Raw genomic sequence first — 56,776 nt, forward strand, 5'->3', positions numbered from 1 at the left:
CAAACCCGTGGACAGCTCGAAACCGCCTTCGGTTGGGCAAAGGAGGTCGACTGGCACGAGCAAACGAATTGCGCACGAGCTTGGTATGTTTCGGAAGAAAAGCTGGAGCCGCGTCTGGGCGAGCGTTTTCAAGAACCTATTGCAGACTATGAGCAACCGCTTGCTCCGGCGCGCGACGCCGTTGCTGCACTGAAGGATTTGGAAAACTGGAACCCTGACGCTCCGATTGCAGAGTTTCTCGAGACGCATCCAGAGCACCGCCACACAGTCCGCCGCGCTCAGGTCGTGGAGTTCGCGCCTTACAGCGAGATACAGGACAATACGATTTCGTCCGAGGTGATGCCCATCGATATGCTGCGTGCCAAACTGTCGTTTTTTGGGGCCACGCATTTTGATCCCAGGTCCGACCGATGGGTGCGTATCTGCATGTATGCCGGCGCGCCCTATCCGGAAGACCTGACACCCGAGACGTCAGACTTGTGGGTTTATCCTGAGGCCGCACCATGAGCTTTTCTCTGAATGAAGTCGAGGCTCAGGCCAAAAAGGCGACACGTGGCGCTGGGTATTCCTGGGGCATGGCTGAAGAGGCGGGAAGAGCCACAGCATGGCTCTGTGCACAGGGGCGCGATGGGGTTGCTGTCCTCGCGGCTGTTTTGGACGCAGCTCCGGACGCTGACCATTGTTCGCTAGCGCAAGGCACGCGGCTTTGCGATCGCGCGAAGATCGCGCCATCACAAAATCGCGTGCTGCACCGCGTTTTTCAGCCGTTGCTTTTATTGCCTTTCGTTGGATTTGCGTCGCGGCAAATCGGGCAACCACTTTCCATCACTTGGGAGGGTGGCAGTGCAGTCACCGACGGAGCCTCGCTGTGCATCTTGGGTCGGGATCCAGATGCGCAGGCTGATCTGGCAATCGCGATCCACGCAGGTACCTTCACCGCCGGCACCAAATTCACCCGAGCCACACCCGACAGCAGCGCTTGGGACATGCTCTCGCAGTTCGCGCATCGCACCTATGCCCCCGCTACCGAGGAAAGCCGTCGCCTCGGCGCTGGCGACTCTCAATCAAACGCCCTTTAGTCCGAGGTTCTTATGATCGAAACCAAAACACTCTCACTTTCTGAAATCGAAGACATCTCGTTTCGCGCCCTGACGGCGGTTGGCACATGTGAAAGCAACGCAAGGCCCCTGGCCGTAGCGACCGCGGCCACCGAAGCGGACGGCGTTGCAAGCCACGGGCTCGCCTACATCCCGATCTACTGCGAGCACGTCACATGCGGCAAGGTGGACGGCCAGGCGACACCTGTCGTCTCCACGCCGCGTCCTGGAGTCGTGACCGTGGATGCAGCAACTGGATTTGCTCATGCGGCCATTGATGCAGGCTTTGACGCCTTGATCCCCATGGCGAAATCACAAGGCATTGCGGCACTCGCCATCCACAACAGCTACAATTGCGGCGTGCTGGGTTATCACACGCATCGGCTCGCCAAAGCTGGCCTTTTGGGGCTTGGGTTCACGAATGCCCCTGCATCGATTGCACCTTCTGGTGGAGCAACACCCGTTGTCGGAACCAACCCTTTCTCGATCGCCGCGCCCGGCGCTGATGGGCCTGCGGTTCTGATCGACCAAAGCGCAAGCACAATCGCCAAATCCGAAGTCATGAAACACGCCCGTGAAGGCAAACCAATTCCGGTGGGCTGGGCCTTGGACGCAGATGGCAACCCGACCACTGATCCAAACGTTGGCCTAAAGGGTTCTATGGCGCCATCGGGTGGCTACAAAGGTGTCGGCGTCGCGCTTTTGACTGAGATCATGGCGGCGGCCATGACCGGCGCGACCTTGGGCATCGATGCATCGCCGTTTTCGGGCACAGCGGGTGGACCGCCCAAGACCGGCCAGTTCTTCATGGCGATAGATCCTGGCGCCACGTCGGCAGGCGCATTTGCCCAGCGCATGGAAGCTTTGGTCGGTGCTGTAAAGGCCCAGGACGGCGCGCATTTGCCTGGCGACGGACGTGGTGCCGCACGCAAACGTGCCGCGGCAGAAGGCGTCGCAGTCAATGTTGCGACCCTCGAAAAAATCGAGGCGATCATAGGCTGATCGCCAATCAAACGGTACGGTGTGACTTGCTTTATAGGGTGTGCTTTCGAGCGCGCCCTGGACGTCAATTCGAGGCTGCAATCCCCAAAACTCGATTGACCTCCGGATTGCTGAAACTATTGGGACGTGTCAAACATGCGGGTAATCCATCGGATTTTCTGACTTAACGGGACAACATGGCCACACTCCTTTCTACAGAAAAAGCCTTGAAATATGCGCGGAGTGCCGAGAGCCAACAGGACTGGGAAACTGCTTTTGATCTCTACCAAGGTGTGCTGTCTCAATTCCCAAAGAACCGTCGTGCGCAAGCTGGGTTAAAAGGTCTGAAATCCAAGGCCGTCAAGAGCCTGTTGCAAGACGCGAAAGATGCGCAGGCAAAACAAATCTGGTCTAAGTCACAAGCGCATTTGGCCCTGGCTTTTAGAATGGCACCCGAGGTGCCGGAAATCGGAACCGCTCTTGCGCATCTTCATTTGCAAAATGGTGCACCATCTGAAGCCCTAGAAACGGTTGAAACGTTGCTTTCAAACCGACCCGACCTTGACGAGGCACAACTAATTAGGGGCATCGCGTTGCGCGATCTTGGCCGGTTTCAAGAGGCGAAGCGTGTCTTTGAAGACATGCCCGAGACAGCCGACTCTTTGACGAATCTTGCGATCTTGGCCCGCGCGACTGGGGATCAGGACACGGAGTATGACCTGACCCAAAAAGCCGTGAAACTCGCGCCCCAGTCGCCTACCGTCCATTGGAATTTCGCCAACGCTCAAACATACGAGGCGGGCAACCTTCACGTGTCTCAGATGCTAGAGCTTGTTGACGCCTACGCGCCAAATGACACGAATGCAGCCCCTCTCCGTATGGCCCTCTTTAAGGCGTTTGATGATCTAGGGGACAGTAATGTCGCCTTTTCGCACCTGAAAGAGGCCAAACGTTTGGCGCAGAGCGCAACGCCATACGATTTCAAAAAAGATGCTCTACGCTATGCGCTAGGCAAAAACATTTTTGCGAACAGCCAATTGCCAGCTCCGACAGACGCACTTGGGGGCCCGATCTTTGTGACGGGGCTGCCTCGCAGCGGTACGACTTTGGTTGAGCGGATCGTGTCGCAGGATCCAAGAACCACGGCCTGTGGGGAACTGTCGGTGGTAGAACGCGCGGCAAGTGGACTTTTGCAACGCTTCATAGATCGAGAGATCAGTGCGATAACGCCTCAGATCTTGCAGGACTTACGGTCAGAAATCCTCGAAGGTATGGAGAAACACGCTCCAACGGGTCAGATCATTATCGACAAGATGCCTTTGAATTTCAGATGGATCGGCTACATCTGTGCAGCCCTGCCAGAGGCACGCATCATTCACCTGAACCGCGATCCGATGGCCGTTGCTTGGTCTCTTTACAGGCATCTTTTCGCAGGGCTGGAGAATGGCTTCTCAAACTCGATGGAGGACATTGCTCGGTTCATGGTTCTGCATCGCGAACTGATGACATTTTGGAAAGGCGTCTGCCCTGCGCAGGTGCTCGACATCAACTACGCGGATTTAATTGCGAACCCAAAAGACACCACGCAAAGAATGGCAGAGTTCACGGGCCTGACTTGGTCGGAAGACTGGCTGCACCCAGAGACGGCAAATAGCCATGCTTTGACGGCGAGCGCGGCGCAGGTGCGAAAACCCATTTATCAAGGCAGTGACGAGGGGTGGAGACGCTACGAGGCGCAACTTGCGCCTCTGAAGCAGATGCTGATTTCGACAGGATTGCTTTCGCCTCAGTGACCCAGAAAAGGGGGCCGAAGCCCCCCTGATCTAACGTATTGTGTTTGGCTTAGTTCAGCGCCGCATCTGTGATCGCGTGGGTCCAAGCACCTTCTGGCGCCTTGGTGATCACAGGGTCAGAACCGCCGGCCAGCAAGGACGCGACTGTGCGCTCATAGTCCGCTGGGTCCAGAGCACCATTGCTGCCCGCAGTCAGCTTGGCGATTTCACCCATCATGCGTTTCTGGTGCTTTTCGGTTTGTGCACCGGTCGCATCATTGTCCAGAACGATCTCTGCCGCCTCATCAGGGTTCTCTTCGGCGTATTTCCAGCCCTTCATGGACGCGCGCACAAAGCGGACCAGCTTGTCGACTTCGGCCGGGTCAGACAGTTTGTCTTCCAGCACATAGAGGCCGTCTTCCAGTGTTGCCACGCCATTGTCTTCGTATTTGAACACGACGAGTTCTTCTGGGGTCAGACCTGCGTCAATCACCTGCCAGTATTCATTGTAGGTCATGGTAGACACACAAGCCGCTTGGCCTTGCAGGATTGGATCGACGTTAAAGCCCTGCTTCAGAACCGTCACACCGTCCGCACCGCCATCGGTGGAGATGCCGAGCTGGCTCATCCAGCTCAGGAAGGGGAATTCGTTGCCAAAGAACCAGACGCCAAGGGTCTTGCCTGGGAAGTCAGCGGTTGTGGACACGCCCTGATCCTTGCGGCAGGTCAGCATCATACCCGAGGATTTGAACGGCTGCGCGATATTGACCATCGGCAGGCCTTTTTCGCGCGCGGCTAGCGCGGCTGGCATCCATTCGACAGTGACGTCAGCACCGCCGCCCGCCAGAACCTGTGTTGGCGCGATGTCTGGACCGCCGGCGTTGATCGTGACGTTCAGGTCTTCTTCGTCATAAAAACCCTTGTCCAAGGCCACATAATAGCCCGCGAACTGGGCCTGCGTGACCCATTTCAATTGCAATGTAAAATCGTCAGCCGCCTGCGCTGTGGACGCAAGTGCCGCGAGGGCGAAAGCTGTGAGAGTCTTTTTCATCGTAGTCTCCTGGTTGGATTTACTGGGTGCTATTGTTTTTTTCTTTGGGACGGGTGCCAGAAGGTCACGGCCTTCTCGACAAGGGCAACCCCTCCATAAAATGCCGAGCCCGCAAGAGCGGCGACGACAATCTCTGCCCACACAAGGTCAAGGGCGAGCTGCCCGACGCTGGTGGAAATTCTAAATCCCATGCCTTTGATGGGAGAGCCGAAGAACTCGGCAACGATGGCCCCGATCAGCGCCAAGGTAGTGCCGATTTTGAGGCCATTGAAAATGAACGGCATGGCCATCGGCAGGCGCAGTTTCAGAAGTGTGGTTAGGTGGCCCGCGGCGTACGTCCGCATGAGGTCGCGCTGCATGGCTGAGCTTTCCTGCAGGCCCTGTACAGTGTTCACGAGCATCGGGAAGAAGACCATGACCACAACCACCGCGGATTTGGACTGCCAGTCAAAGCCGAACCACATCACGAGGATTGGCGCGATGCCGATGATCGGCAGGGCTGCCATAAAGTTACCGATGGGCAAGAGGCCACGTTTCAGAAAGTCATAGCGGTCTACCAAGATCGCCAGAAGGAAGGCCGAGCCACAGCCGATAATATACCCGCTCAGCGCGCCTTTCACGACGGTTTGCACAAAGTCGACCCAGAGGATGTCGAGTGAGCTCGCAAAGGTCACGGCAATCACGCTGGGTGCAGGTAGCAGCACGGGTGAAATGTCGAACCCATGCACGAGGCACTCCCACACAAAGAGCAGCGTAGCCCCGAAAACAGCGGGTGGCAGCAGTGCATAGATCCCTTTGTTGGGCAGACGCGAGAGGCGCACGTTCAAAAGCCATCCCGCGACCCAAGCGATCACTCCGAAAAGAAGCCACATCATGCCATGCCCATCCTTTTCAAAGAGACCTTTTGCAGCAGACCGATGATGCCGACCATCGAGGCCGCAAGCGCTGCGGCCATCAGAAGAGCTGACCAGATCTGAATGGTTTGCCCATAGTAAGACCCAGCCAAGAGGCGCGCGCCGAGGCCTGCGACGGCACCCGTGGGCAGCTCTCCGACGATGGCGCCGACAAGGCTCGCGGCCATGCCGATCTTCATCGAGGTAAAGAGGTAGGGCATCGAGGACGGCAGGCGCAGCTTCCAGAATTCCTGCGTGCCGCTGGCGCTCCAGGTTTTCATCTGATCAAGCTGCATGGCATCGGGGCTGCGCAGACCTTTGACCATGCCGACAACGATTGGGAAGAAGGACAGATACATCGAGATGATCGCCTTGGGCAGCAGCCCCGATATCCCGATGGAATTGAGAACCACAATGATCATTGGCGCAATGGCAAGGATCGGGATGGTTTGACTGGCAATGACCCAAGGCATCACCGTGCGATCCATCACGCCGCTATAGACAATGCCAACAGCCAAAGCGAAACCCAGCAGGGTTCCCAGACCAAAGCCCAGCAACGTGGCCTGCATGGTGATCCAGCTGTGGTAAATCAGCGAGCGTTTGCTGGTGATTTTCTTTTCGACGGTCGTCTTCCAGATTTCCGCCCCAACCTGATGCGGCGCTGGCAAGCGCGGCTTTTCTTGGCTCCAAGTGTCTGCAATCAGTTCGGATGTCGAAAGGGTCACATCGGCCCGCTTGGCCTTGTCCAACGCCCAAGCGGAATTCAACGCCACAGCCGAGCCATACCAGATGGCAATCAGCGCCGCGATCATGGTGAGGACGGGAACAATGGATCTCATCGCGTCCACTCCATGCGCAATTCGCGGATGGTCGAGGGGGGATCGGGGTCGAATTCTTTGACCGGCTTAAAGCCTTCGCGCTTGTAGAACCGTTGCGCACCTGAGTTGGGCACATGGGTGTTCAGGCTCAAGAAATCGCGGCCCTCTTTCACTTTGTTCATCAGCCGCTTGCCGTGCCCCTGCCCCGGCGTGGCGCAGTAAAAGCCCCAGATGTGATTGGCCTCTGCCTCGCAAGACAGATAGGCCTCGACGGGATCACCTAAAACCCACATTTCGCGTTGGGGCATACCCTTGCCGATCATGGCCTCGATCTCTTCGGGGGGCACGTCACGATCCATCCACGGCGTCTCATCAATCCACGCGTTTATGATCGCCGCAATCGCTGGCACATCTTCCTGAGTGGGACGGCGGACCTCCATCATCACACCTCATGTCCTGCACGAAGACCGTCGCGGACGCGATGCGCGATCTCGATGAATTCCTTGCTGTCGCGGATATCCAGCGGCCGGTCTTTGGGCAGAGTGCTTTCGATGACATCGGTGATCCGACCCGGACGTGGAGACATCACGACGATCTTGGTCGAGAGGTATACCGCCTCTGGGATCGAGTGGGTCACAAACCCTATGGTTTTCCCGGTGCGCTTCCAAAGCGCCAAAAGCTGTTCATTCAGGTGATCGCGCACGATTTCATCCAAAGCGCCGAAGGGTTCATCCATAAGCAGGATATCCGCATCGAAACTCAGCGACCGCGCAATCGAGGCCCGCTGCTGCATACCACCCGAGAGCTGCCACGGGAATTTCTTGCCGAAGTCTTCCAATTCGACCAGCTCGAGCACCTCTTTCACGCGACGCTCTTGCTCGGCCTTGTCCATGCCCATGATTTCCAAGGGCAGTTTGATATTGCCAGCAATCGTGCGCCAGGGGTAAAGGCCTGCCGCTTGAAAGACATACCCATACGCCCGCGCACGGCGTGCCTCGTCAGGGCTCATCCCGTTCACAGTCAGCGACCCGCCCGTCGGAGTCTCCAGCGCCGCCACGCAGCGCAGGAAGGTGGTTTTGCCACAGCCTGAAGGGCCAATGAACGACACGAAGTCGCCCTTGTTGATTTCAAGATCCACGTTCTTCAGCGCGTGCACTGGGCCGTCGTTGGTCTCAAATGTCAGGTCCAGCGCCTGGGCGCGGATCACGGCATCTGTCATAGTTCCCCCTGTCGCAGATTTCGCGAGCATGTTTTCGCCCTTTGGGCTGTCGTTCTATACCCCGGTGGCCGGAATACCCGTGCGCCGCACAGGACGCGGCGCAGTCAGATCTTTCCAGGTCGAAAGGGCTTTGTTCACGGTGCCATTTGCGTCGCGAGACACGAACTTGCCATGACCCTCTTGCGTCTTAATTTCTCCGTCCGCAACAGCGACTTGTCCGCGTGTCAGAGTATAGCGTGGCAGGCCTTTGACGTGCTTGCCCTCAAAGACGTTGTAGTCGATCGCAGACTGTTGATTGCCCGCCGTGATTGTCTTCTCTTTCTCAGGATCCCAGACCACGAGGTCTGCATCGGCACCCACCAGAACCGCACCCTTCTTCGGATAACAATTCAGGATCTTGGCGATATTGGTCGACGTCACAGCCACAAATTCATTCGGTGTCAGACGACCTGTCGCAACGCCGTGCGTCCATAGCATCGGCATCCGGTCTTCAAGGCCTCCGGTACCATTCGGGATCTTGGAGAAATCACCGACACCATAGCGTTTCTGCTCGGTCGTAAAGGCGCAGTGATCTGTGGCCACCACACTGAGGGACCCCGACTGCAAGCCCGCCCAAAGCGATTCCTGATGACGCGCATCCCGGAACGGAGGCGACATCACACGGCGCGCGGCATGGTCCCAATCATCAACGAAATATTCCCGCTCATCCAAGGTCAGGTGCTGGATCAGAGGTTCACCCCAGACGCGCTTGCCTTGCTGACGCGCACGGCGGATCGCTTCATGGGCCTCTTCGCAGGACGTATGCACCACATAGAGCGGCACACCCGCCATATCGGCGATCATAATGGCGCGGTTTGTGGCCTCGCCTTCGACCTGGCTGGGGCGCGAATAGGCGTGGCCTTCGGGGCCGGTATTGCCTTCGGCGATAAGCATTGCGGTGAGTTCCGCGACCACATCTCCGTTTTCGGCGTGGACCATGGCGATGGCGCCAAGTTCAGAGAGGCGGTTGAACGACGCAAAGAGCTCATCATCGTTGACCATCAACGCGCCTTTATAGGCGAGGAAATGTTTGAACGTATTGATGCCGCGCTGCTGAACCACGGTCTGCATGTCGTTAAAGACCTGCTCGCCCCACCAGGTGACCGCCATGTGGAAGGAATAGTCGCAGTTCGCGCGGGTGGATTTATTGTCCCAACGTTTGATCGCGTCCAGAAGGCTCTCACCCTGATTTGGCAGGCAGAAATCGACCACCATGGTGGTGCCGCCTGCGAGCCCCGCGCGGGTGCCAGATTCAAAATCGTCGCTGGAATAGGTGCCCATAAACGGCATTTCCAAATGCACATGCGGATCAATACCGCCGGGCATGACATAACAGCCTGTCGCATCCAACTCTTCGTTTCCAGACAAGCCCTTACCGATTTCCGTGATCACTCCGTTTTCGATAAGAACATCGGCCTCATAGGTCAGATCTGCGGTGACAATTGTGCCGTTTTTAATGACTGTCGACATGGCTACACTCTCCCTTAAGTGTTGGCGAATTGCGCTGGGTAACGGGCATTTAAGAAATTTCTGACATCGTGACGCTCAACAGAGTTTTGCAGGCGGAATCGATGACACGACGATGGATAATGGCCAGTTTTTTGGGGCTGATTTTGTCTCTGATGGTGCCCCGCATCGCGGCGGCAGAAGACTGGCTCTTGGTGGAAACGCGCAAGGTGCCAGACAGTTGCGCTCATCCCCTGATCTGTTTGCCAAAATCCGAATTGGCCTCGCGCCATTTGCTTAAGCTCACGCGTAAGAACCAAAACAGCTTCTTTGGCTTTTTGAAATCTGTTGCCAGTGTCAGCGGCATTCCCGATGCGGCTGTGGCCGGACTGCATCCGCCGGAACCCCAAGCGCTGCACAAACTGGACCTCGCGCCCAAACTGCGCCCGCTTGTTGATCACCCCGGCGTCTATTTTGACACGGTGAAACTGGATGAGGGTGAGGCTACCGCAGAGTTTTCGGAGTATATCAAACGAAAGCTTGGGGCCCTGGGACTGAAGTTTCTGACCGAAGAAGAATGGGAGGCCACGCCAGGCAAGCCGACCCTCTCGATCCGCTATGCCGCGCGACTTGAGTCCGCTGGGTGCATCGTGCCCTTTTCTGTCTCTATGACCCTCAAAGAAGAGGTCGTTTTGGTGCGTGACCCAAGCCAGAAAATCAGCGCGACGATCTGGAGTTATTCGCGCCGACAGAATCTTGCGAATACGAACTACGGCCCCACCAATTCGCTTTGGGAAATCGTTGCGAAATTCGAAAAGGACTGGCGCGAAGCGAATAGCGCTGGCTGATCTTTGGCCAGAAGCGGACACGATATGATCAGCCACACTGCGCATCAGCTGACGATTTCGGCCGTCTCTAATACGGCATGCATCAAGACATCCGTGCCTGCCGCAGCCCACTCTTTGGAGATTTCTTCGGCCTCATTGTGAGACAGGCCGTCGACACAGGGACACATGATCATTGCCGTGGGCGCGACATCGTTGATCCAACACGCATCATGCCCAGCGCCGCTGACGATATCCATATGCGAATACCCTAGGCGTTCAGCAGCGTCGCGGATGGACCCAACCAGCGTTTCGTCAAAAGCTGGAGGATTGAATTGACCGACGATCTCGCAGGAAAATTCTACTCCGATCTCTTCACAAAGCTTTGGCGCTTTCTCCATAAGCTCATCTGCCATCGCGTTGAGCTTGTCCAAAAGATGCGTCCGCATATCGACGGTAAAGACAACTTTGCCCGGGATGATGTTGCGAGAGTTCGGATAGACGTCGATATGCCCGATCGCTCCAACCGCATTGGGCTGGTTCTTCATCGCGATTTCATGCACAAGCTCGGTGATCAACGCGAGGCCGCGCCCTGCGTTCTTGCGCATGCTCATCGGAGTCGATCCGGTGTGGCTTTCCTTGCCAGTCACGGTGCATTCGATCCAGCGTAGCCCCTGTCCGTGGGTCACGACGCCAATATCCTTGTTTTCGGCCTCTAGGATCGGCCCCTGTTCGATGTGCAATTCAAACATCGCGTGCATCTTGCGCGCACCGACTTCTTCGTCGCCAACCCAGCCAATGCGTGCCAATTCGTCACCAAATCGTTTGCCCTCAGCATCAACGCGGTCATAGGCCCAATCCTGCGTGTGTTTGCCCGCAAAGACGCCGGACGCCAGCATCGCAGGGGCAAAGCGCGTCCCTTCTTCATTGGTCCAGTTGGTCACAACAATCGGATGTTTCGTCTTGATCCCAAGGTCATTCATCGTGCGGATCGCTTCAAGGCCCCCTAGGACGCCAAGTACCCCATCATACTTGCCGCCCGTGGGCTGGGTATCCAAATGCGAGCCGACATAAACCGGCAGCGCCTCTGGATCCTCGCCAGCGCGGGTTGCAAACATATTGCCCATGGTGTCCACCCCCATGGTCATGCCTGCAGCCTCGCACCATTCCTGAAACAGGGCACGCCCTGTCGCATCATCATCGGTCAGAGTTTGACGGTTGTTACCGCCTGCGATGCCGGGACCAATCTTGGCCATCTCCATCAAGCTGTCCCACAGCCGATCCCCGTTGATCTTCAGGTTTTCCCCTGGAACCGCCATCTTAACCCTCCACCGAAAACATCAAACATGGTCTTGTCTGAAAAAGTTCCTGACCATATGGTCAAGAAGAGGTCACCATATGTTGACTAACCGGTCAAGATTTTTTTCAGGATGAAACCACCCATGGCGCAAGCAAAACGCGCAAGCAGCAAAAAAGAGCGTCGCCAGGAAAGCGAAACGCTTATTTTGGCAGCAGCAGAAAAAGTCTTTGCCGAAGCCGGATATGGCGGTGCCACAATGCAACTGATCGCGGATCTCGCGGGCCTGCCAAAGGCCAACCTGCATTATTACTTCCCAACCAAAGAAGCGCTTTATCGTCAGGTGGTTGAAAACATTTTCCAGATCTGGCTTGAAGCTGCGGATGCCTTCGACGAAGCGGATGGTCCTCGAGAGGGATTGGGCGCTTATATCGACGCAAAGATGGAGATCAGCAGACGCCAGCCCGCAGGCTCCAAGGTGTGGGCCTTTGAGGTCATGCACCGCGCTCCAATCATTCAGGATTATTTAGAAACCACTTTGATGGAGTGGACGAAAGGGCGGGCTCAGCTGATCCAGGGCTGGATCGAGGAAGGCCTTATGGACCCGATTGATCCGCAGATTCTCTTGAATATGATTTGGGCCACAACCCAGCACTATGCGGATTTCAGCCACCAAATCGAGGTTCTGAATGGCAGCGAACCTCTGTCGGATGCGCAGTGGGCTGCCGCAAAAGCGGATGTGAAAAACATCATTCTAAAGGGTTTGGGCGTCAAATAACGCGTCTGGACCCCGCGCCAAAGCTCACTTAGGCTAAAGACTGAGACAAGAGACTTTCTATGGCGCCGAACGAGCAGACAGCTAAGAAACCAAGCCGCATTCAGCTTCGCAACCGGAGTAAAATTCTGGAAGCGGCCTTGGATGTGTTTTCGACGCATGGGTATCGTGGTTCAACGCTAGATCAGATCGCCGAAGCCGCGGGCCTGTCTAAGCCCAACATCCTCTATTACTTCGATGGCAAAGAAGAGATCTTTGTCACGTTGCTTGGCAGCCTTGTGGATCAATGGATCGAGCCCTTGCGCCAGATTGATCCCGACGGCGAGCCCCTTGAGGAAATTCGCCGCTATGTTGCCCGCAAAGTGCAGATGTCCAAAGACATGGAACGTGAAAGCCGTTTGTTTGCGAATGAGATCCTGCAAGGTGCGCCTCGGATTGGCGAACATCTGTCTGGCGACCTGCAAGAGTTGTTTACGCGCACGACAGGCATTTTAGCGGCATGGATGGATCAAGGGAAAATTGCCCGAGTTGATCCTGAACATCTGCTGTATTCCATTTGGGCCACGACCCAGCATTACGCGGATTTCCGATCTCAGATTGATATGCTGTCTGGCCACGGAAAGATCGATAGCGCGGACGCCTTTCTTGACCAACTCTACGTCAAACTTCTGACCCCTTAAAATAGGAAAGCCGACCCAAGAGGGCCGACTTTCTCAGGGTTGGGAAAGTGGGGTTAACCCTATTCTGCGGCTTGAACAGACGGGTTATTAGGGTGTCCCAACCAGTTGCCATACTCTGCTTCAACGGGCTGCCCTGTGCGCTCATCCATGGCGCCGGGAGCGAGCGTTTCCATGGTGATGCAATTGTCGACGGGGCAGACATTGACGCAGAGGTTGCAGGCCACGCATTCATCGTCTTTGACGTCAAACACGCGATCTTCTGACATCGAAATCGCTTGATGGCTGGTATCTTCACAGGCTGCATAGCAGCGCCCACACGAGATACAGAGGTCCTGATTAATCCGTGCCTTCGTGACGTGGTTCAGGTTCAGATATTGCCAGTCAGTGACATTTGGCACTGCGCGCCCGACCAGATCGGCGGTCGAGGTCATGCGCTTCTCGTCCATGTACTGACTTAGGCCTGAAATCATCTCTTGAACGATTTTAAAGCCATAGGTCATCGCCGCCGTGCAGACCTGAACATTGCCCGCGCCCAGCGCCATGAACTCGGCTGCGTCTCGCCATGTGGTGACACCGCCAATGCCCGAAATCGGCAACCCATGCGTTTCCGGGTTCCGCGCAATCTCTGCCACCATATTCAAGGCAATAGGCTTCACCGCCGGGCCGCAATAGCCACCATGTGTGCCTTTGCCGTCAATCGTTGGCTCTGGCGCGAAGCTATCCAGGTTCACCGAGGTGATCGAGTTGATCGTATTGATCAGGCTGACCGCATCGGCCCCTCCTCGTTTGGCCGCTTCGGCGGGATAGAGGATATTCGTGATATTGGGCGTCAACTTGACGATCACCGGCAGGTCGGTGGCCTCTTTGCACCAGCGCGCGACCATTTCGATATAGTCAGGCACCTGCCCAACTGCAGAGCCCATGCCACGTTCAGCCATCCCATGCGGGCAGCCGAAGTTCAGCTCGAACCCGTCGCATCCGGTTTCTGCGATCATCGGCAGAATGCGTTTCCACTCATCCTCTTCGCAGGGCACCATCACCGAGGCCACAAGCGCGTGGTCCGGATAGTCGCGTTTCACCCGCAGCATTTCCTCAAGGTTCACCTCAAGTGGGCGGTCGGTGATCAACTCGATGTTGTTCAGCCCCAACAGCCGCCGATCTGCCCCATGGATCGCGCCATAGCGGGGGCCATTCACATTCACCACCGGAGGCCCCTCAGCCCCCAGCGTTTTCCAGACCACCCCGCCCCATCCGGCCTCAAAGGCGCGGCGGACGTTGTATTCTTTATCCGTGGGCGGCGCGGACGCCAGCCAGAAAGGGTTCGGGGATTTGATACCTACAAATTCGCTTTCGAGATTGGCCATCTTGCTGATCTCCTCTGCTTAGGCCGACAGTGCGGCATGAATATCTTCGGCCGCATCACGGCCCTCGGCGACGGCGGTCACGGTGAGGTCTTCGCCACCAGAGGCACAGTCGCCTCCGGCCCAGACGCCTGACATGCTGGTGCGCCCAGCTCCGGTTACAGTGATCTTGCCTCGGTCGACTTCGGGCAGATCGTCTCCGTCGAGCGTCTGACCAATGGCCTTGAACACCTGATCTGCTGCGAGACGGAAGGTCTCCCCCGTCGGAGCCAAATCGTCATCGGTATACTCGAACTCAATCTCGCGCACCGAGCCGTTGCCGATCACAGCACGAGGCGAAGCATTGGTGATGATCCGCACGCCCTTGGACGCCGCCAGATCCTGTTCGAACTCAGAGGCGTTCATCCGGTCTTTGCCACGACGATACACCAAGGACACATTGAGCGCGCCCAGAAGCTTTGCCTGAACCGCCGCATCAACAGCGGTCATGCCGCCGCCAATCACAACGACATCACGCCCGATCGCAACGGAACCGAACTCCGAGGCTTGCCGCAGGTCCGCGATGAAATCCACCGCATCCAAAACGCCATCCTTGTCTTCACCCTCACACCGCAGCGCATTCACACCGCCAAGTCCAATGCCCAGGAAGACAGCATCGAACTCGGAGGTGAGGTCACTCAGGGTCATCCCCTCCCCAAGCGACTTGCCGTTTTCGACTGTGATGCCTCCGATTTGAAGCAGCCAGTCGACTTCTCTTGCGGCAAAATTATCGACGGATTTGTAGGTGGCGATGCCATATTCATTCAGGCCGCCTGCTTTCGGACGCGGGTCAAAAATCACCACGTCATGGCCCTTGCTGGCCAAACGGTGCGCACAGGACAATCCCGCAGGCCCCGCTCCGACGACCGCCACTTTTTTGCCCGTAGAGGCCGCGCGCTCAAATGGATGCACATTCGCATCCATCAGCGTATCAGTCGCAAAGCGCTGGAGTTCGCCGATCTTCACGGGCTTGCCTTCAGCCGCTTCGCGCACACAGGCTTGTTCACAGAGTGTTTCCGTCGGGCAAACCCGCGCGCACATGCCGCCCAGAATATTCTGGGACAAGATCGTCTTGGCCGCCGCCTCTGGCGTGCCGGAGGCTATCTGGCGGATGAACAACGGGATATCGATGTCCGTCGGGCAGGCCGTGATACAGGGCGCATCATGGCAGAAATAGCAGCGATCTGCGGCGACCATCGCCTCGTGGCCGTCAAGCGGCGCGTGGAGATCGGCGAAGTTGTCGTCGATCACGTCCTTGGCCAATCGACCGGCCACAACACCCGGCGTCATTTGACTCGTCATAACTCTCTCCTGTCTGGGTTTTCCCTGGATCGGAATTATTTTTATCATTCGGTCAAATTTTTATTTAGTCAACGACTATTTTCGAAAGGGGACGCGGACAGGCAAAAACAAAAAGGCGCGCTCAAGATTTGAGCACGCCAAAATTTCCACGACATCGATGATTTTAATCCGAAATCTGTCTCAGATAGCGCGCGCAGCCTTTAAGGGCCGCAAAGTCATCGTCAATCAGCGTGACCGTGAACCCACTTAGCAGGTCGTTGAACTCTCCTTTGTCCGCCATCTGCGTGGCAAACCCGAGACTGTCAAAGTAAGGCGTCACGGCGCGGGACACGCCTCCGGTGAAATAGATGCCACCGTAGGGCAAATGCGTGATCGCAAGATCTCCGGTGACTGCGGCCAAGACGGTCATGTAATCGCGCATTGCGAGGTTCGCCGTCTCATCACCTTCTGAAACGAGCCGCATAACCTCTCCTGCTGGCAAACGGGTGCCTGCATGAGCTTCGTATATATTTTGCAAACCCTGCCCCGCCAGCAGCCACTCGATGCGGACGCCGCCGCATTTCGCTTCGATTTTGGCATAGAGGTCGGACAGATCTGATCGGTAGGGCGCGGTCATGTGGCCAGCTTCGCAGGACGGCACGATCAGACGGTCTTTGTCTTTGTGGACCGGCACTATATTGAACCCTGTTCCCAGACCGATCACCAACCGAGACCCGACACGCCCAGTCGTACCTTTGCTCAGCGTTTTCAACGATCCAGCCGGCAACTCATCCAGAGCAAACCCCTGAGCTTGCAAGTCGTTGATAACATCCACTGCCGGGGCTCCTGTTACGCGCGCGATGACGTCCCGGTCGATCTTCCAGTCCAAGTTGGTCATATGCGCGACGCCGTCGACGACCAGACCTGCGGCCCCTGCGCATGCGCCGGCCAACGGCCCTGGCTGTGCTTTGGCCAAATAGGCTTCGATCACGGATTGGAAACTCCCACTGTCAGCATTTTTATAGCGCTCTGTGGACCCTTCGATCAGGCCGTTTTCATCCGCCAATCCGACGCGGGTGTTGGTGCCTCCGATATCGGCAACAAGGAAGAAACGGCTTGAAGACATAGGTGCGACTTTCGGGCTCTGCGACAATGTTAGCGCTCAACAACGCCCTTTCTCTATGAACAGTGTTTGCCCATCCGTTCAAGTGGTTCTTGTCGCGTTGACTCAAAAAAACAATTTCCGATTAAAATAATAGGAATTGACTTTGCCGATTAAATTAGTCAGAATTAGAGCATAACCTTCAGACAGGAAGCTCGACATGACTTTGCAAACCCAAATCTCGACCGCAGCCGATACGACTCCGATCCATAGTGCAGATCTATTGACTGGGGAAAATGGATTGGCGCGCATCGTTCTGAACGATCAGATTTATACTCTTCGCATCACGCGCGCTGGGAAGCTCATCCTGACTAAATAGGCGCAAACATTCCCGAACCATGCTATTAAGGCGCTGATTTTTTCAGCGCCTGCTTTCTTCTCGTGCTCGATTTGACCGAAAATTTAGCATCTCTAAATAGTATTTAAAACATTTATGAAATTGCTCGCGCAAAAGTTGACTCGCGCTATGGTGGTATTTATGTAATTTCATAACCGATTAAAGAAAAGAAACGCATGTCAGTACAAGATCCTGTCCCGCCGAAACCTACGAGCATCCCCTATTATAGCGCAAAAGCCCTTCTCGGGCGGGGCAGCGAAGCGCGGATCATGTTGGACGACAAACTCTACACGCTTCGCATAACACGTGCAGGCAAACTCATTCTGACTAAATGAGCACTCTGAACCAGCACGCAAAAAAGGCGCCCTCCTTCCCCTGGCGCCTTTCTTCGTTTTTTTAGGGCTTTGACTTAGACTTTGCCCTTCCACGGGATCAGCCAGTTTTCCAAAGCGCGCATCCCGACCTCGATCATGAAGCCAATGATCCCGATCACGATGATCCCAACGATAATGATGTCGGTCTGCTGGAACTTGGACGCGGTCACGATCATCTTGCCAAGGCCAACGTTCGCCGCAACCAGTTCGGCCGCAACAACCGTGCCCCAACAGACCCCCATCGCAACCCGCGCGCCGGTGAAGATGTCCGGTAGCGAATTGGGCACGATCACGCGGCTGAGGATCTGCCATTTGGACGCCCCCAGCGAATAGGCCGCATGGACCTTGGAAATCGCCACGCCGGACACGCCGGATCGGGCCGCGATGATCATAATCCAGAGCGCGGCAAGGAAGAGGAGAACCACCTTGCCGAGCTCTCCGATCCCGAACCAAATAATGATCAGCGGGATCAAAGCGAGTGGAGGAATAGGACGCATGAATTCGACGATCGGATCAAACCATCCACGTGACCAGCTGGTCAGGCCCATGGCGTAGCCGATTGGGATGCCGACCAAGGCCCCAAAGAGGAAGCCAAGCAGAACACGTTGTAGCGAAAAGCGTGTATGTTCAAGCAGCGTATAGCCCTGATAGCCCTCTTGGTTCAGCCAGATAAAGCGGCTGAGCACGATCTCGGGCGCTGGCAGATAGAGCCGCGCCATGCGCAGACCAGTGGCCGGCGCAAAGGTCGGCGTGCCTTTGTCGGTCAAGGAAATCGTGCCCTCAGGGATCTCGACGGCCTCGCCCGGACCAACCGGAATACCGTTCAACGCAACGACAGTTGAGCCCTCTTTCTTGGACACCTCATCGTTTTTCCAAACGTTGATCACCTTGAAGCCATAGCGCGCCACGGTCAGGGAATCGTTTTTCGCAAACCCGTCGCCTGGTTCAACCGCAGCAGGCTCAGGCTCTTGGCCCGGATTGCCGTCGGCATCCACCGTTTGCTGGATGTCTTCGCGATAGACACGCATGGTGACTTCGGCATCGTCTGTGGTGCCGTCCTCAAGCTGCGCAGTGTAGGTAAAGGTCACATCGCCGCTAAACGGACCCGGCAGTTTCGGCAAAGGAATCACCGAGTTGGTGAAGGCCACCCAGAGCCAGAAAACCGTAATCACAGAGATCACGGAAGCCACACGGTTGGCTTTGACCGCGCTTTCGTCGCCAAAGGTCACCGTCTTAAGCGAGTTGAACCCTTCACGCTCAAAGAAGCTTTTCAACAGGCGCGAGGAGACAAGATACGTCCCGAAGAACGCGGCCACATAAAGGCCGAGAACAAGCAAACCGGTCATGCGTTTTCCTCCGCCCGGCCCATGATTTCTTCTTCCATGTTCCAGATCATTTCCAGGATTTCCTCGCGGGTGCCCGCGTAATCCTTGTGTTTCTTAACTTCGCGCAGGTCATTGCCGACGCCGAGGTCAGCAAATGGCAGGCGGTATTCTTTGTGAACACGCCCCGGACGTGGCGCCATCACCAAGAGGCGCTCGCCCAACAGCAGCGCTTCTTCAACAGAGTGGGTGATCAGAATGATCGTCTTGCCGGTGTCTTTCCACAGATCCAAAACGAGGCTCTGCATCTTTTCACGCGTCAGCGCATCCAGCGCGCCCAGCGGTTCATCCATCAGGATCACGTCGGGGTCATTCGCCAAACAGCGGGCCAAGGCCACACGCTGCTGCATCCCGCCGGAAAGCTCATAGATCGCTTTCTCTTTAAAATCCTGCAGCCCGACAACTTCGAGCAGGTGTTCCACCTTCTCTTTGCTTTCTGCTCGGCTGACGCCCTTCATGTCAGGCCCGAACGAGACGTTGTCACGCACATTCATCCATTCAAACAACGCGCCCTGCTGGAATACCATGCCACGTTCAGGGCTTGGTCCCGTCACCAGCTTGTCGTTGAGTTTAATTTGACCCTCTGTCGGAGCCAAAAACCCGGCTACGATGTTCAAGAGAGTTGTTTTACCACAGCCCGACGGCCCGAGCACACTCATGAGTTCGCCGGATTTAATATCCAACGAGACATTCTGCAGCGCCTGAACATGACCGCCGCTGGGCAAATCAAAGCGCATTGAAATGTTGTCTATGAAAAGTCCAGACACCTGGATCCCCTTCTTACAAAGATGGGTCGCACACGTTTAACGTGCGCGATAACGTTGAAAAAAGGGCGCTAAACTCGGTTAGCGCCCTCTCTCAATACTCTTACTGAGACGCCGCGAGCGGATCTGCGTTCACGTTGTCCGCATAAGACGCTTTGGACGCATCGATGGAGCCCGCGTTCACGAAGACGTCTGCAACACCCTTCATGAAGGTCTGTGCATTGCCACCGAGCCATGCGCCGGACAGCTGCTCGTCAACTGTTGGGAAGACAAAGGTCGACAGAGTCGCCGCGGTGTCCGCTTCGCTCATACCCGCGTCTTTCGCGATGACTGGCAGCATTTTCGCGCGGTTGGCTTCATCCGCCCACATCGCGTTTGCCGCTGCAGTCACACCCAGGAAGGCCGCCGCTTGGTCGCTGTTTTCCGCAACATAGGAGGTTGGCGCGGTTGTCGCGTCAAACACTAGAATGCCCAGCTCGGTTTTCTCGGCACCGGTCAGCAGCACGTTGCCAGAGTTTAGCATACGACGCAGCGCGCCGCCCCAGCCACAGGACATGTCCACGGCGCCTTGGCTCAGGGCCGCTTCGCCCTCGGCTGGCGCCATGTCAACGATTTCCAGGCTCGCCAGATCAACACCGAAGTGCTCCATCTGCTTCAGGAAGCCGTAGTGCGCCGCGGTGCCCAGAGGAACAGCGACTTTCTTGCCGGCCAGTTCGCCTGCGGAATCTTTGTCGATTTCCAGATCCGCACGCACAACGCAGTTGTCATTGTCCGCATAGGAGACGGCCACATCCAGAACCTGAAGGTCCTGACCCGCAGAGGTCGCAACCACAAACGGTGGAATACCTTGGCTGACAGAGATCTGTACGTCGCCAGATGCCATCGCTGCGCTCATCGCGGTACCGGTGTCAAAGCTGACCCAGTTGATGTTGACGCCCAGGGCCTCTTCATACATGCCAGTTTCTTTCGCGTACTGGAATGGCATTGGCCACTCGAGGAAGTATGCGACGGTGATATCATCAGCCTGCGCCGCTTGAGCCCCTGCCAGGATCGAAGTCGTGGCGGCCAATGCGGCGAAAGTTGTCTTGAATTTCATAGTTTAGCTCCCGTTGATACGATGCCGCAAAAACACGCGGCTTGGTTTGGGTCGCAGCTTTTCGCTGTCTATTAAGTGCGCAGGTTCCCCTGCTGCCCCTTGATCCGACGGCATTTTTTCCATTCTGGCAAATAAAAAATGAAACCGTTTACAGGGTAATTCTTTTTTTGACCAATTGGTAAATTAGCGATATGATACGCAAAATCACACGATTTCATGATGTTAGAAAGTGCATCCCATTGACGCGACTGACGAAGACCTTAATTTTGGACTTAATCAGAGATGGATCTGGACCTATTCGAATGCCCAAGATCGGAGCGAGGATGCGCCAGAACGGGGCGAGTCTGTTCTCGCTCAGAATCTCGTGAAAACGCTTTAGAAACAATAAGGAGAGCCTGCGATGGATGGCAATCACCTCGACAACGACCTGTCCCGAGTCATCGCGGCAGATAAGGCCAATGTCTGGCACCACCTGTTCCAACACAAGGTGCTCGAAGAGAACGACCCGCGCATTATTGTCGAAGGCAAAGGCATGCGCGTCTGGGATCAGAACGGCAAGGAATGGCTGGATGCTGTGTCCGGCGGCGTCTGGACTGTAAACGTTGGCTATGGCCGTGAATCCATCGCAAAGGCCGTGCATGATCAGATCTTGAAGATGTGCTATTTCGCGCAGGCGGCTGGGTCCGTTCCAGGTGCTCTATTCGCCGAAAAACTCATCGAGAAAATGCCAGGTATGAGCCGCGTTTACTATGTGAACTCGGGCTCTGAGGCCAATGAGAAGGCCTTTAAAATGGTGCGCCAGATCGCGCACAAGAAATACGGTGGCAAGAAAACCAAGATCCTCTATCGCGACCGCGACTACCACGGTTCGACCTTGGCAACGATGTCCGCGGGCGGTCAGCAAGAGCGCAACATGCAATACGGCCCCTTCGCGCCGGACTTCATCAAAGTTCCGCACTGCATGGAATACCGCAAGCACGAACATGGGATGGAGCATCTCGAGGGTGAAGAACTCGGCATCGCGATGGCAAACCTCATTGAAGAGGTGATCCTGCAAGAGGGCCCTGACACCGTCGGCGCGCTTTGCCTAGAGCCCGTCACCGCAGGTGGTGGCGTGATCGAGGCGCCAGAAGGCTATTGGCCGCGCGTTCAAGAGATCTGCAAACAGTATGACGTGTTGCTTCACATCGACGAAGTGGTCTGCGGCATTGGACGGACTGGCACCGAATGGTTTGGCTATCAGCACTATGGCATCAAGCCGGATTTCGTGACGATGGCGAAAGGTGTGGCCTCTGGTTATGCGGCGATTGCGGTGATGGTCACCACCGAAGAGGTCTTCAACATGTTCAAGGACGACGCCAGCGATCCGATGAACTATTTCCGCGATATCTCGACCTTTGGTGGCTGTACTGCCGGTCCTGCGGCGGCGCTCGAGAACATGCGTATTATCGAAGACGAAGGCCTGCTGGAAAACTGCACCAACATGGGCGCACGCTTGCGCGGTAACCTTGAAGCGCTGATGGAGAAACACGCTGTGATTGGCGACGTGCGTGGCAAGGGTCTCTTTATGGGGGCCGAACTGGTCAGCGACCGAGACACCAAAGAGCCCGCGCCTGAGGCCAAAGTTCAGGCGGTCATCGCCGAATGCGGTGCGCAGGGTGTGATCATCGGCGCGACCAACCGCTCGGTTCCGGGCCGCAACAACACGCTGTGCTTCAGCCCAGCGCTGATCGCGACAGCGGACGACATCGACAAGATCACAGAGGCCGTAGATGTGGCCCTGACTCGCGTCTTTGGCTGAAAAATCGGGCTGCGCCACTACGGCGCGGCCCATTCGCCCGATTTGAATTGAGAATCGCGGCAGACCAGATTGATCCCCCTCTAGGTCCAGTTTAACGTGGCACCATGGCAATCTCAGTCGACACGTTCTTTCTGAACCCCCATTTCCAAGGCACTCTGCAATCGCAGATCCAGCAGATCATCGCCGAAGCGATTCTGTCGGGGCGCTTTCGGCAGGGCGAGAAATTACCTTCTACACGCAAACTGGCAACGCATCTGGGCATCAGCCGCATCACGGTGACGCTGGCCTATACGGAACTCTTGGCGAATGACTATCTCACGTCGCGTGGTCGGTCGGGGTATTTTGTGTCCGAGAACGCGCCTGAACCGCCGTCTTTCAACACGCTGCGCCAGACCGAAGACGTGGTGGATTGGTCACGCGCCATCGGCAGCCGCTATACCGGTGGCAATGCCCTGAGCAAGCCGCAGAACTGGGCGAAGTATAAGTATAATTTCATCTACGGCCAGTCAGACCCCTCGATTTTTGACCACGCAAACTGGCGATTGTGCGCCCTTCAAGCACTTGGTCAGAAAGACTTTTTTGCACTGACGTCTGACTACTATGAACACGACGACGAGCGTCTGGTCGAGTTCATTCTGCGCCATTCTTTGACGCGCCGTGGCATCCTTGCGCGGCCTGAAAACGTACTCATCACGCTCGGCGCGCAGAACGCTCTTTGGCTGACGGCCCAGGTTCTTCTGACCCAGCGCCGCACGGCCGTGATCGAAGATCCCTGCTATCCAGCGCTACGCGATATTCTCAGTCAATCACGCTGTCATGTGGTACCACTGCCCGTTGATCAGGACGGCCTGCCGCCCGATACGATCCCGCCGCATTCCGACGTGATCTTTACCACGCCCAGCCACCAATGCCCGACCACAGCGACCATGCCAATGGCCCGCCGCGAGGCATTGCTGGAACGTGCCCGTGACATCGACGCACTGATCGTTGAGGACGACTACGAGTTCGAAATGTCCTTCCTCAAGTCGCCGTCGCCTTCGCTTAAGTCGCTCGATGAAGATGGGCGCGTGATCTATGTTGGCAGCTTTTCCAAATCTGTCTTCCCCGGCCTACGCCTCGGCTATCTCGTTGGTTCTGAAAGCTTTATTCGCGAGGCCCGCGCCTTGCGCTCGCTTGTTTTGCGCCACCCGCCGGGCCATACGATGCGCACGGCGGCCTATTTCCTAGGTCTTGGTCACTATGACGCTTTGATCCGCCGCACGCGAAATGAATTCGCCAAACGTCGCGATGTGATGCAAACGGCCATCGCGAATTTCGGCCTGCAGATCGCCAGCCATGAAACCCACGGAGGCTCGTCCTTTTGGATGCAAGCCCCGCGCGGCACCGACACCGAAGCCCTCGCGGCCAAGCTAATCGAGAAAAGCGTTCTGATCGAACCAGGTCGCCCCTTCTTTCACGGGCGCACCCGCCCGCGCGAATATTTCCGACTGGCCTATTCCTCGATCAATACCACCCGAATCCCGGAAGGGATCGAGCTGATTGCTCAGGCTCTGAAAGAGGGTTAGAGCCCTCTGGACTTATCGGCGCATCATTCTGGCCCTACGCGCCAGCGCGCCGAGCCGCATATTCTGTTGCAGATGAATTCACGCCTGCCACGGAGCGCACCTCATGAAAATGACCACCGAAGAAGCCTTTGTTAAGGTTCTGCAACGCCACGGTATCGAACATGCATTCGGCATTATCGGTTCCGCCATGATGCCAATTTCAGACATCTTCCCTGCCGCGGGCATTACCTTCTGGGACTGCGCACACGAAGGCTCTGCGGGCATGATGTCTGACGGCTACACCCGCGCGACCGGCAAAATGTCGATGATGATCGCTCAGAACGGTCCGGGCATCACAAACTTTGTGACCGCTGTTAAGACGGCCTACTGGAACCACACGCCCCTTCTGCTGGTCACCCCTCAGGCGGCGAACAAGACCATCGGTCAGGGTGGTTTCCAGGAAGTCGAACAGATGAAACTGTTTGAAGACATGGTCGCCTATCAGGAAGAGGTTCGCGACCCGACACGCGTCGCCGAAGTCCTGACCCGCGTCATCGCGCAGGCGAAACGTTTCTCAGCGCCGGCGCAATTGAACATCCCACGCGACATGTGGACCCAAGTGATCGACATCGACATCCCTGATCCGATTGAGTTCGAGATGTCCTCTGGCGGCGAAAACTCCGTCGCGGCGGCGGCGGCGCTGCTGTCGGACGCGAAGAACCCAGTGATCCTGAACGGTGCGGGCGTTGTTCTGTCCAAAGGCGGCATCGCGGCCTCTATGGCATTGGCCGAACGCCTCGATGCGCCGGTTTGCGTGGGCTATCAGCACAATGACGCCTTCCCGGGCAACCACCCGCTGTTCGCCGGTCCTCTGGGCTACAACGGCTCCAAAGCGGGCATGGAATTGATCAAAGAGGCCGACGTTGTTTTGGCGCTAGGTACTCGTCTGAACCCGTTCTCGACCCTGCCAGGCTATGGCATGGAGTACTGGCCTGCGGATGCGAAGATCATTCAGGTCGACATCAACCCTGACCGCATTGGCCTGACCAAGAAAGTCAGCGTTGGCATCGTCGGCGATGCGGCCAAAGTGGCAACCGGCATCCTTGGCCAACTGTCCGGCACCGCAGGCGACGAAGGCCGCGCAGATCGCAAAGCCAAGATCGCGGAAAAGAAATCCCGCTGGGCTCAGCAGCTGTCCTCCATGGACCACGAAGACGACGATCCGGGCACCACTTGGAACCAACGCGCACGTGCGGACAAGCCTGACTGGATGAGCCCACGTATGGCGTGGCGCGCGATCCAGTCTGCACTGCCGAAAGAGGCGATCATTTCGTCTGACATCGGCAACAACTGCGCCATCGGCAACGCCTATCCGTCCTTTGAAGAAGGCCGCAAGTACCTCGCACCGGGCCTCTTTGGTCCTTGTGGCTACGGCCTGCCTGCCATCGTTGGTGCAAAAATCGGACAGCCTGATGTGCCGGTTGTGGGCTTTGCGGGCGACGGCGCATTTGGCATTGCGGTGAACGAACTGACAGCCATCGGCCGAGGCGAGTGGCCTGCGATCACGCAGATCGTCTTCCGCAACTACCAGTGGGGTGCGGAAAAGCGGAACTCCACCCTGTGGTTTGACGACAACTTCGTCGGCACCGAGCTGGACACCCAAGTGTCCTATGCCGGCATCGCGCAGGCATGTGGCCTGAAAGGCGTCGTCGCGCGCACGATGGAAGAGCTCACCGACGCGCTGAACACCGCGATCGAAGACCAGAAGAACGGCGTAACCACTCTGATCGAAGCCATGATCAACCAAGAGCTGGGCGAGCCTTTCCGCCGCGACGCGATGAAAAACCCTGTGCGCGTGGCCGGCATCGACAAGGCCGACATGCAGCCGCAAGAGGTCTGATTTGCTCGCCTTGCCATTTGGCTTTTCAAGTGGCGAGGCGCTTTTCCTCGCAGCCGCCCTCTTTGGGGCGGCTGTCATTCGCGGACTGTCTGGGTTCGGCTTTTCCGCGATTTTTGTACTGTTCGCAGCCCTCGTGACCAATCCACTGAGGCTTATCCCTGTTGTGTTTTCCTGCGAGATCCTGATGACCATTTTCCAAGCCAGAGGCATCGGCCCCCATATCGCCTGGCGACCCGCGATCACGATGTTGATCGGCGCAGGCTTAGCGACGGTGCCTGCGATCTACATCATGGCGCGACTGGATGATGCGATGGCGCGGCTGGTGATCTCGGGCCTGATCCTTTGTCTTTGTGCGCTGTTGTTCAGCGGGTGGCAGATCAAACGGCCTGTCGGCGATGGTGGTCATGTCCTTGCGGGGATGGTCTCGGGCACAGCAAACAGCGCGGGCGTCGGGGGCTTGCCGATTGCAGGTTTCTTGGCCGCACAACCCATCCCGCCCGCTGTGTTTCGCGCGACGATGATCGTATTTCTGACCGGCATCGACATGATGGCCCTGCCGGTGATGGCGATGAATGGGCTTGTTGGGCCTGATCTTGGTGTCGGTATTCTCTTCGCGCTGCCGATTATCGGCGCAGGTGTCTGGGTCGGCAGTCTCTACTTCGAACGCATCCCGCAAAGTAGATTCCGGCAGGGCATCATTGTTCTGATGACGCTCCTTGCCCTCGCCAATATTGCGAGGTTGGTTCTATGACACTCACGCCTGTTCAACAGCTTCAATCTCTTGCGCCGAAAACGCGTGCAAAGATTGCCCTGAGCGAGGGGGCAGAGCCCCGGACGGTCGCCGCTACACTACAGGCGGTCGATCTGGGGCTCGCTGACATCATCCTGGTCGGCGACACCGGCGAAATTCTCGCGGAACTAGGCAAATTGGGTGCCGCGCCCTCTGAGCGGATAGAGATTGAGGACCCGAAAACCTCGTCCCTCACAGAGGCCGTCGCCAACGCCGTCTTTGAGAAACGCAAACACAAGGGCATGAGCCAAGAAGGCGCGGCTGCCAAGGCTCAGGACCCTCTGATCTTTGCGGCTGCTCTCGTGCACATGGGACTGGCGGACGGTACAGTCGGCGGCGCGATTACTGCGACAGCCGACGTTATCCGCCCAGCGCTGCAAGTGATCGGCAAGGCCGAAGACGCCGAGCTTGTGTCTTCTTTCTTCTTGATGCTTCCGCCGAAGGACGCGCAAGACGGCCAACGCGCCATGCTTTATGCGGATTGCGGCTTCGTCGTGGACCCAACCGCGCCGGAACTCGCGGCCATCGCAGCCAGCGCGGCCCAATCGGCAGACGCCTTGCTTGGGGAAACACCAATTGTCGCGATGCTTTCATTCTCGACGACCGGCAGTGCACATCATGCCAAGGTCGACAAGGTCACCGAAGCCACAGAGATGCTGCGCGCGTCCCACCCTGATCTTGTGGTCGACGGAGAGCTTCAATTCGACGCCGCCTTTGTGGCCGAAACCGGCGCGCGCAAAGCACCAGACTCACCGGCGGCAGGCCGCGCGAATGTGATGATTTTCCCGTCTCTGAATGCGGGCAATATTGCTTATAAAATCACGGAACGCGTTGGGGGCTACACGGCCATTGGCCCCATCCTTCAAGGCCTTGCGAAACCCGCCAATGACCTATCACGTGGGTGTTCCGCCGAGGACATCGTGCAGATTATCGCGGTCACGGTTCTGCAGTCCTTAAGATCGCAAACTTCATGAGTGTCGCGAGCCAGAGTTTTGGGTTTGATTCGGCAGGGTTGATGGAAACCTCGCGCCATTTTCTCAAGCACGGCCCAAGGACATCTGACGACCTCAAAAAAATTCTCAAACTCACTGCGACCCACAAGTCGAACAAAAGCGGATCAATTGTGCATCAATTTCGCAAGTTTGCTGAGAACCGAGGGCCTCATTTGGTCTCGGCGGCTGCATCAATGTCGGGAAAGTTGCGTTCGACTTTGATCAAAGCGCGAACTGAGAATCTCCTAGAGTCCAATCCCGCGAAAAAAATTATGGCGCTTCATGCGGTTTTGGGATTTTGTCCTACAGAAATGAACGCTACAAGAACGCACACCCACATCATAAATCGACGATTTTGCGCCCATTCAATGGGCTTTCGCCGAACAGACAAATCCTCCTCCAGCACCTGTCAGGCGCTGTTGGACCTGATGATGGGGACTGCACCTAAATGATCAATCGACCACTCAGATTTCGCCCAAGCGTACTGCGCCCAGCGATCTTCGCGCAGGTGTAGAAGAGAGGAAGCCAGATGCCATTCAAGCAACCTGACATCGACACGTCCCCCAAGGTCTCGGACGAGATCCGCAAGACCACATGCTACATGTGCGCCTGCCGTTGCGGGATCAACGTGCACATGAAGGACGGCAAAGTCGCCTATATCGAGGGCAACCGTGATCACCCGGTGAACCAAGGGGTTCTTTGCGCCAAAGGCTCTGCTGGGATCATGCAGGTCAACGCGCCCTCGCGTCTGCGCAAGCCGCTGAAACGTGTCGGTCCCCGTGGATCGGGCGAATACCAAGAGATCAGCTGGGAAGAGGCCATGAGCACAGCCGTCGGCTGGCTCACAGAATTGCACGAAACTGCACCACATAAGCTCGCGTTCTTCACTGGGCGCGATCAGTCGCAAAGCTTCACCTCCTTCTGGGCACAGCATTTCGGCACGCCAAACTACGCAGCCCATGGCGGGTTCTGTTCCGTCAATATGGCGGCGGGCGGCATCTATACGATGGGCGGGGCGTTCTGGGAGTTTGGGCAGCCCGATTGGGACCACACAAAGCTCTTCATGCTGTTTGGCGTGGCCGAGGACCACGATTCCAACCCGATCAAAATGGGCATCGGCAAGATCAAAGCGCGCGGCGCCAAGGTGATCGGCGTGAACCCTGTGCGCAATGGCTACAACGCGGTGGCGGATGAGTGGGTTGGCATTACGCCGGGCACAGATGGCCTGTTCATTCTGGCGCTTGTGCATGAGTTGATGAAGGCCGGCAAGATCGACCTCGACTATCTCGCACAGTTCACCAACGCGCCGGTTCTGATCGACAAAGACACTGGCCTCTTCCTGCGCGATGATGACGGCAAGCCTCTGGTCGTGGATCGCGTCACGGGCAAGCTGACCCCCTTTGATCAAAAAGACGTACAGCCAAGCCTCTCCGCGACGCATGAAGGTCACCGCACAGTCATGGCATTGATGGCCGAGAAATACCTCGACCCGAAATACGCGCCCGAAGCTGTGGCTGAGGCCACAGGCGTTTCGGCCAAGAAGATCAAAACCATCGCCGCCGAACTGGCGCGCGTCGCCTTTGACGAGGCCATCGAACTTGACCGCGAATGGACCGATTTCCGCGGCAACACACATTCGAAAATGACTGGCCGCCCCGTATCCATGCACGCCATGCGCGGGATCTCGGCGCATTCCAACGGCTTTCAAACCTGCCGCGCGCTGCACGTCCTGCAAATCCTGCTGGGCACAGTCGAAACGCCCGGTGGCTTCCGGTTCAAACCACCCTATCCAAAACCTGTTGAGGCGCATCCAACGCCCCATGGCGACCGTCGCCCAGGCAAGGCGCTCGAAGGGCCGCACCTTGGCTTCCCACGCGGTCCAGAAGACCTGCTTCTTGATAGCGACGGCAACCCGCAACGTATCGACAAAGCCTTCTCTTGGGAAAACCCCATGAGCGCCCATGGCCTCATGCATATGGTAATCTCAAACGCCTACGCGCAGGATCCTTATCCGATCGACACGCTGTTTATGTATATGGCCAACATGTCGTGGAACTCTTCGATGAACACCTCTGGTGTCATTGAGATGCTGACTGCGCGCAACGACAGCGGCGGCTACCGCATTCCGCGGATCATTTATTCTGATGCCTATAGCTCCGAGATGGTCGCCTATGCCGACCTGATCCTGCCCGATACGACCTATCTGGAACGCCACGACTGTATCTCTCTGCTGGATCGTCCGATCTGCGAGGCCGACGGGGCCGCCGATGCAATCCGCTGGCCGGTGATCGAACCGGATCGCGAAGTGCGCGGGTTCCAATCGGTGCTGATCGAACTCGGTGCCCGCATCGGCCTGCCTGCCTTCATGAAAGAAGACGGATCGCCCAAGTGGAAAGACTACGCCGACTATATCGTCAATCACGAGCGCAAGCCGGGTATCGGACCTTTGTCTGGCTGGCGCGGCGAGGACGGTGACAAAACGGGTCGCGGCGCGGTGAACCCTGACCAAATGGACGCCTATATCGAAAACGGCGGCTTCCATATTCACCACGTCCCTAGCGAGGCGGCCTACTACAAACCGTGGAACACTGCCTATCAGGACTGGGCCGTGGACCTTGGCCTTTATGACAGCCCACAACCCTACTTGTTCCAGCTCTATTCCGAGCCCATGCGCAAATTCCAACGCGCCGCCGAAGGGCACGGAGATCGCGTTCCGCCAGAACACCTGCGCGACCGCCTGAAAGAGGTCATGGACCCTCTGCCGATCTGGTATGAACCGTTTGAGGAGCAGGCTGTGGACACCAAGGAATACCCCATCCACGCGCTCACCCAGCGCCCGATGGCGATGTATCACTCTTGGGGGACGCAAAACGCGTGGCTGCGTCAGCTACATGGGAAAAACCCGCTCTATGTACCGCAGAAACTCTGGGACGAGCATGGCTTCAAAGAGGGCGACTGGGCGCGAGTGACCTCGACCCACGGATCAATCACCGTACCTGTGGCGCTGCAAGCCGCCCTGAATGAAAACACCGTCTGGACCTGGAACGCCATCGGCAAACGCAAAGGCGCTTGGGCCCTGTCCGAGGACGCACCCGAAGCCCGCGAAGGTTTCCTTTTGAACCACCTCATTCACGAGCTTTTGCCGCCCAAAGGCGACGGGCTCAGATGGGCCAATTCAGACCCGATTACAGGCCAAGCGGCGTGGTTTGACCTGCGCGTGAAAATCGAACGGGTCGATGCCCCTGCCGAGGCGCAACCAGCTATGAAACCACTGAAATCTCCGGTCGAACAAGGGCCAGACACACTTGAATGGAAGGTGGGCAAATGACAACGCTTCCTCAATCCACAGAAAAGAAACTCGGCCTTGTTATCGATCTGGACACCTGCGTGGGCTGCCATGCCTGTGTGATCTCTTGCAAAGGCTGGAATACTGAAAACTACGGCGCGCCGCTGTCGGATCAGAACCCCTATGGCGATGAACCGATGGGCACCTTCCTCAATCGCGTGCACAGCTACGAGGTCACAAGCCCCGGCGAGACCGCCAAGACAGTGCATTTCCCGAAATCCTGTCTGCATTGCGAGAACGCACCCTGCGTAACCGTCTGCCCAACCGGCGCGAGCTATAAGCGGCAAGAGGACGGTATCGTTCTGGTCAACGAAAAGGACTGCATCGGGTGCGGCCTTTGCGCATGGGCCTGCCCCTATGGCGCGCGGGAACTTGATCAGGCCGAGGGGGTCATGAAGAAATGCACCCTCTGCGTCGACCGGATCTATAACGAGAACCTGCCAGAGGTCGACCGAACCCCTGCCTGCGTGCGCACCTGCCCTGCTGGCGCGCGCCACTTCGGAGACTTCGCGGACCCAGAGTCCAATGTCTCCAAGCTGACCGCAGAGCGTGGCGGCATGGATCTGATGCCGGAACTAAACACCGCTCCGGTCAACAAATACCTGCCACCACGCCCCAAGGACACATGGGATTCTGAGGAAAGCGTGCTCGCTCCCTTCCTTGCACCAGTGGCCGAAGAAACCACCGGCTTCCTCGGGTGGCTCGACAAGCAACTCTCGAAACTGCCCGGCGATAAGGAGACCAACTGATGCATCCAGCTCCTTCAGTCATTATCTTCACAACCCTCTCCGGCATCGGCTTTGGCATGTTGGCTTGGCTTGGTATTGACGCGACGCCTCCGCAAGGATGGGTCGCTTTCGCCTTCTTCTTCATCGCCTATGCCTTGGCGGTCGGAGGGTTGATTTCCTCGACCTTCCACCTCGGCCATCCAGAACGCGCACTCAAAGCCTTTACCCAATGGCGCACCAGCTGGCTGTCGCGAGAGGGCGTGTGTGCGGTCGCGGGCTTGTGCGTGATGGGCCTTTATGCGGCAGCGCTGATTTTCCTAGGGACGCATGTGCCCATACTCGGATGGATCGGCGCTGCGCTCAGCTTGCTGACCGTGTTCACAACCTCGATGATCTACGGCCAACTGGCGACGATCCCTAGGTGGAATACACCACTAACATCAGTACTTTACCTTGCCTATGCGCTCACAGGAGGCGCTTTGCTGACCGGGCGCGTGTCGATCGCAATCACTTTGCTGCTCGTCACTACGGCGGTGCAAATCCTCTGGTGGCTGCGCGGTGACAAAGCCTTTGCCGATCGTGGCAGCTCACTGGAAACCGCAACAGGCCTTGGCAACCTTGGCACCGTGCGCTCGGTTGCGCATCCGCACACGTCTCCGAACTATCTTATGAAAGAATTCATCCACGTGGTCGGCCGCAAACATGCGCAGAAACTGCGGATCATCTCTCTGATCTTGATGGCAGGCCTGCCGATCCTGCTCTTGTCGATCCACGTCGGCCATATCTTTGCGCTTTTGGCAGTGCTTAGCCATGTCGCAGGCGTCGCCACGTCGCGTTGGCTGTTCTTTGCAGAGGCGGAACATACCGTCGGCCTCTACTACGGGATGCGCTAACCCCCAAAATCAAAAAGCCCGCAACATCTTGCGGGCTTTTTTGATGGAAAGACTACGCTGCTTACTTAGCAGGTGTATGCAGGTAATCCGTCCAGTGGTCGCATGCCTCAGAAGACTTCGCGACGGCGGCGATCTTGGCAAAAGTCGCGGCAAAAACGGAAGCGAGTTTGGTCATGGTGACATCCTTTCGGGAGCGTCGTTTCGATGACAGGGTGATACGCGGGCCGAAGCTCTCGTGGTAGATGCGATTCCGCAAGCCCGATATGCGTTCAGCGCAAGGCGCTCAGATCATTGACCTTTTCCAAACTGGAAACAATCACCGCCACATTTGTGACACATTTGCATCGCAGCACCCCCTAGCCCTTGGCATATAACTTTCGTTGCATAGACCTTTAGCGGCAACTCGCCATAGATCGACTCTTTAGCCAGTAAAAAGCCAATGGAGTGAATGGATGACCATGGGTCGCAAGTTCAACACTTTAGCCACTCTTCTCGTAACCTCGTCTATTGCCTCCGGTGCGATTGCCGCGGATTTTGTCGTGAACACCGCCGAGACCGTAACCAACGCGGGCATTGGCTATGACGACCATGATACGATGACGATCACCTCCAGCGGCTCTATTCAGGTTACCCAGTTTGAGGCCGTCAGCAACGAAGTCGACTTCTTTACGCTGACCAACAACGGCATCTTGTCGGCGATCAACGCGGTACCTCCGGTGTTCCCGCCAATTACACCTTTCGCAACTGCAGGCGTAGCATTTCTGGGCACCAACAACACAATCATAAACAACAACACGATCACCTCTTCGCATTTTGACGCGGTCAACGTGAATGGCGCAAACACAACCGTCATCAACAATGGCACGATGAATGCTGGCACCGACGGTATCGCCGTCAACGGAGCCAACACACGCGCCACAAACAACGGCACCATCACCTCGACATTTGATGGCTTCTACCTGTTCGGAGACGGCGCAATCGTGACCAACACCGGCACGGTCACCGCGGGCGACGATGGTATCGATACTGACGGCGACAATGATGTGATCGTCAATCGCGGCACAATAACAGCGACACAAGACGGCATAGAAACCAATGGTACCGGAGTTGTCGTGACCAACTATGGCGTCGTTGTCGGTGGATCGGACTCCTATGACCTGAATGGCGCCAACAGCACGCTGAACCTGATCTTTGGATCCCGCACTGAGGGCCTGCTCAGCTTTGATGGGGCAAATGCCACCTTCAACATCGGCGCGGGGTTCAACGGCGCTTTCACCACTGACGGCGGCAACCCGACCACGATCACAGCCGCGCGTGGTGCGTTCGTTCAGGACGGCAACACGATCTACGTCGTAAACCTGGACCAGAATTTCAACGGGCTGTCCCAAGCGGCCAATACCGCTTCAAATCTGCACGCGACGGCCCAAGGCCAATCCCGTGCCGGGCGCAACGATGTGGCGACTCAAGGCCTGACGCCAAATCGCGCGGGGCCATGGATCCAACTGTCCACCGACTTTGCTCAAGGCCTGAGCAGTTCCAACAGTGGAGGGTTCACCACCCGCGGCGGCCAGATCACGGCTGGCTTCGCGCTCTCAGACAGCCTCGGCTTCTATGCTGGCGTCAATGATGCACGTGCGAAGCTGGCAAATAGCTTTGAGACCGACAGTGAAACTCTGGTTGCTGGCCTCTATGGCACGTTCGATCTGGAAGGTGCTGAACTGAACTGGTCCCTATCGGCTGGCCGCACCAGCAATGACGCACTGCGCCAAATTCAGAACAACACGATTGCCGGGGGCTGGGAAACGGCGACTGCAGCCTATGACCAAAGCTTTGTCGCGCCATCGCTTAGCTACGCCCGTCGTCTGCAGCCGGGTCTGATGATGGATTTGGAACTCGGCTACGTTGCCTTGGAAACCGATGGCTATACGGAAACTGGCGCGACCAACAACGCCACTTTTGGCGCACGCACCACGCATGTGGCGAGCCTGACGCCGAAGCTCAGCTGGACCACAATCGACAGCCCGATCCCCTTTGACATGTCAGCCGGTGTTCAGTTCCGCAAATATTGGGGCGATCCAGTCAGCGTAACTATCGGCGCGGCCAATGGCAGCTTTGTCGACCACGACAGCGGCATCGAAGCGCGCGCCTTTGTGTCGGGTCGCGTAGAATATCCTTTGGGGGATGCGTGGATGTTCACGGGCTTCGGCGAGGCAGGCTTGTCCACCTATCGCACCGTGAACCTCAGCGCAGATTTCCTAATCAGTCGCGATTTCTAAACGCGCTGCGCGGGATTATTTCCCGCGCATCCGATCAATCCATCCGCGCAAACGCCCCCGGCTCTCGGCGATTGAATCGCCTGCATCCGCGAGGCTGTCTCCGACGTCTTCGATCACCGGATCAATCCGCGCACGGCGGAACCGAACCCAACGCACGCGGATTGACCAAAAGATCGCCGCAAAGATGGTCAGGATGATGATGTTCATCCATGGGATAAAACTGACATCTGGCCCCTCGACCACGCGAATACGCACGGCATTTGGAAAGATCGACAGAAACTCGTTGCGCCAGCCATAATGGCGCACAGCCACCCATTCTGGCGCGTCTTTGGTCGAGATCGCGTCATTGGCCTCGGTATAAAGGTTCGCCGTGTCGAATTTGAAATAGAACGGCCAACCCCAGCCCGTGTCCTCATTACGATAGACCATGGCTTCGCCATCAGGTTTCACACCCTGAATGAATTGCACATCACGATTGGTCAGCTCTGCCGATTGCGCGTCAGGGCTGGACCAGAACATCCGCGTCCAATCATTCAGCTCCTGGCGTTCCTCATACGTATTCACGATCCGCACAATATCGTTCTGCGGCAACGTGTAGTGAAACACCGCAAAAACCAAGAGCCAGAACGTGCCCCAGAAGCCCCATTTAACACACGCCATCGAGGGCTCCTTTAGTGAAAATTGGTGAAATAGATCGTGGCCACCATCGCCACAAACGGCAGGATGTAAACCCCAAGGATGAGGCCGCGCCGCAAGCGGCTTTCATAGGCGAGTAACTCTTGGCTGACTTTGGTTTCCTGCGCCTCGGCACCCATGCTTTCATACTCGACCAACAGCCGATCACGCCGGTTCGCGCGCAGATGGAAGTAAAGCGCGAAATACAGCACCGTCAAAAGCACGAAGGCGATGATCAAAAGCCGAGCAAAACCTGCCATTGAGAAAGTCCCCTTATTCCCGTTCCCCCATAACATAGGGGCTCGGGCGTGAAATCCCTAGGGTGAAGCCCCGCCAGATTTTCCCCACCTCCCATTCCTTGCGCGATTTTCGCGGGCTTGCCACTTCAAGTGCAAATTCTACTTGAAGGCCAGCCGTGCGGATTGCTACCCAGCGCGCGAGGTTTTGCAGTCACTTTGCCCCACAGGAGGCCCCATGACCCAAAGAGAGAAAATCGCGCGTCTGGTGGACAGCACCCGATTCCAAAATGCGATCCTTGCGGTCATTTTGGTGAATGCAGCCACATTGGGGCTTGAGACATCGGCCACCATGACCGACTCATACGGGACCTTGATCAAATTAATTGACCGCACGTGCCTCGCGATTTTTGTCGCCGAGCTTTTGCTGAAATTCTACGCCCGCCGCATGGCGTTTTTCACAAATGGCTGGTCTATGTTTGACTTGGTCATCGTCGCCGCCTCGCTGATCCCCGGTGCGTCTAATGTGTCAGTCTTACGCGCAGCCCGCGTGCTGCGCGTGTTGCGCGTGGTCTCTGCGGCCCCTCGGATGCGGCGCGTGGTCGAGGGGCTGGTCTTGGCCCTGCCGGGTATTGGATCGGTGTTCCTTTTGATGGGGATCGTCTTCTACATCGGCTCGGTTATGGCCACGAACCTCTTTGGCGACGCCTTCCCTGACTGGTTTGGCACACTTGGTCGCTCTGGCTATTCCTTGTTCCAGATCATGACGCTGGAAAGCTGGTCCATGGGCATCGTGCGCCCTGTGATGGAGGTCTACCCCTTTGCATGGCTGTTCTTTGTGCCCTTTATTCTGGTGACCACCTTCGCCGTGGTGAACCTTTTGGTCGGCCTCATGGTGAACTCGATGCAGGACGCGCATGAAAGCGATGTGGATGAGCAGACTGGCGACTACCGCAAAGAAGTCATGGCGCGGCTGGATCAAATCCAAGCGCAACTGGACGGGATGAAAAAGCAGGGCTAGCTTCGCATTCAAGCAATGCGAGACCAGACCATGCAAACCGGACCCAAGAATCTGATTACCGATGTCGCAGGCCTAAAGGTCGGTAATGCACAGGATGCACGGGTGAAGTCAGGGACCACGGTTCTGACGGCCGATGCCTCCTTTACCGCGGCCGTCCACGTCATGGGAGGTGCTCCGGGCACGCGGGAAACCGACCTGCTTGCGCCGGATAAAACCGTCGAAAAAGTCGATGCTTTGGTGCTGTCGGGCGGCTCCGCCTTTGGTTTGGACGCAGCTTCTGGCGTTGCGGACAAGCTCCGCGCAGATGGTCGAGGGTTTCTGGTCGGTGATCATAACGTGCCAATCGTGCCAGCCGCGATCCTGTTTGATCTGCTCAATGGCGGCGACAAAGGCTGGAGCCGCTCGCCTTACTATGACTTGGGACAAGCAGCCCTCGCAGGCGCATCAGGGGACTTCGCCCTAGGCACGCAAGGCGCTGGAACCGGCGCGACCACCGCCTCGTTCAAAGGTGGTCTTGGCTCGGCATCGCTCCTCACTCCGTCCGGTCATACCGTCGGAGCGCTCGTCGCTGTCAACGCGCTAGGGGACGCGGTCGTACCGGACAGTCAGCATTTCTGGGCAGCCCCTTGGGAAATCGGCGAGGAATTTGGCGGACGCGGCTGCGCGGCCAATAGTCAAACCACATGGCCCAAAACCAAACTGTCTGACCAGAACACCACAATCGCCATTGTCGCGACGGATGCAGACCTCACAAAAGCAGAGCTCACCCGCTTTGCGACCGCCGCTCACGACGGAATGGCGCGCGCACTTGTCCCATCCCATACCCCGATGGACGGAGACCTCGTCTTCGGCGTGTCCACAAACGCGAAGCCGATCCAGGACCCTCTGGCCGATCCAATCCTGCTAGGTCATGCCGCAGCCACCTGCCTTGCCCGCGCAATCGCCCGAGGCGTTTATGCCGCCACCCCGTCCGACGGCGACTTGCTCGCCTGCTACCGCTCGACCTCTCCCCAAAGCTGACCTTCTTTGTCACAAAACCGCTGCGCTCACGTCACATAGGCTTAACACCCACCCGTCATCCCGCCCCCACCTATATTGAAAATGGAGGGATTGATGTCTGCGCGTTTCCTTTGCCTGACATCGGCCGTCGCCCTGACCGCTGGTCTGGCCCACGCCGAAATGAACTTTAACCGTATCGCAAGCTTTGCCACGCCATTGAACATGGCGGCGGGCGAAGACACTAAACGCGAAACCAGCCCCGAGATCATCGATGTGACGGCGGACGGGATGACCTTAGTCTATACCGACAGCCCTCTCGAAGCGCTTGGCCGTGTCGACATCACCGACCCAGCAAACCCGCAGCCTCTTGGCAATATCGCTCTACCAGGCGAGCCGACCTCTGTCGCTGTGATCGGTGCGACCGCCTATGTGGGCGTGAACACGTCCGAAAGCTACACCGCCCCCTCCGGCATGCTGAAAGCCATCGACGTGGCAACCGGCGCGGAGCTGGCGTCCTGTGATCTGGGCGGTCAGCCTGACTCCATCGCGAAGTCCAAAGACGGTGCGTTCATCTCTGTTGCCATCGAGAACGAGCGCGACGAAGACCTGGACGACGGCCTCATCCCTCAGCTGCCTGCGGGCAACCTGGTGATGATCAACACAACCAAAGGTGGCCTGGACTGCGCGTCGTTAAAAATGGTGGACCTGCGTGGCCTCGCAGACATCGCGCCGAGCGATCCAGAGCCGGAATATGTGTCCATCAACGGACTGGGTGAGACGGTGATCAGCCTTCAGGAAAACAACCATATGGTTGTTGTGTCCAAAGACGGCGAGATCGTGAACCACTTCTCTGCCGGTGCTGTTGACCTGACAAACATCGACGCAACAGACGAACGCGCGATCTTGTCTTTCACCGAATCTCAAATGGGCCGCCTGCGCGAGCCTGATGCGGTGGCTTGGATCGACGACGACCACTTTGCAACCGCCAACGAAGGTGACTACAACGGCGGTTCCCGCGGTTGGACCATCTTCAACAAGAATGGCACCGTTGTTTACGAAAGCGGCACCGACTTTGAGCACGCCATCGTGCAGATCGGCCATTACCCTGACAAACGTTCCGACTCTAAAGGTGTAGAGCCAGAGTCCGTGACATTCGACGTCTTCAACGGCACGCCTTACGTCTTTGTCGGCGCAGAGCGCGCCTCTGTTGTGGGCGTCTATAACGTCACGAACCCTGCCGCGCCGGTTCTGGAACAACTGCTGCCATCCGGCGTTGGCCCAGAAGGCTATGTGACCATCCCATCCCGCAATCTGCTGGTCTCTGCCAACGAAAAAGACCTGATCGAAGACGGCGGCGCACGCGCGCATGTCATGATCTTTGAACAGCAAGAAGCACCTGCAGTTTACCCACACCTTACCTCTGAGGGTATGGGTGAGCTGACCGGCTGGGGCGCGATTTCCGGCATGGTTGCTGATAAGGATGGGATCGTCTGGGCGGTTAACGATAGTTTCTATCTGTTCCAGCCGACGATCTTTAAGATCGACACCAACCAGACCCCGGCGCGCATCGTCGATGCGATCCGCGTTGTCCGCCAAGACGGCAACCCAGCGCAACAGATCGACATGGAAGGCATCACGCTGGACGGCAAGGGCGGCTTTTATGTTGCATCCGAAGGCCGCACTGAGCGTGTGATCCCGCATGCGATCTATCACGTCTCTGCTGAGGGCGTGATCAAGAACCGCAAGGGCGAAATCGGGCTGCCTCCAGAATTGATGGCGGTTGAGAAACGCTTTGGCTTTGAAGGCATCACCCGCGTCGGCGACACCCTTTGGATGCCAGTTCAGCGCGAGTGGAAAGATGATCCCAAGAACCATGTGAAACTGGTGGCCTATAACCTCAAGACGAAAGAATGGGGCGCGGTCCGCTACGAAAAAGCCGAGCCTACCAAAGGTTGGGTTGGTCTGTCGGAAATCACAGCGCATGGCGACTATGTCTACATCATCGAGCGCGACAACCAGCATGACGCGCGCGCGGTGACCAAAAAGATCTACCGCGTGGCTCTGTCCGAAATGGTGCCAGCGCCTCTGGGCGGTGCGCTGCCTGTGGTCAAAAAAGAGCTGGTCCGTGACCTGATCCCGGACCTGACCTCGACCGGTGGCTATGTTCTGGACAAAGTCGAGGGTCTTGCGATCTTTGAAGACGGTACTGCGATTTTCTCGACCGACAATGACGGCGTGGATGATCACTCAGGCGAGACGATCTTCATGAACATTGGCAATATCGAGAGCCGCAATTTCTAAGACTTCAATCTAAATCAACGAAACCGCGCGAAGCTCCTTCGCGCGGTTTTTTATTGGGCTTGTGGTCAGATGCCGCCTGCCTATTCTGCTCTCGAAAGGGGCAGCCATGACAATTCAGGATCTTTCACGCCTCGCAGGTCTGGTCTTTGTGTCGGTCACTTTGATCGTCATCGGGGATACCTGCGGCAAGCTGTTGGGGCAACGCGGAGTCGATCCTGCCTTTATCGCCTTCTCGCGGTTTTTCATCGGCGCATTGGTGATCCTGCCCATCAGCGGCATTCGGATGCACGAGATCAAAGGCTTGTTGAATTGGCGCATCATCCTGCGTGGTGCTCTGATTGCAGGAGGGATCCTGTCTATCCTCACCGCCTTGAAAACAGAACCCATCGCCAATGTGTTTGGCGCGTTCTTCATCGGGCCTGTGGTAGCCTATGTTCTGGCTATCTTTCTCCTTGGTGAGCGTCCAACGCTTGGCCGCAGCCTGCTGCTTGCCCTTGGCTTTGGTGGCGTCATGCTGGTCGTAAGGCCCGGCTTTGACATGAGCCCTGGCATCGGTTTTGCGCTCTTGGCAGGTACGTTTTACGGCTGTTTTCTGGTCGCCACTCGCGTGGTTGCGAATGAGGCACGCCCTAGGCTCTTACTCCTCTCGCAACTTGTGGTTGGCAGCGTGCTTCTGGCGCCCTTGGGGGCCTCGATCCCGTTGCCCGAGGGATCAGCCGCGCTTTACCTTTTGATCCTCGGCAGCGCGCTTGGATCCGCGTCCGGAAATTATCTGCTCGTTGTGGTCAATCGTCGTGCCGAAGCCAGCCTGATCGCCCCGTTGATTTACACACAGCTGATTTCCGCGACGGCCGTCGGACTCTGGGTTTTCGGAGACGCACCTGATCCTGTTGCGATGTTAGGACTGATCCTGATCCTACTGTCTGGCATCGGGTCTCTTTGGCTACGCTGGCGCTCAGCCTAGCGTTCAAAGATCACTGGAAACCAATCTTCTCGGAGCACCTGCCCCGCGACCATATCATGCCCCGGAAACGGCGGAGACGTGCGCCCCGGCCGTTCAACATATCTCGCGTCATCCCCAATCATACGCAAAGAAAACGCCCGTCGCCGCGCCTTTGCCTCGTTGCCCCGAGCGCCGTGCAAGATCGCAAAGTTGAACGCCACAGCGTCGCCCGGTTCCATCGCCCATTCCCGGATCTCCATGCCCTCGGCATCCGGATCCGGCACCGGCATATATGCGTCCTCATCGGGATAGAAATTCTCTTCTGAAAGCCACCGCGTCGGCAAGACCGGCTTTTCCCATTTGTGAGACCCCGCCACGCAGCGCAAGGATGCTTCGGTCACAGGATCGACCGGAGACCAGAAGCTGACGTTCTGAGTACCGTCGACGAAATAATAGGGCCCATCCTGATGCCAAGGAGTCGGCTTGGACGTGCCGGGTTCCTTGACCAGGATATGGTCGTGAAATACCTGCACGCGCGATGATCCCATCAGATCCGCCGCGACCTCGGCGGCTGCAGAGGTGCGGATCACCTCTTCAAATTCCGGGATGCGCGTCCAGTTGCAATAGTCATCAAAGAACCGGCCGGCCTCGCCCTCTTTGAGGTTTTCGGCCGCGTAGGGCCCCGGCTCTGCCATGTTGCGATCAATGCCCGCGCGCAGGGTCTCGACGTGATCGGCAAAGAGCCCTTTGATCAGGACAACGCCATCGCGTTGAAAGGCATTGATGTGGTCTTGGCTCAGTAACGCATGCATGGGCAGTCCTCCGAGGTGAGAGCCTATGACCGACAGCTAGGCATGGTCAACTTGGAAACACACCTCCAAGCCTGTCACAGCAAAACAAAAAGCGGAGGCAAATGCCCCCGCTTTGATCATCTTGGTGAACCAGCGTTTGCGCTTTAGTTCACGGCCTTTGCGTCGACCACATCCGCTTCAATCGCAGGCTTGCCACGCGCGATTTCGATGCGGCGGGGCTTCAGCGCCTCAGGCACTTCGCGCACAAGTTCGATGTGCAACATGCCGTCCTCATGGCTCGCTCCGGTGACCTTCACATGGTCAGCCAGCTGGAACTTGCGTTCAAAAGAACGGGTTGCAATGCCACGGTGCAGGAAGGTTTTCTCATCCTTCGCAGGCACCTTTTTTGCAGTCACGATCAGCGCGTTTTCCTTGACCTCGATGGCTAGATCTTCGGCGGCAAAGCCCGCGACGGCGAGCGAGATGCGGTAGGCATCATCGGCTGTTTTTTCAATGTTATAAGGGGGATAGCTGGGCACCGACACGTCAGAGGTCAGAACGCGATCCATCATGTCTGCGATTTGGTCAAAGCCAACAGAGGCACGGTACAGCGGTGCGAAATCAAAACTACGCATAGAGTCATCCTTTCAAAGCGACAACGTTTTAGGGCCTTCCCATTTGGGACAGGCGGTTATGTCTCGGACCCGACTTCGGCGTCCGATGAGGATGAGATATGAACGGGAATTTAGCGTTTCAAGGCTTGAGGAATTTTGCGCCGCTTGCAGGGCGATTTTGGTCCACTGTGATACGTTTTGCACCGCTTGAAACCTGCGGCAGGCCCTGTGGACGGGCAGCATTGCTCAGCCTGTCGACAATGCCATTTAGCTTCATACCAATGGTGCGGTTTTCACCTGCCTCCGTCTGCCAGTTCCCCGACACCAGCGACAAAACACGGATGCGACCGTCTTCCATAGCAAACACAGGAGCGCCTGAAGATCCAAAGGTCGTGTCACAGTCAAACTCCCAGAGCTGTGCGTTCTGGCGCATGACGTTGCACTCGGGCTGCCAACTCATCGCTTGGGCGCGACCGCGACCATAGGACATGACTTGCACACGGTCGGCGCGGTCATGACCTTGGTGAATTTTGAAAGGTGAGGCTTCCAGAAAGGACACAGGTCGATCCAGACGCAAGATCGCGACGTCCAATGCGGCGGCCTTGGCCATCATAATGGGGCCGTTATAGCGAAACTCTGGCGACATCGTGTAAGACACCACGCGGCGTTCAAACAGAGACTGGCCATTCAGGTAACCCGCCCGAAAGACCGCACCTTTGACGTTAATCTTGCGCGCTGTCTCGCGTTCAAACAGGCAATGCGCGGCGGTCAGCACCTGATCCTTGGAAATCAAAACACCTGTGCAGAAGCCCGACGGCAAATCGAGGCGTCCAACCGCCTCCCAGCCAATCATATCGCCGCGATCTTCCATGACTTCCAACGCGCTGCCTGCTTGTACAGCAGACGTGAAAGACGCGAGAATCCCAAAAGCGAGCGCAGTCAGTCTCTTCACGGTTTAAGAGCCTATTGCCGAGGTCAGTGTCGCCAAAACGTTGCTCACACCAACGGCCAAAGACACGGGTTCTCCATTGGCCTTCGCCATGGCCGAAACCACGGAAACCACGCGCGGATGGCCCTGCTGGATTTGCACCACAGGCGCACCACTCGTGCCAAAACCGGCTTGGCAGGTCGTCACAAAAACGCCCTCAGGACGTGCGGACATATCACACGAGCTTTCCGTTAATGCCGTATCCGCGCGATTTCGGGCATAGCTCACAACACCCACGTTGCGCCCCAATTGCGGGGTCGACACGCCAAGGCTTGCGACATCAAAAAGGTTCACGGGCTCGCTCAGCCGAAGCAGAGCCACGTCATAGCGCATATTGCTCAGCTCACCCTTTTTGGCACGAATATATTTAGGATGGATCGCCGCGCGTTTTACACGCAACGTGCTGACCGCATTTCCGCGCCTGAGACCTGCGTTAAACCTGAATTCCGACACATCCAGCCGTCGATCAGTCTTGCGATCATAAAGGCAATGAGCTGCGGTCAGAACAAGATCTGAGGACACCAAAGTGGCCGTACAAAACCCCGTGTCGCCTATATCTAACCTGCCAATCGCTTGCATCTGAGCCGTCGACATCGACTGCTCTAAAGGCGTGAGGTCCTTGGCAAGGACAGGCGCGGCAATAGCAAGCGCCGCGGCGAGGCATAGGGATCTGATCATGACAGCTCCAGGTTTCAATCCAGAGCAAGATCCGATCCCCAAGGGGCGAAACTAGGGTCGCATTGGGGCTTTGTCGCGGAGTCTTTGGCCCGCTATTGCCGCAGTTGTGTCTCAAATGAGGCGGGTAACTTGGCGGGGCGCGGGCCCCCGGTTGCCCAATCCACCAACTCTACTGTGTGGATTATGGGCAAATTAGTGCCCGAGCCGATTTGCATCATGCAGCCGATATTGCCTGCTGCGATCAGATCAGGCGACTTGGCCTCAAGCGTTTTGACTTTGCGCGCTTTGAGTTGCTCCGAGATTTCGGGCTGCAGAAGATTATATGTCCCCGCCGATCCACAACAAAGATGCGGATCCGCAGGCTCTACGATCTTGAACCCCAGTTTCTTGAGCACGTCCTTGGGCGCGGTTTTCACTTGCTGGCCATGCTGCAGCGAGCAGGCCGCGTGGTAGGCCACGGTCATGTCCTGTTCTGGCAGCTCTGGAATGTCGAGCTTGGTCAGCAGCTCGGAAATATCCATCGCGATCTCAGACACCTTCGCCGCGTCCTTAGCCAAAGCCTCATTGCGGAACATATGGCCATAGTCCTTCACGGTCGTGCCGCAGCCCGAGGTATTAATGACAATCGCATCTAGTCCCTCGCCATCCATCTCTTTGCGCCACGCGCGAATATTCGCAGCCGCGCTGGAGTGGCTCAGGTCCGTCTTGCCCATATGGTGCGTGAGCGCACCACAACAGCCCGCACCCTCGGCCACGACCACTTCACAGCCCAAGCGCGTCAGCACCCGGATCGTGGCGTCATTGATATCCGTATCCAGCGCCTTTTGGGCACAGCCTGTCATCAAGGCAACCCGCATCTTGCGCGGAGCTTTTGGTGCAAAGCTCTGCGGATCATCATTCCGGCTGACCGGCGGGATCTGTTTTGGCGCCATCTCAAGCATCGCCTTGATCCGCGCATCAGGGATCATTGGGGCGAAAGGTCGGCCGATCTTGGCCGCCAAAAGCGCCAGACGGAACCGCATGGGGTAAGGCAGGATCTGCGACAGCGCCCAGCGCAGGGCGCGATCTGTGAAAGGCCGTTTGTAGTTCTCGTCAATATAGGCACGCGCGTGATCGACAAGATGCATATAATGCACACCCGAGGGACAGGTCGTCATGCAGGCCAAACAGGACAGACAGCGGTCAATATGTTTGACCGTTTTCTCATCCGGCACCCGCTCGTTTTCCAGCATGTCCTTGATCAGATAGATCCGACCCCGCGGGCTATCGAGCTCATCGCCCAAGACCTGATAGGTCGGACATGTCGCCGTGCAAAACCCACAATGCACACAGGCACGAAGGATTTCATTGCTGCGCTGGAAATCGGGGGCTTCCAGCTGCTGTTCCGTAAACTCCGTCCGCATGGCTTACCCCATCAAACCGGGGTTCAGGACGCCCCGTGGATCAAATTTCTTGCGCAAAGACTGGGTGAGCTTCGCCACCCCCGGCGCTTCTGGATGAAAGCGGACATGACCTTCGCCGCGCATGAGCGTTGCATGACCTTGCAGCCCATCCATCTGAGCGCGCGGATCCACGCTGTCTGGCAAGACCATCCAGACAAGCCCGCCACCCCAGTCATAAAGCGCGTTTTCTGGCGCGAGCTTTGCCACCAAGCCCGGCGCATCCGAGGGCTTCAACGAGACCCGCCAAAGATTGCCCTCTTTGCCTTCAAAGACCGTACAATCCCGCACCCAAGCCCAACCGGCCTTGGTCCGCGCCGGATCCGTTTCAATCGCAACATCGCCAAAGCGGCCCAACATCTCTTTGAGCTGCGCCAAACGATAGGTGACGGACTCCTCAAACCCTTCGATCCGGATCATGGTGACTGGATGCGCATCAACGCCCGACTGCGCATGAGCCGCGCCGGTCACCTCGTAGGGCGAGCCCAAAGCCGCACTCATCGCGGCCACTGCGTCGGCGTCCGAAAGACCGTTCATCAGCAAGACGCCGGTCATCTCAGGCGTCGGCAAGACCTTGAGGCTGACCTCGGTCAGAACCCCGAGCGTGCCATGACTGCCAGACATCAGCTTGACCAGATCATAGCCCGTCACATTCTTCATAACGCGCCCGCCATTGCTGACGATGTCGCCAGAGCCATCGACAAAACGCACGCCCAGCATGAAATCGCGACACGCCCCTGCCGTGACACGCGCAGGTCCCGAGTTGTTCATAGCCGCCACCGCCCCAATCGTCGGTGCGCCTTCGGTGCCCAAAACCCCGCGCAGGTCTCGCGGATCAAACGCAAGGCGCTGGTTCTCTTTGGCGAGCAAGTCCGAGATATTCGCGACAGGTGTCCCTGCTTTGGCTACCAGAGTCAGAGCCCCCGGTTCATAGAGGGTCACGCCGTTCAGGCCAGAGGTGCTGAGGCGGGTCGCGTCATTGACGCCCATGCCCTGCGTGCCGCCCCCTTGGATCGAAAGCGGCGCATTCGCAGATGCTATCGCTTGCGCCAAATCCGCTTCGGACTGAGGGCTTAGTATGTCCGTCGTCATGCCGCGTCTCCCTGCGCACCGCGACGGTTCTCGCTTGTGTCCAAAGGAAAGACCTTGGCCGGATTGAGAAGCCACTTGGGATCAAACACGTCCTTAACCTTCATCTGCGCCTCCAAGTCTTCGGGCGTATACTGGTGGCTCATTAGGTCACGTTTCTCGATGCCCACGCCGTGCTCTCCGGTCAGACAGCCGCCCACCTCGACACAAAGCTTCAGGATATCTGCCCCAAAAGCCTCACATTTCTCGAGGTCTCCGGGTTTGTTAGCGTCAAACAGGATTAGCGGGTGCATATTGCCGTCGCCTGCGTGGAACACGTTGCCGACGCCCAGCGCATAATCCTTGGACAACTCCCCGATCCGTTGCAGCACATAAGGCAGTTCTGACACGGGGATCGTGCCGTCCAGACACATGTAATCGTTGATCTGTCCCATCGCGCCGAAGGCAGACTTGCGCCCCAGCCAGATCTTGGCGCTTTCATCAGAGGAACGGCTTTCACGCAGCTCAACCGGATTGTGTTTCCGTGCGATCTCGGAAATCCGCGCGAGCTGTGCATCGATCTCGGCATCAGACCCTTCGACTTCGATGATCAGCAAAGCCTCGCAATCCGGATAACCCGCGCCCGCGAAGGCTTCGGTCGCACGAATACAGGGGCGGTCCATGAATTCGATGGCCACCGGCAGGATGCCCGCTTTGATAATGTCGCTGACGCAAGCGCCTGCGACTGCATTGTCATCAAACCCAATCAGCGCCGGCCGCGCGCCTTCGGGTTTTGGCAGGATGCGCAGCGTGGCTTCGGTGACGACGCCAAGCTGGCCTTCAGATCCGCAAATGACCCCCAAAAGGTCCAGACCAGATGCATCCATATGCGCGCCACCGATCTCGACTATCTCGCCTTCCATCGTCACCAGTGTGACGCCTAAAAGATTGTTCGTAGTGACGCCGTACTTAAGACAATGCGCGCCGCCCGAATTCATCGCGATATTGCCAGAAATCGCACAAGCCAATTGCGACGAGGGATCTGGCGCATAAAAGAAGCCGTTTTCCTCTACCGCTCCAGAGACGCTAAGATTGGTACGACCCGTCTGAACGCGGATGAAACGGTTGGGATAATCGGTCTCCAGAACATCCGTCAGCCGCGCCACGCCAAGCACAACACTGTCAGAGGTCGGCATAGACCCACCCGCCAGAGACGTGCCTGCCCCGCGCGGCACAACGGGGACATTCATCTGGTGACACACCTTCAAAGCCGCGGCGACCTGCTCTGTTGTCTCCGGCAAAACCACCGCCAGTGGAGGGCAGCGATAAGCCGTCAGTGCATCACATTCATAAGCGCGCGTCTCTTCCGGCGCGTCGATCACGCAACCGTCCGGCAGAACGGCCTGCAACGCAGCCACAATCTCGGCCTTGCGCGACAGAACAAACGAATCTGGGGTGGGTAGCTCCATGCCTTCCTCCATTTTGGTAAACTATTATAACCAATTTTAGAGAATGACAAGATATCGGTGACACTTTAGGTAAGGGGCATGATTTGGATGGATCGCCTTGCGCTTTTTACAACCCTCGACTTTGCCGCTGTCGGGTTTGTTTTGGTGATCTGGTGGGGGATGACCCATCTGATCGAGAACCCACCCAAATCCCGGCCTTCCATGTCAAACCTCATGGCTGATTACCGCCGCGAATGGATGCAACAATTCATTCACCGCCAACCACGCATCTATGACGCGCAAATTGTCGGAGGCTTACGGCAGGCGACTGCCTTCTTTGGATCGGCCACGTTGCTTGCCATCGGCGGAGCCTTGGCGCTGATTGGCAACGCGGATCAAGTCAGTGGCGTGGCGAGCGATTTTGCCTTGATGGAGGCGCCAAGATTCGTTTGGGAAATCAAAATCGTGCTGATTTTAGTCTTTACGACCAATGCCTTCCTGAAGTTCGTCTGGTCTAATCGCCTGTTCGGTTATTGCTCGATCGTCATGTCCGCTTTGCCAGTCGACACCACGGACCCGCTTTGTGATTTGCGTGCGGATCAGGCGGCACAGATCAATATTTCCGCGGCCCGCGCGTTTAATCGCGGCTTGCGGTCGGTCTATTTCGGACTGGCGGCCTGCGCCTGGCTGGCTGGCCCATTGGCATTGATTGGAACCACTATCCTGACCGTCTTCGTGATCTATCGCCGAGAATTCGCGAGCCTGTCGCGTGCAACTTTGCTGCGTAAACTCTGATCACACCCGGTGATACGGAGATCCTGCCAGGATCGTCGCAGCGCGATAAAGCTGTTCACTCAGCATCACCCGCGCCAGCATATGTGGCCAAACCATCTTACCAAAACTCAGCGACATATCCGCGCGACCCCGCAAACTGGGATCAATCCCTTCGGCCCCGCCAATGACAAACGCCAGATCTCCGGTCCCGTCATCACGCAGCCGCGCCATTTGCTGCGCGAACTCAGGAGAGCTCATCAGCTTGCCGCGTTCATCCATTGTGCAGATCCGCGCGCCTTTGGGCAGAACCCCAGCTAAAAGCTGCGCCTCAGCCACCATGCCTCCGCCTCTACGGTCCTCGACCTCATGTAATTTCACCGGCCCGAGGCCCAAGGCCCGGCCGGTTTTGTCAAAACGGTCCAGATAATCGTCAAGCAATGTGCGCTCTGGGCCTGACCGAAGCCGGCCCACCGCACAGATGTGAATTTTCAGCGCCATCTTAAGTCCTCGGGCTAAATGCCCTGTGATAGCTTAGGCGGAACCGCCCTGAACCCACATCTTTTCAAGCTGATAGAACTCGCGCACTTCCGGACGGAAGACATGCACGATCACATCACCTGTATCAATCAAAACCCAGTCGCCGGTGTCCTTACCCTCGATCTTCGAGGTGCGGCCCGTGGTCTGTTTGATCTTGTCCACGAGTTTCTCGGACATCGCCGCAACTTGACGGGTCGAGCGCCCGGAGGCCACGACCATATAGTCGCCAATCGAAGACCGTCCGCGCAGGTCAATTTGCACGATATCTTCGGCTTTGTCGCTTTCCAGGGATTGGATGATGAGCTCTAGCAGCTCGGCACCGCCAAGATCGCGTTTTGCAACCTGCGGCATTTCGTTTTCAGCGGCTTGCGCCACGTCCACATTTAAAGACAGAGATCTGCCCTCCTTTCATACGCACCGTAACGCCCCGGTGCCGGTCATAGGGTCAAGATAACCCTTCTTTTGGATATTTCCAATGCGCCTCACGAGATTGCGAGGCAGTCATGGTAATTTTGCCGACTGGCGCGACATCATGAGTAGTTTGAGCCTTCATTCTGAAAAATCGCTTTTGGGGAAAGTGTTCGAAATCGCTGTTGACGAATCTCTTATCAATAATTAATTGCTGTTTTACGATAATTTTTATGCCTTAAAGGTGAACTTATGTTCGAATCCAAATCTCTCGCCCGACTGCTCAAATGGGCCTGCACCGCCGTCCTCGTGGCCCTGCCTCTCCTGATCCTTGCCTATGTTTTCTTTGAAAGGCCGACGCCTGCGAACGCGTCAGACATTTACTCCGACGTTATGATCCTGAGCGCACCTCCGACCTGGGCCTTCATGCTGGCCAATGTGTTTTCACTCGGTAGCCTGGTCGTTCTTTTGGCCATGGTTCTCAACATGCGCCGCCTGTTTGATCACTATAGCCAGGGTCGTGTCCTGACGTTTGAATCCGCACAACTGCTTCACCGCATCGGTCGGTTCTTGCTGGCTGTTGCGCTACTGAGGCTGGCGTCCTACCCTGTCCTGAGTGTGCTGCTCACGCTCGGAAATCCTGAGGGTCAGAGACAGCTGAGCATGGCACTCACCGAAGGCGACATCGGCTTTTTGATTGCAGCAGGGTTTGTTTTCCTTGTGGGCACTGCGATGCATGAGGCTGCACAGAACGCAGAAGACATCAAAGGGTTCGTCTGATGCAGATCATCGTAAGACTGGATGTCGTCATGGCCCAACGCAAAATGAAGGGCAAAGACCTCGCAGAGCAGATCGGCATCACGGAACAGAACCTGAGCCTGCTTAAATCCGGCAAGGTGAAAGGCGTGCGCTTTGAAACGCTGGCGCGGATCTGCGAGGTGTTGGACTGTCAGCCCGGCGACTTGCTTGAGGCGTCGCCGTCCTGATCGGACAGCATCCGGACTTCCCGTTGCGGGAACGGGAAGTTGATGCCCGCCTCTTTGAAAGCATCCCAAAGCGCGAGGTAAACGGCGCCTCGGATGTTCGTGAGGCCTCCGGTCGGGTCGCTGATCCAGAAGCGGAGGATGTAGTCCACGGAACTGTCGCCAAACCCCACGATATGGCAAACGGGTGCCTTTGGATTGTTAAGAACACGATCCACGGAGGTCGCGGCTTTGATGGCCGCTTCGCGCACCAGATGCGGGTCATCGCCATAGGCCGTGCCGAAAAAGATATCGAGGCGAACGAAGTCATTGGAATGGGACCAGTTGACCACTTGGCCGGTGATCAGGTCTTCGTTGGGGATCAGATATTCTTTGCCGTCCCGCGTAACGACGCTGACATAACGCGCGCCCAGCGAATTGATCCAGCCAAAGGTATCCCCCAAGGAAATCACGTCGCCGGGTTTGATCGACTTGTCCAAGAGGATGATGACGCCCGACACGAGGTTGGACACGACCTTTTGCAGACCAAAGCCGAGACCTACACCGATTGCACCGGACAAAACGGCAAGGCCGGTAAGGTCTACGCCGACGATCCGGAGACCGATGAAAAAGGCGGCACCGTAGAGCAGCACCTGCAGGAACTTGATCATCAAGACCTGCATAGAGGGGCTGATGTCCTCGTTGCGTTTGATGCTGGCAGAGGAAGTTCCAGACAGAAAGCGCGCGACAGCAAAGGTCAGACCCAGCATCACCGCCGCCTGAACAACAGTCCAAAGAGAAAGGCGAATAGAGCCGACGTTCAAGGCTGCAGCGTCGAGCAATTGGCGGGTTTCGTCGCTAACGCCGAGCACGACCAAGGTGACCCATATCCATGCGCCATAGCGGATCACGGCACGGATCAGATTGTTGTGCACAAGTCGCGCCACTAGGGCGATCAGCAGCCATGCCAGTGACAGGTTCGCGATTATTCCGAGGATATAACTGCGGCTCGGCCAAGTGACCTCGCGCATGACAAGGACTGTGGCCCAGATCAACAACACAAAAAAGATCAAAGCCAGACGTTTGTGAAGTAGCAGCAAATAGCGATAGCGCCACTTGGGCCAACCTTCTCGGCTGCGCATCCAATCCAGCAACATCGGCCCGAAAATCCGCGACAAGGCAAAGGCCACAAGGATCAAGCCAATCGCAATGCCGACCTGATAGGCGTTCCAAGGCCGCATCAAGCCGACGCCGAAATCCAACACCTGATCCCAGAGGCTCAGAGCGATATCTTGGGTATCTTGGACGCCTTCGACAGGGGTCTCCTGTTCGGCCGCCTCATCAAGGCCAGAGGTTTCGTCGGACATAATATGCTTTCTTTTGTCCGATCAAAACACGGGGGCGGCCCGCAAAACAAGGGAATTCCCTTGCGGCATAGGGCGACTCTCTATATCTGCGAGACCATGAAACGCATCTATGACATTGCGGACCGCGCCTTTCTGCCTTGGCGCTTTTACGGTCAAAGCAAATCCGTCATCGCCGCCCTATGAGGGCGCGGCGCGCTTTCGCGTGCCCGTATTGCAGCCTTAATCGCCAATTTCATCAATACGGAGAGGACCCATGTCCCCCAAAACACTCTATGACAAAATCTGGGACGCCCATGTCGCCCATGAAGCCGAAGACGGCACCTGCCTGCTGTATATCGACCGCCATCTGGTCCACGAAGTGACCAGCCCGCAGGCCTTCGAAGGTCTGCGTATGGCGGGCCGCAAAGTGCGCGCGCCAGAAAAGACCATCGCTGTGCCGGATCACAACGTACCGACCACTCTGGATCGCACCATGGGCATCGACAACGAAGAGAGCCGCATTCAGGTCGAAGCGCTGGATAAAAACGCCAAGGAATTCGGCGTGCATTATTATCCGGTCTCTGACGTGCGTCAGGGCATCGTGCATATCGTTGGCCCAGAGCAAGGCTGGACCCTGCCCGGCATGACTGTTGTGTGCGGTGACAGCCACACGGCGACCCATGGTGCGTTTGGCGCACTGGCGCATGGTATTGGCACATCCGAGGTGGAGCACGTTCTGGCGACCCAGACGCTGATCCAGAAGAAGTCCAAAAACATGAAGGTCGAGATCACTGGCAAGCTCAAGCCAGGTGTGACCGCGAAGGACATCACTCTGGCCGTGATCGGCGAGACCGGCACCGCTGGCGGTACTGGCTATGTGATCGAATATTGTGGCGAAGCGATCCGCGATCTGTCCATGGAAGGTCGCATGACCGTCTGCAACATGGCGATCGAAGGCGGTGCACGCGCGGGTCTGATCGCTCCAGATGAGACCACCTATGAGTATTGCAAAGGCCGTCCGCACGCACCAAAAGGCGCGGCTTGGGAACAGGCGCTGGCGTATTGGAAAACGCTTTTCACCGACGAAGGCGCGCATTTTGACAAAGTTGTCACGCTGAAGGGCGAAGACATTCAGCCGGTTGTGACTTGGGGTACCTCTCCTGAGGATGTTCTGCCGATCACTGGCGTTGTTCCAAACCCTGAGGATTTCGAAGGCGGTAAGGTCGAAGCGGCCCGTCGTTCTATCGAGTATATGGGCCTAACACCGGGCCAGCGTCTGGATTCCATCGAGATCGACACCGTATTTATCGGCTCTTGCACCAACGGTCGTATCGAAGACCTGCGTGCCGTCGCCGAAGTCGTCAAAGGCAAGAAAATCGCCGTGAACCGCGCGATGATCGTGCCGGGTTCTGGCCTGGTTCGGGCGCAAGCGGAAGAAGAAGGCTTGGCAGAGATCTTCCAGGAGGCCGGCTTTGAATGGCGTATGGCGGGATGCTCGATGTGTCTGGCGATGAACCCTGACCAGCTGGCACCTGAAGAGCGCTGTGCCGCGACGTCCAACCGGAACTTCGAAGGTCGTCAGGGTTATAAAGGGCGTACGCACCTTGTCTCCCCTGCGATGGCTGCAGCCGCTGCCCTCACCGGCAAGCTGACCGACGTACGTGAACTGAACTAAGGAGCCAGACAGATGGAAAAGTTTGAAAAACTCCAGGGTATCGCGGCCCCTATGCCGCTGGTGAATATCGACACCGATATGATCATCCCAAAGGTCTTTCTGAAGTCGATCCAACGCTCGGGCTTTGGCAAGCACCTCTTTGACGAGATGCGCTTTAACCGGGACGGCACCGAGATCGAAGACTTCGTGCTGAACAAGCCGCAGTATCGAGACGCAGAGATCCTGATTGCCGGAGACAACTTTGGCTGTGGCTCCTCGCGGGAGCACGCCCCTTGGGCGATCGCGGATTTCGGCATCAAATGCGTTGTCTCGACGTCTTTCGCGGACATCTTCTTTAACAACTGTTTCAAGAACGGCATCTTGCCAGTTGTCCTGCCTCAAGAGCAGGTCGACATTCTGATGGCAGACGCCGAGAAGGGCGCGAACGCGCGCGTGACTGTGGATCTGGAAGCGCAAGAGATCACCACATCCGAAGGCGAGGTCATCAAGTTCGACGTGGATTCGCATCGCAAGCATTGCCTGCTGGAAGGTTTGGATGACATCGGTCAGACCATGCAAAAACAGTCGGCAATCGACGCATTCGAAGCACAGGCTTCCGCGGCCCGTCCTTGGGTCTAAGACGCGAAACGGTGGTTGCGAGGTACATGCCGCTAGCCACATTTCTGCCATAAGGTTTAACGCGCCCCGGTCTATTGGGGCGCGTTTTTTGTATTCAAGTGGGGGCATTTGACGCCGAGCCGTGCATCGACCTGACGTCGTGCAAATCCAAAAATCCCTTGTTTTCAGGCATTTCGGTGCAATTGAGCACCATTTTTCACAACCAACACGCGAAAATTGTGAATATCCAAACAAATTCTTGAGCAAATTGAAAAACATAGGCACAATTAACGAAATATGAGGCAAGCCGTCCTGAACTGGCGGATCAAGCTTGAAACAGCACGCGACAAAGAATTGCGGCGGTCGAGTTTGAAGGGAAAAAAGGCAGTGTTCGCACAAATCACAAGCGCGATGACACGCGCGATCCTTATGGCGGTGCTGGTGGCAACTCCGGCTCTTGTGCTTCCGGACATCACGTCGGATGCGCAGCAATTCGCGTTCATTTGTGCTTTCTTCGCGGCTGCCTTGGTCTTTATCGAGTATTTCTCGGCCTACCCCAGCATTCTGGAATTTCGCTTCGCGCCGCCATTTAACCGGATCCGCTTTGCGACGGTCTTCTTTTCGGTGTTCACACTGTCCTCGGCCTTCACCTTTGGCACCTCATCTAATCTCGTGAATGGCGTCATGCATGCGCTGGCGTCCGTGCTGGGCAATATGACCGATGTGCCCTATTCCCCCGTCCGCCTGGTTTTGCTGACCTTGCCTGTCCATGCAGACGGAGAGGCATTCTCTTATGTGCGCATGGCCGCGGGCGTATCCTATATGACGTCGATATTGAGCCTGGTCCTGTTTTATTTCTTTGTCCGGGTTTTGGATTGGCCAACACGCAACGGTGCGTTCAATGTCTGGGTCAACCTACCCCTGTTTGACCCCACTGCTGGCGGAGACGTCCTGCCGCGGCTTATTCGCGATGGGCGCGTGAATATCGTTTTGGGCTTCTTGTTGCCGTTTATCTTCCCAGCATTGGTGGAACTTACATCGGGCTCACTGGGTCCGGCGCTGTGGTCAGATCCTCAGACCTTGATTTGGACCATGACAATCTGGGCGTTTTTTCCAGCCAGCATGGTCATGCGCGGCATCGCCATGTTGCGGGTTGCGAACATGATCGATCAGGATCGTCGCCGTGCCTATGCGGAAGCGCAGAACCTGCAGCACATCTGATCCAAAAACACCCTTCGTTTCTTGATCTTTCCGAGGCTAGCCGCTAGGCCCAAGGCAACGTGAAAATCGAAGGATAGTTCCATGGGCAACCCCTCACTGCTGATCCTGCCGGGCGACGGCATTGGCCAAGAAGTCATGAATGAAGTGCGTCGTATTATTGATTGGTACGGCGAAAAACGCGGCCTCAAATTTGAAGTCTCCGAAGACCTCGTCGGCGGCGCAGCTTATGATGCCCATGGCACCCCATTGCATGATGACACAATGGCCAAGGCGCAAGAGGTTGACGCGGTTCTGCTCGGCGCAGTTGGCGGTCCGGCCTATGACGATCTGGATTTCTCGGTGAAACCAGAACGCGGCCTGCTACGGCTTCGCAAGGAGATGGATCTGTTTGCAAACCTGCGCCCTGCGCAGTGCTTTGACGCGCTGGCGGATTTCTCGTCGCTGAAAACTGACATCGTGTCTGGTCTGGACATCATGATCGTGCGCGAGCTGACGTCGGGCTCTTATTTCGGCGAGCCTCGCGGCATCTTCGAAGAAAACGGCGAGCGTGTTGGCATCAACACTCAACGCTACACCGAAAGCGAAGTCGATCGCGTGGCGCGTTCTGCGTTTGAGCTGGCGAAACGTCGTGGCAACAAAGTTTGCTCGATGGAAAAAGCCAATGTGATGGAATCCGGCATCCTTTGGCGCGAAGTCGTCCAGAAGGTCCATGACGAGGATTACCCTGAGGTGGAACTCAGCCACATGTATGCCGACAACGGCGCCATGCAACTGGTCCGTGCGCCGAAGCAATTCGACGTCATCCTGACCGACAACCTTTTCGGCGACCTTCTGTCTGATTGCGCGGCCATGCTGACTGGCTCTCTGGGTATGCTGCCCTCCGCATCGCTAGGTGCTCCGATGGAAAACGGACGTCCAAAGGCGCTTTATGAACCAGTACACGGCTCTGCTCCTGATATCGCAGGTCAAGGCAAGGCAAACCCATGTGCGTGCATTCTCAGCTTCGCTATGGCGCTGCGCTATAGCTTTGATCAAGGCGCGGAAGCGGATCGGCTGGAAGCAGCGGTCGAAAAGGTTCTGGCCGATGGCGTTCGCAC

55 protein-coding genes (2 of these 55 only partly in view) are annotated in these 56,776 nt (G+C 56.9%); 30 read left to right on the top strand and 25 right to left on the bottom strand.

Going from position 1 to position 56,776, the window contains the following annotated elements; all coding sequences use genetic code 11:
• From WG622_RS15220 to WG622_RS15235, 4 genes are all read left to right on the top strand, one after another.
• Window positions 1–507 carry the final stretch of a hypothetical protein gene (locus tag WG622_RS15220; RefSeq protein ID WP_339404371.1) on the top strand. It extends 1,161 nt beyond the left edge of the window, so the window shows 507 of its 1,668 coding nt (coding positions 1,162–1,668); its start codon lies off the left edge, out of view; it ends in the stop codon at window positions 505–507.
• Window positions 504–1,079: a DUF3726 domain-containing protein gene (locus tag WG622_RS15225; RefSeq protein WP_339404372.1), complete on the top strand. Its 576-nt coding sequence runs from the start codon at window positions 504–506 to the stop codon at window positions 1,077–1,079. Before WG622_RS15220 ends, WG622_RS15225 begins: the two co-directional genes overlap by 4 nt.
• Before the next feature lie 12 nt (window positions 1,080–1,091).
• Window positions 1,092–2,099 carry an Ldh family oxidoreductase gene (locus WG622_RS15230; RefSeq protein ID WP_339404373.1) on the top strand — a complete coding sequence of 336 codons (1,008 nt, stop codon included), beginning with the start codon at window positions 1,092–1,094 and terminating at the stop codon, window positions 2,097–2,099.
• A 176-nt stretch (window positions 2,100–2,275) separates the two neighbouring features.
• The gene (locus WG622_RS15235) at window positions 2,276–3,871 is read left to right on the top strand and encodes a tetratricopeptide repeat-containing sulfotransferase family protein (protein WP_339404374.1); all 1,596 of its coding nucleotides are present in this window, start codon (window positions 2,276–2,278) and stop codon (window positions 3,869–3,871) included.
• Between the two features lie 49 nt (window positions 3,872–3,920).
• Here the strand turns inward: WG622_RS15235 and WG622_RS15240 are convergent, their stop codons facing one another.
• Genes WG622_RS15240 through hydA form a run of 6 tightly spaced genes read right to left on the bottom strand, consistent with a single transcriptional unit; the run spans window position 3,921 to window position 9,340 of the window.
• Complete coding sequence (locus WG622_RS15240; RefSeq protein ID WP_209357557.1) at window positions 3,921–4,901, bottom strand: ABC transporter substrate-binding protein; 981 nt, start codon at window positions 4,899–4,901, stop codon at window positions 3,921–3,923.
• Between the two features lie 29 nt (window positions 4,902–4,930).
• Window positions 4,931–5,776 carry an ABC transporter permease gene (locus tag WG622_RS15245; protein ID WP_209357558.1) on the bottom strand — a complete coding sequence of 282 codons (846 nt, stop codon included), beginning with the start codon at window positions 5,774–5,776 and terminating at the stop codon, window positions 4,931–4,933.
• Window positions 5,773–6,633, bottom strand: a complete 861-nt coding sequence (locus WG622_RS15250) for an ABC transporter permease (RefSeq protein ID WP_339404375.1) — start codon at window positions 6,631–6,633, stop codon at window positions 5,773–5,775. Before WG622_RS15250 ends, WG622_RS15245 begins: the two co-directional genes overlap by 4 nt.
• Window positions 6,630–7,055 (bottom strand): GNAT family N-acetyltransferase, encoded by a 426-nt coding sequence (locus tag WG622_RS15255; protein WP_339404376.1) that lies wholly within the window; start codon window positions 7,053–7,055, stop codon window positions 6,630–6,632. The genes WG622_RS15250 and WG622_RS15255 overlap by 4 nt, the downstream gene beginning before the upstream one ends.
• A complete protein-coding gene (locus WG622_RS15260; RefSeq protein ID WP_438839175.1) occupies window positions 7,055–7,861 on the bottom strand; it encodes an ABC transporter ATP-binding protein in 807 nt (268 codons plus the stop codon). Before WG622_RS15260 ends, WG622_RS15255 begins: the two co-directional genes overlap by 1 nt.
• Window positions 7,862–7,885: 24 nt before the next feature.
• The gene (hydA, locus tag WG622_RS15265; RefSeq protein ID WP_339404377.1) at window positions 7,886–9,340 is read right to left on the bottom strand and encodes a dihydropyrimidinase; all 1,455 of its coding nucleotides are present in this window, start codon (window positions 9,338–9,340) and stop codon (window positions 7,886–7,888) included.
• Between the two features lie 119 nt (window positions 9,341–9,459).
• Between hydA and WG622_RS15270 the strand changes: the two genes are divergently transcribed.
• Window positions 9,460–10,164, top strand: a complete 705-nt coding sequence (locus WG622_RS15270; protein WP_339404378.1) for a hypothetical protein — start codon at window positions 9,460–9,462, stop codon at window positions 10,162–10,164.
• A 44-nt stretch (window positions 10,165–10,208) separates the two neighbouring features.
• On the opposite strand, the gene WG622_RS15275 is transcribed toward WG622_RS15270, so the two are convergent.
• Window positions 10,209–11,459, bottom strand: coding sequence for a Zn-dependent hydrolase (locus WG622_RS15275; RefSeq protein WP_339404379.1), 1,251 nt, complete (start codon window positions 11,457–11,459; stop codon window positions 10,209–10,211).
• Between the two features lie 123 nt (window positions 11,460–11,582).
• On the opposite strand from WG622_RS15275, the gene WG622_RS15280 reads away from it, so the two are divergent.
• Together WG622_RS15280 and WG622_RS15285 are read left to right on the top strand one after the other, a co-directional pair.
• Window positions 11,583–12,215 (top strand): TetR family transcriptional regulator C-terminal domain-containing protein, encoded by a 633-nt coding sequence (locus tag WG622_RS15280; RefSeq protein WP_339404380.1) that lies wholly within the window; start codon window positions 11,583–11,585, stop codon window positions 12,213–12,215.
• 59 nt (window positions 12,216–12,274) lie between these two features.
• Entirely contained in the window at window positions 12,275–12,892 is a 618-nt protein-coding gene (locus tag WG622_RS15285) for a TetR family transcriptional regulator C-terminal domain-containing protein (RefSeq protein WP_339404381.1), read from the top strand.
• A 59-nt stretch (window positions 12,893–12,951) separates the two neighbouring features.
• Here the strand turns inward: WG622_RS15285 and preA are convergent, their stop codons facing one another.
• From preA to WG622_RS15300, 3 genes are all read right to left on the bottom strand, one after another.
• Window positions 12,952–14,256, bottom strand: coding sequence for an NAD-dependent dihydropyrimidine dehydrogenase subunit PreA (preA, locus tag WG622_RS15290; RefSeq protein WP_339404382.1), 1,305 nt, complete (start codon window positions 14,254–14,256; stop codon window positions 12,952–12,954).
• Window positions 14,257–14,274: 18 nt separating this feature from the next.
• A complete protein-coding gene (locus WG622_RS15295) occupies window positions 14,275–15,594 on the bottom strand; it encodes an NAD(P)-dependent oxidoreductase (protein ID WP_339404383.1) in 1,320 nt (439 codons plus the stop codon).
• 163 nt (window positions 15,595–15,757) lie between these two features.
• Window positions 15,758–16,699, bottom strand: a complete 942-nt coding sequence (locus tag WG622_RS15300) for a glucokinase (protein WP_339404384.1) — start codon at window positions 16,697–16,699, stop codon at window positions 15,758–15,760.
• A gap of 196 nt (window positions 16,700–16,895) precedes the next feature.
• Here WG622_RS15300 and hemP (WG622_RS15305) point away from each other — a divergent pair, with 196 nt between their 5' ends.
• Both hemP (WG622_RS15305) and hemP (WG622_RS15310) read left to right on the top strand, forming a co-directional pair.
• Window positions 16,896–17,054: a hemin uptake protein HemP gene (hemP, locus tag WG622_RS15305; RefSeq protein ID WP_209357570.1), complete on the top strand. Its 159-nt coding sequence runs from the start codon at window positions 16,896–16,898 to the stop codon at window positions 17,052–17,054.
• Window positions 17,055–17,248: 194 nt separating this feature from the next.
• A complete protein-coding gene (gene hemP, locus WG622_RS15310) occupies window positions 17,249–17,407 on the top strand; it encodes a hemin uptake protein HemP (RefSeq protein WP_339404385.1) in 159 nt (52 codons plus the stop codon).
• 74 nt (window positions 17,408–17,481) lie between these two features.
• Here the strand turns inward: hemP (WG622_RS15310) and WG622_RS15315 are convergent, their stop codons facing one another.
• From WG622_RS15315 to WG622_RS15325, 3 genes are all read right to left on the bottom strand, one after another.
• The gene (locus WG622_RS15315) at window positions 17,482–18,783 is read right to left on the bottom strand and encodes an ABC transporter permease (protein WP_339404420.1); all 1,302 of its coding nucleotides are present in this window, start codon (window positions 18,781–18,783) and stop codon (window positions 17,482–17,484) included.
• Between the two features lie 5 nt (window positions 18,784–18,788).
• The gene (locus WG622_RS15320) at window positions 18,789–19,595 is read right to left on the bottom strand and encodes a taurine ABC transporter ATP-binding protein (RefSeq protein ID WP_209357573.1); all 807 of its coding nucleotides are present in this window, start codon (window positions 19,593–19,595) and stop codon (window positions 18,789–18,791) included.
• 100 nt (window positions 19,596–19,695) lie between these two features.
• Window positions 19,696–20,688, bottom strand: a complete 993-nt coding sequence (locus tag WG622_RS15325) for a taurine ABC transporter substrate-binding protein (RefSeq protein ID WP_339404386.1) — start codon at window positions 20,686–20,688, stop codon at window positions 19,696–19,698.
• 400 nt (window positions 20,689–21,088) lie between these two features.
• Here WG622_RS15325 and WG622_RS15330 point away from each other — a divergent pair, with 400 nt between their 5' ends.
• The 10 genes from WG622_RS15330 (at window position 21,089) to WG622_RS15375 (ending at window position 34,958) form a co-directional block, all read left to right on the top strand.
• Window positions 21,089–22,489: an aminotransferase family protein gene (locus WG622_RS15330; protein ID WP_339404387.1), complete on the top strand. Its 1,401-nt coding sequence runs from the start codon at window positions 21,089–21,091 to the stop codon at window positions 22,487–22,489.
• 104 nt (window positions 22,490–22,593) lie between these two features.
• Window positions 22,594–24,054, top strand: a complete 1,461-nt coding sequence (gene pdxR, locus WG622_RS15335; protein WP_339404388.1) for a MocR-like pyridoxine biosynthesis transcription factor PdxR — start codon at window positions 22,594–22,596, stop codon at window positions 24,052–24,054.
• 103 nt (window positions 24,055–24,157) lie between these two features.
• Complete coding sequence (gene xsc / locus WG622_RS15340; protein ID WP_339404389.1) at window positions 24,158–25,933, top strand: sulfoacetaldehyde acetyltransferase; 1,776 nt, start codon at window positions 24,158–24,160, stop codon at window positions 25,931–25,933.
• 1 nt (window position 25,934) lies between these two features.
• Window positions 25,935–26,684, top strand: coding sequence for a sulfite exporter TauE/SafE family protein (locus WG622_RS15345; RefSeq protein ID WP_339404390.1), 750 nt, complete (start codon window positions 25,935–25,937; stop codon window positions 26,682–26,684).
• Window positions 26,681–27,697: a phosphate acetyltransferase gene (gene pta, locus WG622_RS15350; protein WP_339404391.1), complete on the top strand. Its 1,017-nt coding sequence runs from the start codon at window positions 26,681–26,683 to the stop codon at window positions 27,695–27,697. The genes WG622_RS15345 and pta overlap by 4 nt, the downstream gene beginning before the upstream one ends.
• Entirely contained in the window at window positions 27,694–28,167 is a 474-nt protein-coding gene (locus tag WG622_RS15355) for a hypothetical protein (RefSeq protein WP_339404392.1), read from the top strand. Before pta ends, WG622_RS15355 begins: the two co-directional genes overlap by 4 nt.
• 77 nt (window positions 28,168–28,244) lie before the next feature.
• Window positions 28,245–31,043, top strand: a complete 2,799-nt coding sequence (locus WG622_RS15360; RefSeq protein WP_339404393.1) for a molybdopterin oxidoreductase family protein — start codon at window positions 28,245–28,247, stop codon at window positions 31,041–31,043.
• On the top strand, window positions 31,040–31,810 hold the full coding sequence (locus tag WG622_RS15365) for a 4Fe-4S dicluster domain-containing protein (protein ID WP_209357582.1): 771 nt from the start codon (window positions 31,040–31,042) through the stop codon (window positions 31,808–31,810). The genes WG622_RS15360 and WG622_RS15365 overlap by 4 nt, the downstream gene beginning before the upstream one ends.
• Window positions 31,810–32,682 carry a dimethyl sulfoxide reductase anchor subunit family protein gene (locus tag WG622_RS15370; RefSeq protein WP_339404394.1) on the top strand — a complete coding sequence of 291 codons (873 nt, stop codon included), beginning with the start codon at window positions 31,810–31,812 and terminating at the stop codon, window positions 32,680–32,682. Before WG622_RS15365 ends, WG622_RS15370 begins: the two co-directional genes overlap by 1 nt.
• Before the next feature lie 452 nt (window positions 32,683–33,134).
• Window positions 33,135–34,958 (top strand): autotransporter outer membrane beta-barrel domain-containing protein, encoded by a 1,824-nt coding sequence (locus WG622_RS15375; protein ID WP_339404395.1) that lies wholly within the window; start codon window positions 33,135–33,137, stop codon window positions 34,956–34,958.
• A gap of 15 nt (window positions 34,959–34,973) precedes the next feature.
• On the opposite strand, the gene WG622_RS15380 is transcribed toward WG622_RS15375, so the two are convergent.
• A complete protein-coding gene (locus tag WG622_RS15380) occupies window positions 34,974–35,618 on the bottom strand; it encodes a DUF1523 family protein (protein WP_339404396.1) in 645 nt (214 codons plus the stop codon).
• Between the two features lie 11 nt (window positions 35,619–35,629).
• Window positions 35,630–35,893 (bottom strand): hypothetical protein, encoded by a 264-nt coding sequence (locus tag WG622_RS15385; protein WP_339404397.1) that lies wholly within the window; start codon window positions 35,891–35,893, stop codon window positions 35,630–35,632.
• 214 nt (window positions 35,894–36,107) lie between these two features.
• On the opposite strand from WG622_RS15385, the gene WG622_RS15390 reads away from it, so the two are divergent.
• The 4 genes from WG622_RS15390 to WG622_RS15405 all read left to right on the top strand — a co-directional run bounded on the left by WG622_RS15390 (window position 36,108) and on the right by WG622_RS15405 (window position 41,154).
• A complete protein-coding gene (locus tag WG622_RS15390) occupies window positions 36,108–36,890 on the top strand; it encodes an ion transporter (protein WP_339404398.1) in 783 nt (260 codons plus the stop codon).
• A 30-nt stretch (window positions 36,891–36,920) separates the two neighbouring features.
• Complete coding sequence (locus tag WG622_RS15395; protein ID WP_339404399.1) at window positions 36,921–37,910, top strand: P1 family peptidase; 990 nt, start codon at window positions 36,921–36,923, stop codon at window positions 37,908–37,910.
• 93 nt (window positions 37,911–38,003) lie between these two features.
• The gene (locus tag WG622_RS15400; RefSeq protein ID WP_339404400.1) at window positions 38,004–40,190 is read left to right on the top strand and encodes an esterase-like activity of phytase family protein; all 2,187 of its coding nucleotides are present in this window, start codon (window positions 38,004–38,006) and stop codon (window positions 40,188–40,190) included.
• A 106-nt stretch (window positions 40,191–40,296) separates the two neighbouring features.
• Window positions 40,297–41,154, top strand: coding sequence for a DMT family transporter (locus WG622_RS15405; RefSeq protein ID WP_339404401.1), 858 nt, complete (start codon window positions 40,297–40,299; stop codon window positions 41,152–41,154).
• Here WG622_RS15405 and WG622_RS15410 read toward each other — a convergent pair.
• The 7 genes from WG622_RS15410 to WG622_RS15440 all read right to left on the bottom strand — a co-directional run bounded on the left by WG622_RS15410 (window position 41,151) and on the right by WG622_RS15440 (window position 48,180).
• Window positions 41,151–41,945, bottom strand: coding sequence for a phytanoyl-CoA dioxygenase family protein (locus tag WG622_RS15410; RefSeq protein ID WP_339404402.1), 795 nt, complete (start codon window positions 41,943–41,945; stop codon window positions 41,151–41,153). The two genes, WG622_RS15405 and WG622_RS15410, sit on opposite strands and share 4 nt — an antisense overlap.
• 143 nt (window positions 41,946–42,088) lie before the next feature.
• Window positions 42,089–42,559, bottom strand: coding sequence for an Hsp20 family protein (locus WG622_RS15415; RefSeq protein ID WP_339404403.1), 471 nt, complete (start codon window positions 42,557–42,559; stop codon window positions 42,089–42,091).
• A 118-nt stretch (window positions 42,560–42,677) separates the two neighbouring features.
• The gene (locus WG622_RS15420) at window positions 42,678–43,490 is read right to left on the bottom strand and encodes a trypsin-like serine peptidase (protein WP_339404404.1); all 813 of its coding nucleotides are present in this window, start codon (window positions 43,488–43,490) and stop codon (window positions 42,678–42,680) included.
• A 3-nt stretch (window positions 43,491–43,493) separates the two neighbouring features.
• Window positions 43,494–44,204: a trypsin-like serine peptidase gene (locus WG622_RS15425; protein WP_339404405.1), complete on the bottom strand. Its 711-nt coding sequence runs from the start codon at window positions 44,202–44,204 to the stop codon at window positions 43,494–43,496.
• 92 nt (window positions 44,205–44,296) lie between these two features.
• A complete protein-coding gene (glcF, locus tag WG622_RS15430) occupies window positions 44,297–45,607 on the bottom strand; it encodes a glycolate oxidase subunit GlcF (RefSeq protein WP_339404406.1) in 1,311 nt (436 codons plus the stop codon).
• A gap of 3 nt (window positions 45,608–45,610) precedes the next feature.
• Window positions 45,611–46,735, bottom strand: coding sequence for an FAD-binding protein (locus WG622_RS15435; RefSeq protein WP_339404407.1), 1,125 nt, complete (start codon window positions 46,733–46,735; stop codon window positions 45,611–45,613).
• Window positions 46,732–48,180 carry an FAD-linked oxidase C-terminal domain-containing protein gene (locus WG622_RS15440; protein WP_339404408.1) on the bottom strand — a complete coding sequence of 483 codons (1,449 nt, stop codon included), beginning with the start codon at window positions 48,178–48,180 and terminating at the stop codon, window positions 46,732–46,734. The genes WG622_RS15435 and WG622_RS15440 overlap by 4 nt, the downstream gene beginning before the upstream one ends.
• A gap of 78 nt (window positions 48,181–48,258) precedes the next feature.
• Here WG622_RS15440 and WG622_RS15445 point away from each other — a divergent pair, with 78 nt between their 5' ends.
• Window positions 48,259–48,954, top strand: a complete 696-nt coding sequence (locus WG622_RS15445; RefSeq protein WP_339404409.1) for a DUF599 domain-containing protein — start codon at window positions 48,259–48,261, stop codon at window positions 48,952–48,954.
• Here the strand turns inward: WG622_RS15445 and rlmH are convergent, their stop codons facing one another.
• Both rlmH and rsfS read right to left on the bottom strand, forming a co-directional pair.
• Complete coding sequence (gene rlmH / locus WG622_RS15450; RefSeq protein ID WP_339404421.1) at window positions 48,955–49,425, bottom strand: 23S rRNA (pseudouridine(1915)-N(3))-methyltransferase RlmH; 471 nt, start codon at window positions 49,423–49,425, stop codon at window positions 48,955–48,957. It lies immediately after the preceding gene.
• Between the two features lie 39 nt (window positions 49,426–49,464).
• Window positions 49,465–49,821: a ribosome silencing factor gene (gene rsfS, locus WG622_RS15455; protein ID WP_339404410.1), complete on the bottom strand. Its 357-nt coding sequence runs from the start codon at window positions 49,819–49,821 to the stop codon at window positions 49,465–49,467.
• Window positions 49,822–50,130: 309 nt separating this feature from the next.
• Between rsfS and WG622_RS15460 the strand changes: the two genes are divergently transcribed.
• A complete protein-coding gene (locus WG622_RS15460) occupies window positions 50,131–50,658 on the top strand; it encodes a DUF2975 domain-containing protein (RefSeq protein WP_339404411.1) in 528 nt (175 codons plus the stop codon).
• Entirely contained in the window at window positions 50,658–50,864 is a 207-nt protein-coding gene (locus WG622_RS15465; protein ID WP_339404412.1) for a helix-turn-helix domain-containing protein, read from the top strand. Before WG622_RS15460 ends, WG622_RS15465 begins: the two co-directional genes overlap by 1 nt.
• On the opposite strand, the gene WG622_RS15470 is transcribed toward WG622_RS15465, so the two are convergent.
• Window positions 50,828–52,207: a mechanosensitive ion channel family protein gene (locus WG622_RS15470; protein WP_339404413.1), complete on the bottom strand. Its 1,380-nt coding sequence runs from the start codon at window positions 52,205–52,207 to the stop codon at window positions 50,828–50,830. The genes WG622_RS15465 and WG622_RS15470 overlap by 37 nt on opposite strands.
• A 253-nt stretch (window positions 52,208–52,460) precedes the next feature.
• Here WG622_RS15470 and leuC point away from each other — a divergent pair, with 253 nt between their 5' ends.
• The 4 genes from leuC to leuB form a co-directional block, all read left to right on the top strand.
• Complete coding sequence (gene leuC, locus WG622_RS15475; RefSeq protein WP_339404414.1) at window positions 52,461–53,861, top strand: 3-isopropylmalate dehydratase large subunit; 1,401 nt, start codon at window positions 52,461–52,463, stop codon at window positions 53,859–53,861.
• 12 nt (window positions 53,862–53,873) lie between these two features.
• A complete protein-coding gene (leuD, locus tag WG622_RS15480; RefSeq protein ID WP_339404415.1) occupies window positions 53,874–54,479 on the top strand; it encodes a 3-isopropylmalate dehydratase small subunit in 606 nt (201 codons plus the stop codon).
• Between the two features lie 366 nt (window positions 54,480–54,845).
• Window positions 54,846–55,679: a hypothetical protein gene (locus tag WG622_RS15485; protein ID WP_339404416.1), complete on the top strand. Its 834-nt coding sequence runs from the start codon at window positions 54,846–54,848 to the stop codon at window positions 55,677–55,679.
• A gap of 81 nt (window positions 55,680–55,760) precedes the next feature.
• Window positions 55,761–56,776, top strand: partial view of a 3-isopropylmalate dehydrogenase gene (leuB, locus tag WG622_RS15490; RefSeq protein ID WP_339404417.1) — the 5' portion only. It continues 91 nt past the right edge of the window; 1,016 of the gene's 1,107 nt are visible here — the first part of the coding sequence; the start codon lies at window positions 55,761–55,763; its stop codon lies beyond the right edge, outside the window.

The organism is Cognatishimia coralii, assembly GCF_037478305.1.
In the GTDB taxonomy this organism is placed as follows: domain Bacteria; phylum Pseudomonadota; class Alphaproteobacteria; order Rhodobacterales; family Rhodobacteraceae; genus Cognatishimia; species Cognatishimia coralii.

What these genes read in the sequence shown, in the direction of transcription:
- WG622_RS15245 (WP_209357558.1), bottom strand. Translation starts at nt 5,776, where the DNA reads ATGATGTGGCTTCTTTTCGGAGTGATCGCTTGGGTCGCGGGATGGCTT.
- WG622_RS15395 (WP_339404399.1), top strand. Translation starts at nt 36,921, where the DNA reads ATGCAAACCGGACCCAAGAATCTGATTACCGATGTCGCAGGCCTAAAG.
- WG622_RS15445 (WP_339404409.1), top strand. Translation starts at nt 48,259, where the DNA reads ATGATTTGGATGGATCGCCTTGCGCTTTTTACAACCCTCGACTTTGCC.
- WG622_RS15280 (WP_339404380.1), top strand. Translation starts at nt 11,583, where the DNA reads ATGGCGCAAGCAAAACGCGCAAGCAGCAAAAAAGAGCGTCGCCAGGAA.
- WG622_RS15460 (WP_339404411.1), top strand. Translation starts at nt 50,131, where the DNA reads ATGTTCGAATCCAAATCTCTCGCCCGACTGCTCAAATGGGCCTGCACC.
- WG622_RS15390 (WP_339404398.1), top strand. Translation starts at nt 36,108, where the DNA reads ATGACCCAAAGAGAGAAAATCGCGCGTCTGGTGGACAGCACCCGATTC.
- WG622_RS15355 (WP_339404392.1), top strand. Translation starts at nt 27,694, where the DNA reads ATGAGTGTCGCGAGCCAGAGTTTTGGGTTTGATTCGGCAGGGTTGATG.
- WG622_RS15230 (WP_339404373.1), top strand. Translation starts at nt 1,092, where the DNA reads ATGATCGAAACCAAAACACTCTCACTTTCTGAAATCGAAGACATCTCG.
- xsc (WP_339404389.1), top strand. Translation starts at nt 24,158, where the DNA reads ATGAAAATGACCACCGAAGAAGCCTTTGTTAAGGTTCTGCAACGCCAC.
- WG622_RS15260 (WP_438839175.1), bottom strand. Translation starts at nt 7,861, where the DNA reads ATGCTCGCGAAATCTGCGACAGGGGGAACTATGACAGATGCCGTGATC.
- hemP (WP_339404385.1), top strand. Translation starts at nt 17,249, where the DNA reads ATGTCAGTACAAGATCCTGTCCCGCCGAAACCTACGAGCATCCCCTAT.
- WG622_RS15225 (WP_339404372.1), top strand. Translation starts at nt 504, where the DNA reads ATGAGCTTTTCTCTGAATGAAGTCGAGGCTCAGGCCAAAAAGGCGACA.
- WG622_RS15275 (WP_339404379.1), bottom strand. Translation starts at nt 11,459, where the DNA reads ATGGCGGTTCCAGGGGAAAACCTGAAGATCAACGGGGATCGGCTGTGG.
- glcF (WP_339404406.1), bottom strand. Translation starts at nt 45,607, where the DNA reads ATGCGGACGGAGTTTACGGAACAGCAGCTGGAAGCCCCCGATTTCCAG.
- preA (WP_339404382.1), bottom strand. Translation starts at nt 14,256, where the DNA reads ATGGCCAATCTCGAAAGCGAATTTGTAGGTATCAAATCCCCGAACCCT.
- WG622_RS15325 (WP_339404386.1), bottom strand. Translation starts at nt 20,688, where the DNA reads ATGAAATTCAAGACAACTTTCGCCGCATTGGCCGCCACGACTTCGATC.
- WG622_RS15250 (WP_339404375.1), bottom strand. Translation starts at nt 6,633, where the DNA reads ATGAGATCCATTGTTCCCGTCCTCACCATGATCGCGGCGCTGATTGCC.
- WG622_RS15255 (WP_339404376.1), bottom strand. Translation starts at nt 7,055, where the DNA reads ATGATGGAGGTCCGCCGTCCCACTCAGGAAGATGTGCCAGCGATTGCG.
- WG622_RS15235 (WP_339404374.1), top strand. Translation starts at nt 2,276, where the DNA reads ATGGCCACACTCCTTTCTACAGAAAAAGCCTTGAAATATGCGCGGAGT.
- WG622_RS15270 (WP_339404378.1), top strand. Translation starts at nt 9,460, where the DNA reads ATGGCCAGTTTTTTGGGGCTGATTTTGTCTCTGATGGTGCCCCGCATC.
- pdxR (WP_339404388.1), top strand. Translation starts at nt 22,594, where the DNA reads ATGGCAATCTCAGTCGACACGTTCTTTCTGAACCCCCATTTCCAAGGC.
- hemP (WP_209357570.1), top strand. Translation starts at nt 16,896, where the DNA reads ATGACTTTGCAAACCCAAATCTCGACCGCAGCCGATACGACTCCGATC.
- WG622_RS15240 (WP_209357557.1), bottom strand. Translation starts at nt 4,901, where the DNA reads ATGAAAAAGACTCTCACAGCTTTCGCCCTCGCGGCACTTGCGTCCACA.
- leuD (WP_339404415.1), top strand. Translation starts at nt 53,874, where the DNA reads ATGGAAAAGTTTGAAAAACTCCAGGGTATCGCGGCCCCTATGCCGCTG.
- WG622_RS15405 (WP_339404401.1), top strand. Translation starts at nt 40,297, where the DNA reads ATGACAATTCAGGATCTTTCACGCCTCGCAGGTCTGGTCTTTGTGTCG.
- WG622_RS15435 (WP_339404407.1), bottom strand. Translation starts at nt 46,735, where the DNA reads ATGACGACGGACATACTAAGCCCTCAGTCCGAAGCGGATTTGGCGCAA.
- WG622_RS15380 (WP_339404396.1), bottom strand. Translation starts at nt 35,618, where the DNA reads ATGGCGTGTGTTAAATGGGGCTTCTGGGGCACGTTCTGGCTCTTGGTT.
- WG622_RS15285 (WP_339404381.1), top strand. Translation starts at nt 12,275, where the DNA reads ATGGCGCCGAACGAGCAGACAGCTAAGAAACCAAGCCGCATTCAGCTT.
- WG622_RS15415 (WP_339404403.1), bottom strand. Translation starts at nt 42,559, where the DNA reads ATGCGTAGTTTTGATTTCGCACCGCTGTACCGTGCCTCTGTTGGCTTT.
- WG622_RS15400 (WP_339404400.1), top strand. Translation starts at nt 38,004, where the DNA reads ATGTCTGCGCGTTTCCTTTGCCTGACATCGGCCGTCGCCCTGACCGCT.
- WG622_RS15410 (WP_339404402.1), bottom strand. Translation starts at nt 41,945, where the DNA reads ATGCATGCGTTACTGAGCCAAGACCACATCAATGCCTTTCAACGCGAT.
- WG622_RS15440 (WP_339404408.1), bottom strand. Translation starts at nt 48,180, where the DNA reads ATGGAGCTACCCACCCCAGATTCGTTTGTTCTGTCGCGCAAGGCCGAG.
- WG622_RS15365 (WP_209357582.1), top strand. Translation starts at nt 31,040, where the DNA reads ATGACAACGCTTCCTCAATCCACAGAAAAGAAACTCGGCCTTGTTATC.
- leuC (WP_339404414.1), top strand. Translation starts at nt 52,461, where the DNA reads ATGTCCCCCAAAACACTCTATGACAAAATCTGGGACGCCCATGTCGCC.
- WG622_RS15385 (WP_339404397.1), bottom strand. Translation starts at nt 35,893, where the DNA reads ATGGCAGGTTTTGCTCGGCTTTTGATCATCGCCTTCGTGCTTTTGACG.
- WG622_RS15300 (WP_339404384.1), bottom strand. Translation starts at nt 16,699, where the DNA reads ATGTCTTCAAGCCGTTTCTTCCTTGTTGCCGATATCGGAGGCACCAAC.
- WG622_RS15330 (WP_339404387.1), top strand. Translation starts at nt 21,089, where the DNA reads ATGGATGGCAATCACCTCGACAACGACCTGTCCCGAGTCATCGCGGCA.
- hydA (WP_339404377.1), bottom strand. Translation starts at nt 9,340, where the DNA reads ATGTCGACAGTCATTAAAAACGGCACAATTGTCACCGCAGATCTGACC.
- WG622_RS15370 (WP_339404394.1), top strand. Translation starts at nt 31,810, where the DNA reads ATGCATCCAGCTCCTTCAGTCATTATCTTCACAACCCTCTCCGGCATC.
- WG622_RS15470 (WP_339404413.1), bottom strand. Translation starts at nt 52,207, where the DNA reads ATGTCCGACGAAACCTCTGGCCTTGATGAGGCGGCCGAACAGGAGACC.
- WG622_RS15425 (WP_339404405.1), bottom strand. Translation starts at nt 44,204, where the DNA reads ATGATCAGATCCCTATGCCTCGCCGCGGCGCTTGCTATTGCCGCGCCT.
- WG622_RS15375 (WP_339404395.1), top strand. Translation starts at nt 33,135, where the DNA reads ATGACCATGGGTCGCAAGTTCAACACTTTAGCCACTCTTCTCGTAACC.
- rsfS (WP_339404410.1), bottom strand. Translation starts at nt 49,821, where the DNA reads ATGCCGCAGGTTGCAAAACGCGATCTTGGCGGTGCCGAGCTGCTAGAG.
- WG622_RS15465 (WP_339404412.1), top strand. Translation starts at nt 50,658, where the DNA reads ATGCAGATCATCGTAAGACTGGATGTCGTCATGGCCCAACGCAAAATG.
- WG622_RS15295 (WP_339404383.1), bottom strand. Translation starts at nt 15,594, where the DNA reads ATGACGAGTCAAATGACGCCGGGTGTTGTGGCCGGTCGATTGGCCAAG.
- pta (WP_339404391.1), top strand. Translation starts at nt 26,681, where the DNA reads ATGACACTCACGCCTGTTCAACAGCTTCAATCTCTTGCGCCGAAAACG.
- WG622_RS15360 (WP_339404393.1), top strand. Translation starts at nt 28,245, where the DNA reads ATGCCATTCAAGCAACCTGACATCGACACGTCCCCCAAGGTCTCGGAC.